Origin of the sequence: Neobacillus mesonae, assembly GCF_023715155.1 — a bacterium.
In the GTDB taxonomy this organism is placed as follows: domain Bacteria; phylum Bacillota; class Bacilli; order Bacillales; family Cytobacillaceae; genus Neobacillus; species Neobacillus mesonae_A.
On sequence record NZ_JAMBNQ010000001.1, the window covers coordinates 173,015 to 230,685 of the forward strand.

A 57,671-nucleotide genomic window follows, 5' to 3' on the forward strand; every position below is an offset into this window, starting at 1 on the left:
GGCAACTTCCACTTGTTCATCATCAGGTTCTTTTGTTGTCAAAAGTTGAAGCCAAAGTCCTGGCAGTCCAAGATATTTTAGAACAGGAATATCTCTTAATTTATTGGTGAATTGCAGGACTTCAAAGGAAATTCCGAGTACTACGGGAATTAGCAAAATCCTGTCAACAATCCGAAGCCAAAGCGGTGTTGTAGGAACAAGCAAATAGACAAATAGTCCTACAATGACAGTAAATAAAATAAAACTGCTGCCGCAACGGTAATGAAGCCGTGAATGAGATTGGACATTTTCAATTGTAAGCGGTGCTCCAGACTCAAACGTATTAATGACCTTATGTTCTGCACCATGATATTGAAAGACTCGTTTAATTAATGGAGTCAGTGAAACAAAATATATATATGAAAGCAGCAATATCAGCTTGATGAAACTTTCAATCAAGACTTGAACAAAATCAGATGGAAAAATCGGCCTGGTCAATTCCGCTAATAAAGCAGGAACCAAGGTAAAGGCAAACTTTCCAAAAATAAAAGAAATGACGCCAATAACGGCAACTCCTAAATACATTGTTAACTTGGATACTTCTTTTTCTTTTATCGTTTCATCATCTTTAGGATCAACATCATATCGTTCGGAAGAAAAGTTTAAGTGTTTTGATCCATTAGCACTTGCCTCAATAATTGCAATAATCCCGCGAAGAAACGGAATTTTTTTCAGTTTGGTAAGGGCAGGGTTTGCTTTACGTGGTAAATGAAAATATTCAATCGAATGGTCTTTTCTTCTGACTGCGGTCACATAATGATATTTGCCGCCAAACATAACTCCTTCAACTACGGCCTGACCGCCGTAAACTGGTTTTTGAGAATTGGACATGTATTCTACACCAACCTATATACAAAGTTGCACATGAGCAGAGTATGAAGATTTCTGTATGTACTTAATTGTATTCTACTAGAAAAATGAAAAATCCTCTAGGAATGACATAATCTTTCCAATTAAATTCAAAAAAAGATTTTTTATGCAAATGTTTATTAGCCTGCGGGCATAATAGGACTGAAAAAGTATTGGAGGTTGTTATAATGGCTAACGAAAATGTCGCAGGAAAATACCCACAACCGATGGCATTTCCGCTGATGGTTTTCTGGACTGGTTTATTTGGCGGAATATTTTGGTCGACCGTTGGTTTTTTAACTTACTATTTAAACTTTACAGAAATCCGTCCCAATGTCATCCTTATCCCATGGGCACTTGGTGATTGGAAATTTGGATGGATTGGAACTGTAATTTCCATTATTTTACTTGGAATTATTTCAATTTGTGCTGCATTCTTGTATTCCGCCCTTTTAAAACGATTTAATGGGATATGGTTTGGCCTTGGATATGGAGCTGTTTTGTTTTTTATTGTATTTTTAATCTTAAACCCGCTATTTCCTGATATAAAACCTCTTTTTGATTTAAGCAGAGATACCATTATTACATCATTTTGTTTATATATCATATATGGACTGTTTATCGGTTATTCCATTAGTTATGAGTATCGAAATAACAGAGAACAGGAAAAAGAGGCGGCAAGTTAAGCTGATATTAGTCGTAGGGAAAGGGTTATGATAAAATAATTGTGTCCATCTGTGGAATTAAAAAGGAGAGTGGAAACATGGAAAAATTAACGAAACTTAGAAAAGAATTTGAAGCAAATGGAATAGATGGGGTTCTTATCACAAGTCCCTACAACCGCCGCTACATATCCAATTTCACAGGTACTGCCGGTGTTGTATTGATTAGTACGGATAAAGCACAATTTATTACTGATTTCCGCTATGTTGAACAAGCATCAAAGCAATGTGAAGGCTTTGAAGTAATTAAGTTTTCAGATTCCATACCAAAAGAAGTTGCTGAACAGGTAAGAAAATTAGGCATCAAAAAATTGGGCTTTGAAGAAGATTATTTAACTTACTCTTTATTTAAAGTATATGAAGAAGAAGTGAAAGCTGAACTTGTACCTATTGCAGGTGTTATTGAAAAGTTACGCTTGATTAAGACGGATGCAGAGATTAAGATAATAAAGGAAGCTGCAGATATTGCTGATGCCGCTTTTAAACATGTTTTAGATTTTATCCGTCCTGGTAAAACGGAGATGGAAGTGTCGAATGAGTTAGAGTTCTTTATGAGAAAAGCTGGAGCGACTTCTTCGTCTTTTGATACCATTGTTGCTTCAGGAGTTCGTTCAGCGCTTCCGCATGGTGTTGCAACTGACAAGGTAATCGAAAAGGGTGATATGGTTACTCTTGATTTTGGTGCATATTATAAAGGATATGTTTCAGATATCACAAGAACAGTTGCTGTCGGAGAACCTGAGGACAGGTTAAAAGAAATCTATCAAATTGTTCTCGATGCACAGCTTAGAGGTATGGATGGTCTGAAACCGGGGTTAACTGGCAAACAAGCAGATGCCTTGACTAGAGACTACATAACTGAAAAAGGTTTTGGAGATAATTTTGGCCATTCAACTGGTCATGGAATTGGGCTTGAAGTTCATGAGGGTCCAGCCCTTTCAATGAGATCGGAACTTGTTCTTGAACCAGGAATGGTGGTAACATGTGAACCAGGTATTTACGTTCCAGGACTTGGCGGAGTGCGGATTGAAGATGATACGCTTATTACAAACGATCATAATGAAGTCCTTACTCATTCAACCAAAGATTTAATTATTTTGTAATGGCTTAGGAGGAATTTTTGCATGATTTCTGTTAACGATTTTCGTACAGGACTAACAATTGAGGTAGACGGCGGTATCTGGCGCGTCTTAGATTTCCAACACGTAAAACCTGGGAAAGGTGCTGCATTTGTTCGCTCTAAACTGCGCAATCTTCGCAATGGTGCTATCCAGGAGAAAACTTTCCGTGCTGGTGAAAAGGTAGAGAAGGCACAAATTGATAACCGTAAAATGCAATATTTATACGCAAGCGGTGACCAGCATGTATTCATGGATATGGAATCCTATGAACAAGTGGAACTTCCTGCAGAAAGCATTGAATATGAATTAAAGTTTTTAAAAGAAAACATGGAAGTTCATATTATGATGTATCAAGGCGAAACTCTAGGTGTGGAACTGCCAAATACTGTTGTATTAGAAGTAACAGAAACAGAACCAGGAATTAAAGGAGATACTGCTACAGGCGGATCAAAACCTGCAACTCTTGAAACTGGACTTATTGTTCAAGTTCCATTCTTCGTAAATATTGGAGATAAATTAATTATTAACACAACTGAAGGTACTTACGTATCAAGAGCATAAGATTTTGGAAAAAGCCTTAACCCGTGATTAAAGCGGATTAAGGCTTTTTATTTGACTGATTTTATATTGTTCTGTAATGAAATTCTGCCAGTATATTTGCCTTTATTAGGATTTGACCAGGCTCGAATTGAGTGGAGCTGATTCCTTTAACAAAGGTTTCCGGCTGGTGGGAGAATGGCTGAAAAGTTGTTTCTCCTTCCACGATTAAACGAGGGGTTGGTACCAAATATACCTTTAGTGAAGCTGCCATTGTCTTTGCTTTTTCTAAGGAATCCTCAATGGCTGAAATTAAAGCTTTTCTATAATATGGGTCTTTCTGTTTAACTGAAAATTGTACATTTGACACATAATTCACGCCGCTTTGAACGGCATAGTCCACCACTTTTCCAACAATAGACAAATCCTCCAATTTTACTTGCAAAATATGGGAAACCTTATACCCCCTGAAAATTTGTTTTCCTTCAACATAGTCGTAATCCGATTCTATACGATAATCAAAGGTTTTCAATTGCTCGTGATGAACGCCTTGGGATATGAGGGAGTCTATAACATTTTTGCTATTCTGTGAATTTTGTTTTTGGACAGCTTCCAATTCCTTGCCTTCGGTAATAATGCCAAGGTTTATGGAAGCGGAGTCTGGCTTTGCTGCTATTTCTCCCTCTCCCTTCACTTTCATAACAAACCACTCTGGATTTGTCTGTCTGTATTGAGGCCGGTAATGAAACATGAGCATCCTCCCTTACTAGTATGCTTCTATAATCTACGATTGCTTGATAGAAAATGTTCCTCATGGGGATATTCTACTTTTTAATGATTCTTCTAGTAAAAATGAAAGAAAAGGTAGATTAAAACTATTTTTTTGTAAATATGAAAGTCATATTGTGTCTCTTCAGGCATACATTTTAATTAATGAGACAGGCATGACGGGGAGGAAAATGAAGTGGAAGAAACCATTTTGAACTTTTTGCCTAAAACCATTGCTGATCAAATGAATAATATCCCTCCTTCTCTTATGAAAGAACTGGAAGAAATTCGTATCCGTATTAATCGGCCAATTGAAGTAACAACGAAAGGAGAGCCGGTATTCCTGCCATACATCATACAGCCGGAAGATGCTTTTCATTTAATGAATAAAATCAGTCAATTCTCCATTTACACTCTTGAGGAAGAACTTAAACGCGGTTACATCACTGTTTCGGGCGGTCATCGAATTGGATTGGCCGGGAAGGTGATTTTGGAATATGGCAAAGTTAAGGCAATCCGGGATATCTCTTCTTTTAATATTCGAATTGCCAGAGAAAAAATAGGGATCGCTGAGCCTGTTATTCCCTACATTTTCCAGAAAAAATGGAAGAATACAATGGTAATCGGGCCACCGCAAACTGGAAAAACAACTTTATTACGCGATATTGCGAGAATTATTTCCACTGGCAGTGAAAAAATCAGAATTCAAGCCAAAAAGGTTGGGATTGTTGATGAGCGCAGTGAGATTGCCGGCAGTATAAACGGTGTGCCGCAATTGACCTTTGGTGTAAGGGTAGATGTGTTAGATGCTTGTCCAAAGGCGGAAGGCATGATGATGATGATTCGATCCATGAGTCCAGAAATACTTGTAGTTGATGAAATTGGAAATAGAGAAGATGCTGAAGCCATTCAAGAGGCCGTTCATGCGGGTATTCAATTATTTATGACAACACATGGATCCAGCTTGGAGGAAATTAGTAAACGGCCATCTTTACAAAATATTGTTCAGCAGAGAATTTTTGAACGATATATTGTTCTAAGCAGGAAGTCAGGACCTGGAACAATTGTCCATATTTTAGATGAGTGTGGAAGAGAAATAAAGGAAAAAGTGAGTGTGACATAGATGGTTAAGCTTATAGGTGCCATATTCATACTAGTTGCCACCACTGTCATTGGATTTGAAGCCTCAAGGCGCTTTAGCGATCGGCCGCAGCAGCTTCGTTATTTAAGATCTGCTTTACAATCACTGGAAGCAGAAATAATGTATGGTCATACCCCATTGCATGAAGCCGCAAGAAGACTTTCTGCACAGCTTTCAAAGCCGCTCTCAGGATTTTTTGACAGTTTTGCACGAAAGCTGACCAATACGGAAACAACCGTAAAAGAAGCTTGGGAAACAAGTTTACGAGAGGTTTGGAAGTCGACTGCTTTAAAAAAGGGTGAGTTCGAAATAATGAAGCAGTTTGGTGAAACTCTAGGCCGGCATGACCGCTTTTCCCAGCAGAAACAAATTATGCTGACCCTTTCCCATCTTGAAAGAGAAGAAGCAAATGCCGTTCAGGCACAAATGAAATACGAAAAAATGGTGAAGAGCCTAGGGTTTTTAACAGGCTTATTACTGATCATTTTATTATTTTAGGGGGAAAAGCAATGGGTTTAGAAGTGGATATTATTTTTAAAATTGCAGGAGTAGGTATTGTGGTGGCATTTTTACACACAGTTCTTGATCAAGTTGGAAAGAAAGAATATGCCCAATGGGTCACCTTATTTGGGTTTATTTATATCTTGTTCCAAGTAGCTTCCATAGTGGACGACCTCTTCCAAAAAATAAAATCGGTATTCTTATTCCAATAGAAGGGGGGGCTTTGCGATTGAAATTATAAAAATAGTCGGAGTTGCCCTTATTGCTACCTTTCTAGCCTTAATTATAAAAGAGCAAAAACCAAATTTTGCATTTCTTCTAACTGTGTTCGTCGGCTGTGTTATTTTTCTTTTTTTAGTGGACAAGATCTTTGAGATCATTCACATGCTTGAAAGGCTGGCAGTGAATGCCAAGGTGAATCTTGTGTATGTGGAAACTATCCTTAAAATTATTGGGATTGCTTATATTGCTGAGTTTGCAGTACAGATAACAAAAGATGCGGGTCAAGGAGCTATTGCATCAAAAATTGAATTGGCTGGAAAGGTTATTATTCTAGCAATGGCGATTCCAATTCTTACCGTATTAATTGAAACGATTATTAAACTTATTCCGAGCTAATACCGTCCTAAATGGGGTGTAAAAATTGAAGCACCGTTTGCAGATGATACCAATTATTGTCCTTTTCATCTTTTTCTTCTCAATTCCAAATGTAGTGGCTGCCCAAGGGTCCCAAGAAGATGCTGAAGCAACAACACCACTTTCACCTCAGGAGCTCGTTGATTCACAGCTGGAATCATTAGATTTAACAGAATTGAAACAGTTTTGGGAGGATATAACCAACAAATATGGCGGCTTTCTTCCAGAGAGTCAAAAAGGGAGTCTCTATGATTTTATTAGTGGGGACAAACACTTTTCTTTTAAAGAATGGGGAAAGGGAATCCTAAAGTTTGCCTTCCATGAATTTGTTGCAAATGGGAAATTATTGGGTTCCTTAATCATGCTGGCAATCTTTAGTATGTTTTTGCAATCAATGCAAAATGCCTTTGAAAAAAGCAATATTAGTAAAGTGGCATATGCGATTATTTATATGGTCTTGGTCATTATTGCTTTGAATAGTTTTCATGTAGCTATCAGCTATACAAATGAAGCAATTGGTACAATGATTTCGTTTGTATTAGCATTGATTCCTCTGCTTTTGGGATTAATTGCTGCATCCGGCGGAATAGTGTCGGCAGCGTTTTTTCATCCGGTTATATTGTTTCTCATGAATATTAGCGGCATGTTTATGCAGTATGTTATACTCCCGCTTTTATTTTTGGCTACCTTGCTGAGTATCGTCAGTACGATGTCAGATCAATATAAAGTAACCCAATTAGCAGGTTTATTAAGAAACTGGAGCATTGGATTAATGGGGCTGTTTCTTACCGTATTCCTAGGTGTTATTTCTGTCCAGGGGGCATCAGCTGCAGTGACGGACGGTGTGGCAATCAGGACAGCAAAGTTTATCACCGGAAACTTTATCCCCGTGATAGGCAGAATGTTTACAGATGCTACAGATACGGTAATAAGTGCTTCTGTTTTATTGAAAAATTCTGTAGGGATTGCAGGAGTGGCGATTTTAATGATTATCGTGGCCTTTCCAGCTATCAAAATATTATTAATTTCCTTTATTTATAAATTTGCAGCGGCAATTTTACAGCCTTTGGGGGGCGGACCCATTATCACATGCCTCGATATCATCAGCAAAAGTGTCATTTATGTATTTGCAGCACTTGGGATTGTCTCTTTTATGTTTTTCTTAAGTATTACCGTCATTGTAGCAGCTGGTAATCTGACAATGATGATGAGATAGGGGGATGAAAATGGACTTTATTACAGAGTGGGTAACCAATATTATCTTATTTATTCTATTAGCAACCGTCATAGATATGCTGCTGCCCAATTCCAGCATGCAAAAATACACAAAAATGGTAATGGGTTTGCTGTTAATTGCCATTATTCTGACCCCTATCTTTAAAATAATCTCGAAGGATTTTGAGTCAGCGATGACTTCAATCCCGCTGGATCAAGGAACTGACGAAAAAAATATGAAAAATTTAATAGATTTAAAGAAAAAAGAAATACAAGCCTCACAACATGCATATATTTTAGAAGAATTGGCTGGCAGCCTGAAAAAGGACGTTAAGGAGGAGTTGATGAAGCAATACGGATTGGAGATAGCAAAAATTGATGTAGAAATGAACGCGGATAGTGACCAAGCAACGTTGAAAAACCTCCAAAAGGTAATGGTTCTTCTGAAGCAGCCGGAAACAGGCGGGAAGACAGTCGAAGCGGTTAAACCAATCGTTATTAACACAGAAACACCTCTTCCATCTCAAAAATCAACAGAAGAAGCAGAAAAAATTGCCGCATTTCTATCGCAAAAATGGAATGTAAACGAAGAAACAGTGGAAGTTTCGATTGAAGGGGGGGTTCATAACAAAAATGGATAACAATAAAGGTCCATTTTCATGGCTGAAAAGCCGGCTCAAACAAGACGAAACAAACAATAAGAAACCAGGAAAATACCAATATATGCTGCTGGTATTATTGATTGGGGCAGCCTTCATGATTGTTGGAAATATTTTTTTAAAGACAAAGACAAGCACATCTGACGTTCCGGCTGCCGCTGTACAAAAGGAACAGAATAAAGATGTTGCGGTATTCGGCCAGAAAAAATCAACAGGAAATAAAACAATCGCCGCTTATGAAGAAAAGTATGAGAAACAGCTTAAAAATGCCCTGGAAGAAATGCTTGGGGTTGATGATGTTACTGTCGTAGTCAACATAGATTCAACAGACCGAAAAATATTAGAAAAAAATACAAATACGAAAACACAGACAACCGAAGAGGGGGATCGAGACGGCGGACAGCGAAAAGTCCAGGAGGTCTCAACTGATGAACAGCTTGTGATCATCCGCGCCGGAGAAAAAGAGGTGCCGATTGTCGTTGAAACAAAAAAGCCATCAGTCCGCGGTGTACTGGTTGTAGCGAAGGGCGCAGAAAATATTGAAGTAAAAAAATGGATAAAAGAAGCTGTGACAAGGGTTTTGGATGTTCCAAGCTATCGTGTCTCAGTTATGCCTAAAAAATAAAAAGGGGTGTTTTGAATGCTATTAAAGAAACAAACAGTTTGGTTATTAACAATGTTGAGTCTGGTGGTTGTATTGTCGGTGTACTATATTACTTCTCCTGAACAGCAGAAAAGTGATTTAGCTGCGGTAGAGCAAAAAGCAAAAGATCAGGCAGATCAAAAGCAGGCAAAATCCGAAAAGTCAGCAACAGATGATAAGACTGTCATTTCATCGGTTGCAGGCGATGCTGAATTTGAAGAATTACGGATGAAATTGGATGATATGCGAAGCGAACAGAAGGAAGAATTAACATTAGAAATGGCCTCCAATCTTCCTGCGGACGAAAAAAGTAAAATTAAGGATCAAATGGACCAATTGACAGAAACAGCTCATAAAGAACAAGTCCTTGAAACGATGATTAAAACGATGGGATATGATGATGCCCTTGTTCGTGCAGAAGGGGAGCAGGTGAAAGTAACCGTTAAATCAAAGAAAAAACCATCAGCAACAGAAGCGAATAAAATCATTCTTGAAGTGAAAAAAGAATTGAATGACGCTACCTTTGTTTCTGTAGCATACCAGCCGTCAAAATAATTAGATAGAAAAAAGGAAAGCGGATATGCTTTCCTTTTTTCTATGGATAAAAATCGGTTGTTACATTTCACATTTTTGGAAAAAAACATTAAAATAAAAATATGTAATGCAAATGATGATTTGACTAAGTGAAATTAGATTATTGAACTTTTATCAAGTATTATCGTATAGTATTATTAGCTAGTAATAAAAAAGGTAGATACAAAGGGGTGTAACCTAATGTTAAAAGTACAAGAAATTCGTGAATTGATTAAATTAGTAGATCAGTCAAGTATTGATGAATTTGTTTATGAAAATGAAGGTTCAAAAATCCAAATGAAGAAAGCGGGCAGCGTAACAGTGCCAACTGTACAGCAGGCCGTCCCAGCAGCACCAGTTGAATATCAGCCAGTTCCAGTCCAAGTTGCTGCACCTCAAGCACCTGCAGCAGAAGTGAAACAGGAGGCTCCCAAGGCTGAGCTGACAGTCGAAGCTGACACAGCAAATTTACATAAAATTACTTCACCAATGGTCGGAACCTTCTATGCATCTCCAAGCCCAGATGCAGATGTTTATGTATCCGTAGGTTCTAAAGTATCAAATGATTCAATTGTTTGTATCGTTGAAGCAATGAAATTATTTAATGAAATTGAAGCTGAGGTAAACGGAGAAATTGTAGAAGTGCTCGTTAAAAATGGACAATTAGTAGAATACGGACAGCCTTTATTTTTAGTAAAGCCTGAATAAGGAGCGGTAAACAGGATGATAAAAAAACTGTTAATTGCAAACAGGGGAGAAATTGCCGTCAGGATAATTCGTGCCTGCCGGGAAATGGGGATTGAGTCTGTTGCAGTATATTCAGAAGCGGATCGTGAAGCACTTCATGTCCAGCTGGCTGATGAAGCCTACTGTATTGGACCTACTTCTTCAAAGGATAGTTATTTAAACGTTACAAATATTATTAGTGTAGCTAAACTAACAGCTTGTGATGCCATACATCCGGGATATGGCTTCTTAGCAGAGAATGCTGATTTTGCAGAGCTTTGCCGTGAATGTAATATCACATTTGTAGGGCCAAGCCCGGAAGCCATTACCAAAATGGGAACAAAGGATATTGCAAGAGAAACAATGCGTCAAGCAGGCGTCCCTATCGTGCCTGGTTCTCAGGGTATTATAAACGATATTGATGAGGCACTTGATCTTGTGAAAAAAATTGAATATCCGGTTATCATTAAGGCAACAGCAGGTGGCGGCGGTAAAGGAATCCGCGTAGCCAAAAATGAACAAGAATTAATAAAAGGGATTAATATTACCCAGCAGGAGGCGTTAACAGCCTTTGGAAATCCTGGAGTTTATATTGAAAAATATATAGAGGATTTCCGTCATGTTGAGATTCAAGTTCTTGCAGATAATCATGGAAATGCAATCCATTTAGGTGAAAGAGATTGTTCCATCCAGCGAAGATTGCAAAAGCTGCTTGAAGAAACTCCATCTCCTGCACTTGACGGTGAAATTCGTGCTGAAATGGGTGATGCAGCTGTTAAAGCTGCCAAGGCAGTAGATTATTCAGGTGCTGGAACAGTAGAATTTATATATGACTATAGGAATCGTAAATTTTACTTCATGGAAATGAATACAAGAATTCAAGTTGAGCATCCGGTAACAGAAATGGTAACTGGAATAGATCTCATTAAAGAGCAGATTCATGTAGCGAATGGTGAAAAATTATCATTAACACAAGATGATGTTACTTTTAACGGATGGGCTATTGAATGCCGTATTAATGCGGAAAATCCCGAAAAGAATTTCATGCCGTCAGCTGGAAAAATCAAAATGTATTTACCGCCAGGAGGTCTTGGAGTCCGTGTAGATTCCGCTGCGTACCCAGGGTATACCATTCCTCCATATTACGATTCCATGATTGCTAAAGTGATTGCTTATGGCAGCACCAGAGACGAGGCAATTTCCAGAATGAAACGGGCACTTAGTGAGTTTGTTGTTGAAGGAATTCATACGACGATACCCTTTCACTTAAGATTGCTTGACAACAAGGATTTTGTGGAAGGTAATTTCAATACTAAGTTTCTAGAATTACACGATATAATGAAGTCAGTTTAAAAAAACTGGAGGTGTTCAGATGAGTGAATTTAACATTTTAGAAATGGAACAGGAAAATAACAGTCATGGGAAAATTGAAATTGCCCCTGAGGTGATTGAAGTGATTGCTGGAATTGCAGCATCAGAAGTAGATGGTGTATCTGGCATGCGCGGCAATTTTGCAACAGGTGTAGTGGAACGATTAGGGAAGAAAAACCATGGTAAAGGTGTTAAAGTGGAGCTGACAGAAACCGGCATTATCATTGATGTGTATTGTTTAATGAAATTTGGGGTATCAATTCCAAATATTGCTGGTAAGATTCAGGAAAACATTCGTCAAGCCCTGCTAAACATGACAGCTTTAGATCCGGAAGAGGTTAACATTCATATTGTTGGAGTTCAATTCGAAACTCAAAAACAAGAAGAACCGGTTGTTGAAGAAGAAGTGTAAATGTAAAAGCCAAAGGATTGGTCCTTTGGCTTTTACATTTTTGAATTACTGATAAAGGGTGCAACTGAAAAATAGTTATGCTATTATCATTTTGTTAAATACTATATTATAATAAAAAATTGACAATAATGTGTGTAACTATTTTAAAAGGAGAAAAAATATATGAAGAGAAGAACAGCGAGAGAGAAAGCTTTACAGGCTCTTTTTCAAATTGATGTAAGTAACACTGATCCAACTTCGGCATTAGATCATGTTTTGGATGGAGAAGCAGGAGATGATTACTTATCGAAACTTGTATTGGGAGTCGTTGAACATAAAGCTGAAATTGACCACTTAATTATCGGAAATCTGGAGAAATGGTCCATTGATAGATTAGCCACTGTGGACCGAAACCTGTTAAGATTAGCTGTCTACGAATTACAGTATTTACAGGATGAGGTTCCAAAAAACGTTATTCTGGATGAAGCAATTGAAATTGCTAAAATATTTGGGGATGACCAATCTAGCAAATTTATTAATGCTGTTCTTTCGAAAGTGAAACAAAAACTTTAAAATATTTAGAATTTGTTAAGATAATTATTTTTTTACGGTGATTAATTGGAGCAGAAGGCATGAACCTTGTAAAGCTAATGCCTTTCCTTCGTAGGTAAGCAGATTCAGTTTCTAGAAAGTTTTTCAGTTTTCATCTGGAGACAGGAAAGGGGATACCCTGAAAGCGCCTGGGAGGCCCCTGAACGCACGTGAGCGGCTTATGTCTTCTTCAAAAGCGAGTGCTTTAGTGGTGCGGTGCCTATGCTCCGTTGACTTCTTGTAGTGGGGCGAAAAGCAGCAGCCAAGGTAAAAACGTTAATATAAAATATAAGGGAGAGATCTTTCTATGACCGCTGAAATAATTAATGGTAAGGAAATTGCTGCAAAGAAAAGACAAGAAATTGGTAAAGAAGTAGAAAAACTCAAGGAAAAAGGTGTTGTTCCAGGATTAGCTGTTATTCTTGTAGGGAACAATGACGCATCGCGTACATATGTAAGAAATAAACAAAAGGCATGTCAAGAGCTTGGAATGCATTCTGTTCTTATTGAAATGCCTGAGGAAGTTTCTGAAGAAGAACTTTTGGCAAAAATTGATGAATTGAATCATGCTTCTGAAATTCATGGCATTTTAGTACAGCTTCCAATTCCAAAACATATTGATGAGAAAAAAGTAATCGAATCTATTTCTCCATCAAAGGATGTAGATGGCTTTCATCCAGTAAACATCGGCAGAATGATGACTGGACAAAATGCATTTCTTCCATGTACACCATATGGAATTATGGTGCTTCTTGAGGAAACTGGTATTTCACCTGCGGGAAAACATGTCGTTGTAGTCGGCAGAAGTAATATAGTCGGTAAGCCTGTCGGTCAATTAATGCTGAATCATAATGCAACTGTAACCTATTGCCACTCTAAGACTAAGGATTTAAAGCAATACACGAAACAAGCGGATATTGTTGTTTCAGCTGTAGGAATTGCTAATTTTATTAAAGCAGATCATATTAAAGAGGGTGCAGTTGTCATTGATGTTGGAATGAACCGCAACGAGGCTGGTAAACTTTGTGGAGATGTTGATTTTGAAGAAGTTAAAGAGAAGGCTGGATACATCACCCCAGTTCCAAAAGGTGTAGGCCCAATGACGATTACAATGCTGATGTACAATACTGTCAAATCAGCAGCTGAAAGTATAAATCGCTAAAATTAATATGCTCTTGCCACTTATCCAGAATGAACTGACAGAAAAGACCCCCACTTCAAGGCTTAGTGAAAGCAGGAAGTAAGTGGGGTTTTTCTGCACGTAAAAACCCTGATTGGTGAGATAAAGCAAAACCTATCTTCATTATTTTTTAGTAGAAATCGGTTTTGTACTTGTCTAAATTTGGGACAGTAGAACAGGACCATTAGTGCGGGATGGGGCGGGAACCCCTCCGCTGATGAAAGTTTTACTTTACTTTATTATGAAGCCTCCATTATTACTATTATGGCGGACAAAATGGGAGGCTGAATATATAATAGTAAGGACTGAGTCACTTATCATTATCTTGCAAAGGCGTTTACGCTTTTATTGAAGGAGAAGTTATGCAGGAACAACGTTATTTATCTGTAAATGCGTTAACCAAATACATAAGACGAAAATTTGATGCAGACCCACATCTTCGTAATATTCCTGTCAGAGGAGAAATCTCAAATTTTAAACAACATTCAAGCGGCCATATGTATCTGACTTTAAAGGATGAGAAGGCCCGCATCCAAGCTGTTATGTTTGCAAGCAGTTCGCGAACGATGAAATTTAAGCCGGAAAACGGCATGAAAGTAATTGTTAAAGGTGATATAACAGTCTTCGAACCGAATGGACAATATCAAATTTATATTAAAGAAATGCAGCCTGATGGTATTGGGGAATTATTCTTAGCATATGAACAATTAAAACAAAGGCTTGGGGAAGAAGGGTTATTTTCTCCTGAGAAGAAAAAGCCGCTGCCGCTTTTCCCAAAAACAGTCGGTGTGATTACATCTCCTACCGGAGCGGCAATTAGAGATGTCATTACAACGATTAAACGCCGATATCCGATTGTCAATATTCTTGTTTTTCCTGTTCTTGTTCAAGGAGATCAAGCGGCACCTTCGATTGCAAAGGCAATTAAAAAAGCTAATAAAAGAAAAGATATTGATGTTTTAATTGTTGGAAGGGGAGGCGGATCTATTGAGGAATTATGGGCGTTTAACGAAGAGCTCGTTGCACGGGCAATCCATGATTCAACCATCCCAATCATATCAGCTGTCGGCCATGAAACTGATTTTACGATCGCTGACTTTGTCGCTGATTTACGTGCGCCTACCCCGACTGGTGCAGCGGAACTGGCTGTTCCGCACATAGATGAATTGATGGAACGGATACTTCAGCGGCAAACACGGCTGATCCGGGTAATGCAGGAAAAATTCCGTTTTGAAAAGGAACGCTTATATAGAGCCCAAAAATCGTATGCATTCCGTTATCCGCAAAGGCTTTATGAACAAAAATTAGAGCAGGTTGATAAATTAACTGAATTGTTAGTTCGCGGGTCCTCACGGCTTACTTTGTTAAAAAAAGATCAGTATGAAACACTTTATAAACGTCTGCAGCAGAAAAACCCAAAGGCAGTTTTACATGAAGCCAGTGTACGGACTGAGCGGGTACAAAAAGAGTTGAAACGTTCCATGGAACAAATCTTAACCAAAAAGGAAACAGATTTTAAACGGGTTATATCTACCTTACAAGCTTTAAGTCCCTTAAAAATTATGGAACGTGGATATAGTCTTGCTTACAATGCGGAAAACAGGCTTGTGAAAAGTATTGACCAGGTAAAGGTAGATGACCAGGTCCAAATCCAGCTGACTGACGGGAGTTTAATTTGTAAGGTGGATAGGATAAAGGAGAGCGAAAAACGTGACAACTGAAAATTTAACTTTTGAAGAAGCAATGACAAAACTTGAAAAAATCGTCGAAAAACTAGAAGAAGGAGATGTACCATTAGAAGAGGCGATTATCTTCTATAAAGATGGAATGGAATTATCCAAACTTTGCCATGATAAATTGAAAAGTGTTGAAGAACAGCTTACGCAAATTATTACAGAGGATGGACGTACGGAGAGTTTTTCCGTTAACGAGGAGGAATAGAGTTGGAATCTCAAGGTTTAAAGGCATTTTCCAGAGAGTACAAACAACTGCTAGAAAAGGAGCTTCGCCATTTAGTTGAGGAACTGGATGCTCCTCTTATCTTAAAAGAATCAATGGTTTATTCTCTTGAGGCAGGAGGAAAGAGAATCCGTCCATTATTATTACTTGCAACCCTTGAAGCATTTGGGATTGACCCTAAAAATGGACTTCCGGCAGCTGCAGCAATTGAGATGATTCATACATATTCCCTCATTCATGATGATTTGCCCAGCATGGATAATGATGATCTGCGAAGAGGCAAGCCAACCAACCATAAAGTTTTTGGAGATGCCGTTGCAACCTTGGCTGGTGACGCTTTATTAACCTACAGTTTTGAAGTAATTAATAACATTTCCAATGATTTTGCTTCAGCAGAAACAAAATTAAATGTCATAACGGAAATGGCCAAAGCTGCGGGTGCAGAGGGAATGGTTGGAGGACAAGTGGCCGATATGGAAGGTGAGGAGAAAACATTAACCCTTGAGGAGCTTGAATATATCCATATACATAAAACAGGAAAGCTATTAAGGTTTAGTGTTTTAGCTGGTGCTTTGTTAGCTGGAGCAAATAAAACTCAAATAGAGAGCTTATCTCAATTTGCCCACCACCTTGGACTTGCCTTTCAGATTCAGGATGACATTCTAGATGTAACAGGTAATCAGCAATTGATTGGAAAACCAATTGGCAGTGATACAGCTAATCATAAAAGTACGTACCCGCAATTGTTATCCTTGGAAGGAGCAAAAGATGCTCTCGGGTCACAAATTACCCTTGCAAAAGAAAATTTGAAAAAGACCGGATTAAATACAAACCTCCTTCTTGAAATTACGGACTTAGTAGCAACTAGAAATCATTAATCAGCGGGAATTTGTGACAATGAAATAACTGTGTTATAATGGTTTTCATTGCAGAATACGTTGTAAAGGCCGCCCGCACACTTGTGTCAGCGGCTATTTTTAAGATATTAAAGTTATGAAAGTGAGTGGTCCATCATGGATCTATTATCAATAAAAGACCCGTCCTTTTTAAAAAGAATGTCTACAAAAGAACTTCAAGCTTTAAGTCAGGAAATCCGCCAATTCTTGATTGAAAAGCTGTCGGTGACAGGCGGCCATATTGGACCAAATTTAGGTGTGGTGGAATTAACGATTGCATTGCATAAATGTTTTAACAGTCCAACAGATAAAATTATTTGGGATGTTGGTCATCAATCTTATGTACATAAGATTTTAACAGGCAGAGCATCTGAATTTGACAGCTTAAGACAATATAAAGGACTATGCGGATTTCCAAAGAGAATGGAGAGCGAGCATGATGTGTGGGAGACGGGTCATAGCTCAACATCCCTTTCTGCAGCTATGGGAATGGCGATTGCACGGGATTTAAAAGGAGAAAAGAACTATGTCATTCCGGTAATAGGTGATGGTGCATTAACAGGGGGCATGGCATTAGAAGCTTTAAACCATATCGGCCACGAAAAGAAAGATATGATTGTGATTTTAAATGATAATGAAATGTCGATTGCACCGAATGTTGGGGCATTGCACAACATCCTCATGCAGCTCAGGACAGCAGGAAAATATCAGTGGGTCAAAGATGAGCTGGAAGTTTTATTGAAAAAGGTGCCTGCTGTAGGCGGGAAACTTGCTGCAACAGCAGAGAGAATAAAGGACAGCCTAAAATATTTGTTTGTTTCAGGCATGTTTTTTGAAGAGCTTGGATTTACGTATCTCGGTCCAATTGACGGCCATGATTTTGATTCGTTATTTGAAAACTTGAACTATGCGAAAAAAACCGAGGGACCGACAATCCTTCATGTTATGACTAAAAAAGGAAAAGGATTCTCTCCAGCAGAGTCCGATAAAAAAGGGACATGGCATGGGACAGGACCATATAAAATGGACACTGGCGATTTTGTGAAGCCTGCTAAAAAGCAGCCTCCTGCTTGGAGCAGCCTAGTAAGTGAAACGGTTCGAAGACTTGCACGTACAGATAACAGGATTGTTGCGATTACCCCTGCAATGCCTGTTGGATCAAAGCTTGAAGGCTTTGCTAGTGAATTTCCAGATCGAATGTATGATGTCGGAATTGCCGAACAGCATGCAGCCACAGTTGCAGCTGGTTTAGCTGCGGTAAACATGAAACCATTCCTAGCCATATACTCTACTTTCTTACAAAGAGCATATGATCAGGTTGTTCATGATATTTGCCGGCAAAACCTAAATGTTTTTATTGGCATTGATCGTGCAGGACTCGTCGGCGCCGATGGTGAAACCCACCAAGGTGTCTTTGATATTGCTTTCCTTAGACATGTTCCCAACATCGTTTTGATGATGCCAAAAGATGAAAATGAAGGTCAGCATATGGTTTATACAGCTTTAAATTATAATGAAGGACCTATTGCAATGAGGTTTCCTCGTGGTAACGGCCTTGGGGTGCCGCTTGATAAAGACCTTAAATCCATTCCAATTGGTACTTGGGAAGTTCTTAAAGAGGGCTATGATGCTGCAATCCTGACATTTGGAACAACCATCCCTATGGCTCTTGATGCGGCAATGAAACTTGAAAAACAGGGTATTTCAGTCAGAGTCATTAATGCAAGATTTATTAAACCATTGGATGGTAAAATGCTTTCTTCTTTATTGAACGAAAATATCCCAATTCTTACAATTGAGGAAGCAGTTCTGCAAGGTGGATTCGGCAGTTCTGTATTGGAATATGCCCAGTCCGAAGGGTATTACCATCCCTATATTGACAGGATGGGGATTCCTGACCGATTTATTGAACATGGGGATGTTTCCTGCCTCTTAAAGGAAATTGGTTTGACTTCAGAAGAAGTAGTCAAAAGAATTTCGATTATGGCTAGAAAAAAACAACAAAGGGCATGAATCATGAAAAATAAAGAACGGTTAGATGTATTACTTGTTGAAAGAGGGCATTTTGAGACACGTGAAAAAGCTAAGCGGGCTATCATGGCAGGGCTTGTGTATACTAATGAGGGACGTTTAGAAAAACCAGGAGAAAAAGTCAAAATTGATATACCTCTTACTGTAAAAGGGCATGCGATTCCATATGTCAGCCGCGGCGGTCTAAAGCTGGAAAAAGCTCTTAAAGTATTTGAGGTAGATGTTGCGGATAAAATTCTTTTGGATATTGGAGCATCAACAGGAGGTTTTACCGACTGTGCCTTGCAAAATGGCGCAAAGATGTCTTATGCACTAGATGTTGGATATAATCAGCTTGCATGGAAACTAAGGCAGGATGAACGGGTAATTGTGATGGAGCGGACCAACTTTCGTTATGTGACCCCCTCTGATTTACATGAGGAAATGCCAAACTTTGCAACCATTGATGTTTCATTTATTTCGTTAACTTTAATTTTGCCGGTATTGAAAACGTTGCTTGTTACTGGCAGCGATATCGTGGCTTTAGTGAAACCACAATTTGAAGCAGGACGTGAGCAGGTAGGAAAAAAAGGAATTGTCCGTGATCCAAAGGTCCACCTGCAGGTAATTGAAAAAATTATTGATTTTTCTTTAAGCCAAGGATATATAGTCAGGAATTTATCATATTCACCTATCACTGGCGGGGATGGGAATATTGAATTTCTGCTTCATCTTAATTGGGACGGAGAAAAGGGTTCCGGTGTGAATCAACTGCAAATAACACCCCAAGAAGTTGTCAGCAAAGCACATGAAGAATTTCATACCAAACAGGAAGAAGGATAGGCATCTGCTTATCCTTTTATGTATATGTATGTATTTTTATGTACAATTTTGTTTAAATGGGCTAACATAATGGTAAGTGACACTTTACTACAATATTCTCATATGTTAATCATTGGGGTGAAATAATGAACAAAGGTCAACGTCATATCAAAATTAGAGAAATCATTGCAGGAAATGATATTGAAACACAGGATGAATTGGTTGATGCATTAAAAGAAGCTGGCTATAATATCACCCAGGCTACAATCTCACGTGATATCAAAGAATTACATCTTGTGAAAGTACCTTTAAGTGATGGACGTTACAAATACAGTCTGCCTGCGGATCAAAGGTTTAATCCCTTGCAAAAATTAAAAAGGGCGTTGGTTGATGCATTCGTCCGGATTGATTCAGCCGGGCATTTATTAGTTATGAAATGTCTGCCGGGAAATGCAATGGCGATTGGTGCGCTGATTGACCACTTGGAATGGGATGAAATTTTAGGAACGATTTGTGGCGATGATACGATTCTTATCATTTGCAGAACACCTGAAGATATTGAAGTTATTACAAACCGTTTCCTTGATATGCTTTAAATAGGGGGAATAGTTCTTGCTTGCAGAACTTTCAATTAAAAATTTTGCTATTATTGAAAACCTGTCAATTTCTTTTGAAAAGGGCCTTTCTGTTTTAACAGGGGAAACTGGTGCTGGAAAGTCAATTATTATTGATGCAATCCATTTGTTAACTGGAGGCAGAGGTTCAGCAGAATTTGTCCGCCATGGAGAGGAAAAAGCAGAAATTGAGGGATTATTTCAGCTTGATCCTGATCATCATCCTGTCTACCAAAAGGCGTTAGAATTTGGAATTGAAATTGAAGACGGAATGATTGTTTTACGGCGGGACATTTCCCATACTGGAAAAAGTGTCTGCCGTGTAAATGGGAAATTAGTCACAATTTCAACACTGCGGGAAATTGGGGCATCCCTTGTTGATATACACGGCCAGCATGAACATCAAGAATTAATGGATGAAACTAGACATTTACCATTACTTGACCAATATGGCGGAAAGGAAATAGCCGCTTCCTTAAATGAATATCAGCAAATCTTTCATCGCTTCGAGCAAACTCAAAGCCGTTTAAAGGCATTAAGTGAAAATGACCAGCAAATGGCCCATAGACTTGACTTGATTTTATTTCAGTATGATGAAATTCAAAAAGCAAATTTAAAGCTTCATGAAGATGATGAACTATATGAAGAGAAAAAGAAACTATCGAATTTTGAAAAGATATATGAGGCGGTTCAATTAAGTTTTACTGCCCTTCAGGGAGAACAGAAAGGGCTTGATTGGGTCGGAATGGCAATGGGCTACCTGGAGGATGCGGCAGCGATTGATACTGCTTATAAAGATATTTCTGAAGCTGCAGCCAATTGTTTTTACCAGTTAGAGGATATTTCACGGACTTTAAGAAATGAACTAGATACTTTAGAATTTGATCCTCAAAGACTAAATGAAATTGAGGACCGCCTGAATGAAATAAACCAACTCAAGCGTAAATATGGTAAAACCATTCAGGAAATATTAGAATATGAGGCAAAAATAGAAGAAGAAATTGAAACCATTCAGAATAAAGAAACACATATTGATGAATTGGAAAAAGAATTAGCATCCATTAAAAAGGATTTGGCTGTTGAAGCAAAACAATTAACCGATCTTCGCCATAAATGGGCAGCTAAGCTGACAGGACTCATACATAAAGAATTAAAAGAACTATATATGGAAAAGACGGTTTTTGAAATTAAGTTTGAAACAGATGAAGATCATTTTTCAAGAGATGGCTCTGACTATGTGCAATTTTATATTTCGACAAATCCCGGCGAACCATTAAAACCATTATCAAAAGTTGCCTCCGGGGGAGAATTGTCCAGAATTATGCTTGCTTTAAAAAGCATCTTTTCTAAACACCAAGGAGTAACTTCAATTATTTTCGATGAAGTTGATACTGGTGTCAGCGGCAGGGTAGCCCAGGCAATCGCCGAAAAAATTTATAAAGTGGCACTTGATTCGCAAGTATTATGTATTTCTCATCTGCCACAAGTAGCTGCAATGGCAGACACCCATTTGTTCATTTCTAAGAAGGTAAAAGACGGCCGTACATCTACAGCTGTTGCACCGCTTAATGATGCAGAGAAAATTAAAGAAATAGGCCGTATGATTTCAGGGGTAGAAATCACCGATTTAACAAAGAAACATGCGGAAGAATTATTGCATTTGGCAGAGGACACAAAGAAAGCCGAAAAAGTTCGTTAGACATTTTTTTTTAGAATTTGAAAAGCTACCCATCTTGGGTAGCTTTTTTATATAGAACGCAGTTATAAATGACTGTTAAGGAGGCAAAATTAAAGATGTAGCCATTTTTATCTGCATTAACGTGCAGCAAGCCCCCACTCAAAGGTTTAAGCTTAAGAAAGAAGAATTAGCGGGGGAACAACTGCCGTATGCGCCCGATTGATTTTAACACAATCAGCGGGAATTGAAGTTTTACCTTAATTGCAGCAAATAGAAGCGAGGAGAGTGAAAAGTTTGAAGATAGAGACGATAAGAAAAATTATTGGTGGAATTCTCCTTGTTTCATTAATCAGTATTATTTTTTTTCAACCTTTGCGTCAATATGTAAGTATCCCAAAGTCGGTTACAATGTTTGAAGGACAGGATTACAAAATTCAAAAGGCTGCCCCGGTTACAGCCGTACTCCAATCTAATTCAAATATTTCACTTAATCAGGAAAAAAACGCGGTCTCATTAGAGGCCAGGGCCACAGGCAAAAATGAAATGCTGTTAGAATATGCTGGTATCCCCATTAAGAAGGTCGATGTAAAAGTATTAAAGGATTTTCGTGTTATTCCAGGCGGACAATCTATTGGTGTAAAATTAAATACAGTTGGCGTCCTAGTGGTTGGTCACCACTTAGTAAATACCGCAAATGGAAAAAAGTCTCCAGGTGAAACTGCAGGAGTTAAAGTTGGAGATATTATAACAGAAATCAACGGAAATAAAATTGAAAAAATGACAGATGTCGCCCCATATGTTCAAGCTGCTGGAAAAGATAAAAAAGCTTTAGATTTGGTCATCAGCCGTGAAAATGGCAAATTCAAAACAAAATTAACACCTTTAAAAGACAAGGGTGAAAATTCCTATAAGCTGGGATTATATATTCGAGATTCTGCCGCAGGAATTGGAACAATGACATTTATTCACCCAGGGTCTAAGAAATATGGTGCTTTAGGACATGTTATATCAGATATGGATACAAAACAGCCAATTGTGGTGGAAGATGGACAAATTGTACGCTCCACAGTTACTTCCATTGAAAAAGGGAGTAATGGAGACCCAGGGGAAAAATTAGCTCGTTTCTCTAATGATCATGAGATTGTAGGAAATATTAAGAAAAATAGTCCATTTGGTATATTTGGCCAATTAAATAAGGGGCTTTCAAATGGTATAATGGATAAGCCGCTTCCTATTGCATTATCTCATCAAGTGAAGGAAGGTCCGGCAAAAATATTAACGGTAGTAAACAATGATAAAGTTGAAGAATTTGACGTAGAAATCGTCAGTACCATACCGCAGAAATTTCCTGCCACAAAGGGCATGGTTATCAAAATAACTGATCCAAAACTTCTTGAAAAAACAGGTGGTATTGTCCAAGGAATGAGCGGCAGTCCGATTATTCAAAACGGAAAATTGATTGGCGCTGTAACCCATGTTTTCGTAAATGATCCGACTTCAGGATATGGAGTCCATATTGAATGGATGTTGAATGAAGCTGGAATTAATATATATGAAATGCCAAATGACAAAGCAAGTTAACAATGAATATTTTAAGGCAAAATAGGCTTTTTATCCTATTTTGCTTCTTTTTACATATCTCTTTATTGACAAATCTTCTATCCATATTTGGTGAATTTGCGTTTTTCGTCGAAATAAGAAGAAAAACGAAGAAAAAATAAGATTTTATCACTATTTTAAGAAATATTAAAAAAATGAGAGGAATTTTTGTTGCATTGTCGAATTTGTAATTTAGAATAGAAAATAGGCATTATACAGGATTAATTTGATAAATAGAGAATTTGTGATGACCTGAGGGAGGAACTGAAGTTGAAAAAAATTAAAGTGTGTGTCGTGGATGACAATAGAGAATTGGTTGGATTGTTAGAGGATTACATATCCTCTCAAGAAGATATGGAAGTGGCGGGAGTTGCCCATAACGGTCAAGAATGTTTAGATATGCTGAATACAGCGGAACCGGATGTATTGGTTTTGGATATCATTATGCCCCATCTTGACGGATTAGCGGTTTTAGAGCGGCTTCGTGATTTAAAGAAAGGGATTTTACCCAATGTAATAATGTTAACAGCATTTGGTCAAGAAGATGTTACAAAAAAAGCTGTTGAACTAGGTGCATCATACTTCATCCTAAAACCTTTTGACATGGAAAACTTGGGCAGCCATATTCGCCAGGTAAGCGGAGGCGGCCATTCGATGAGTGCACGTAAAAGTGCAACTCCTAATTACCGTGCACAGGCTGAATCCAAACCTAAGAATTTAGATGCCAGCATTACAAGCATCATTCATGAGATTGGAGTTCCTGCACACATTAAAGGATATTTGTATTTACGTGAAGCCATTGCCATGGTCTATAATGATATCGAGCTGTTAGGCTCCATTACAAAAGTGCTTTACCCGGATATTGCCAAAAAATATAATACAACTGCCAGCCGTGTTGAAAGGGCAATCCGCCATGCGATCGAAGTTGCATGGAGCAGGGGAAATATCGATTCCATTTCTTCGTTATTTGGTTATACAGTCAGCATGACCAAAGCAAAACCCACTAACTCTGAATTTATCGCGATGGTAGCGGACAAATTACGTCTTGAACATAAAGCTTCTTGAAAGGAATAAAAATCGAAAAACCTCAGAAATGGGGTTTTTTTTCATCCTCTTGAATGAGGATTGAAGGGGAAAAAATTATGTATCTGCATACTCTGTTCTATAGGCATTTTTAGAAGGGGTTATTTTGGGATTAAAAAGCGGTGTTGATTTTAACACTTTGCTGATTACATCTTTAAAAGCGAAGTGCCTAAAGCAGACACAGCTTTATTTTTTATGAATGGAAGTGAAAAAAATGACACAAATAATTGCCCATCGAGGATACTCCACTTCATTTGCCGAAAATACAATGAATGCCTTTATTGGAGCAGAAAATGCAGGTGCAGATGGAATTGAACTGGATGTCCAATTAACTAGTGACGGTGAAATTGTGGTAATTCATGATGAGAAGGTGGACCGGACAACGAACGGCCATGGTTTTGTAAAAGATTTTTCCTATAAGGAAATTAGAAAATTAAATGCCAACAAAAAAGGAATTAAAAAGGAGCCGATTCCATCATTGGAAGAGGTTTTTGAATGGATGAAAACGAACCAGCTAATATGTAATATTGAAATGAAAAATGGTTTATTCCCTTATGAGGGGATGGAAGAAAAGGTGATTAAACTGATTAGAAAATTTGGATTGCAAAATAGAATTATTATTTCTTCTTTTAACCATTACAGTATCGTATATTGTTATCGATTAGCTCCGGAAATTGAGACAGCTCCGCTTTTTCTAGAAGCTATCTATATGCCATGGATTTATTCACAATCCATTAGAGCGAAAGGAATTCATCCTAAACATTCAACCATTCCTGATCATATCATCACTACTACAATGGAAAATGGTATTGCTGTAAGGCCGTACACGGTAAATAGGGACTTAGATTTAAAACGGCTGTTTAAGTTAAATTGTACTGCAGTCATCACAGATAATCCTGTAAAAGCATTGAAATGTAAAAAACAAAAATAAAAGAGACCATAACCATGGCCTCTTTTATTTTTGTTTAAATCTGGCCTGGATTTTATTTCTTTTGCGGTCACGATGAAATATAAATCCACCCAAAAATCCCAAACCAGCGACAAATAATAATAACCCGACAAGGAATTGCAGCCATAAATGTGAAAAGGGCGGCTGAAGAACTCCAAAGGTCATATCACGCATTAACTTAATACCTAAAGCTGCCAAAAACCCTGGGATTAAAAGAGTAATTAGGGCAATTAAACGTATCATAAATAAATCCTTCCATTTTGAATTATCATAATTCCTATTATCTCTCTTAAGAAAAGAATAGTCTATAGATAGAATTTGTCAATCGAATATTTTCGAGTTACAATGTAATGTGAAAAATGTTGCATGAAAAAAATTTCTGGTCTTAAAAGGGGTGGACTCATGCAAAATGTCCTTATTGTTGGTGCTGGCAAAGGTGGAACTGCCATTTTAAAAATATTGAAGGAATCTGAAGTACTGCATGTTTCTGCGGTTATTGACTGTAATGAGGATGCACCAGGAATTTTACTAGCCCGGCAAGAGGGAATCAAGACAGGCATAGAATGGACTCCGTTTTTATCTGAACAGATTGATATCATCATTGAGGTGACAGGGGATGATGAGGTATTCCAACAGCTGAGAAATGAAAAAGATAAAAAAACGGTTTTGATTCCGGGCAGTGTTGCTTATCTTGTTGCAAGATTAATGGAAGAAAAAGAAGAGTTAATTAAGAAACATCAATACGAATCCTATCTTCAGGAGCTAATCTTCAATGCTTCAAATGATGGTATGGTTGTGATTGATAAAAAAGGAAAAGTCATTTTATACAACGACAGAGCGGAAGAAATGATGGGGGTTAAAAGAGAACAGGCCATTGGCAGATATGTAGTCGAAGTAATTCCAAAGAGCCGCCTGCCAATCATTCTTAATACACGCAGAACTGAAATAAATCAAGAGATGATCTTAAGCAATGGACGCAAGATTATCACAAACAGAATCCCCATTATTGAAGAAAATGGAGCATTAATAGGAGCCCTTGCTGTATTTAAAGATATTACCGAAGCAGTTAAATTGGCGGAAGAAATTACGGATTTAAAGGAAATTCAAACCATGCTTCAAGCCATTATCCATTCCAGTGATGATGCTATTTCGGTAGTGGATGAAAATGGGAAGGGGATTCTAATTAATCCTGCTTACACCAGAATTACTGGTCTTACCGAGGAACAGGTGATAGGAAAGCCTGCAACAGCTGACATTTCCGAAGGGGAAAGTATGCATATGAAGGTGTTGAAAACGAGACGGGCTGTACGCGGAACATCAATGAGGGTAGGGCCAAATAAAAGAGAAGTTATCGTTAATGTTGCCCCCATCATCGTAAATGGAAAATTAAAAGGCAGCGTTGGTGTTATTCACGATACATCGGAGTTGAAATCGCTAAGCAGGGAATTGAACCGGGCGAGACAAATAATCCGAAATCTCGAAGCAAAATATACCTTTGAAGATATTATTGGAAAGTCCGATGAAATGATGCTGGCAATTGAACAGGCCAAGCTGGGTGCAAAAACTCCGGCAACCATCCTTTTACGCGGCGAATCAGGGACAGGTAAAGAACTATTTGCCCACGCAATACATAATGCAAGTGATCGTAAATATAACAAATTTATCCGCGTAAACTGTGCCGCGATTTCTGAAACACTTTTGGAAAGTGAATTATTCGGTTATGAAGAAGGAGCATTTTCAGGCGCTTTAAGAGGCGGGAAAAGAGGTTTATTCGAAGAGGCGAATAATGGAAGTATTTTTCTCGATGAGATTGGTGAATTATCTGCAAATACTCAGGCCAAACTGCTTAGAGTCTTGCAGGAAGGGGAAATTATACGAGTAGGTGGAACGAAGCCGATTACGATTAATGTGAGAATTATTGCTGCAACAAACGTCAACTTGGAAAAGGGTATTGCGAAAGGGACGTTTAGGGAAGACTTGTATTATCGGCTAAATCGTATGCCAATCCACATACCGCCGCTAAAGAATCGTAAATCTGAAATACCCATTCTGTGCGACCGCTTAATTCAAAAAATAAACCGGGACTATGGAAGGAATGTCACTGGAATTACTGACGAGGCACTTTCCTATTTGATGAGATATGACTGGCCGGGAAATGTAAGAGAACTTGAAAATATTCTTGGCAGAGCGATTATTTTTATGAAATATTTTGAAACAAATATAGATGTTCAACATTTACCTGATTTAAATCATAACAAAGTGCAAAATGAGCATGTAGAAAAAATAGATATCGAATACGCTGCAGGGGCGCGGCCTCTATCTGAAATGGTAGAAGAATATGAGGCGCGAATCATCCAACAAACACTTTCCGGTTTAAAAGGAAATAAAACCTTAACAGCCAAAACACTTGGATTATCTGTAAGAAATTTATATTACAAACTGGAAAAATATAAACTTGAAAATAATGGCATGCAATAATTTTCACACTATGAAAAATTTTTCTTGTATCAGGGATAGGTGAATAAAACGTTTTCATAATTTGGTTTTGGCATAATACTTGCATCTTGGTTAAATGGAGTTACTGTAAAGGATGTTTGGGAAGATGTCTGCTTGTTGCACGATTTCAAAAATGACCGGGACCATTGCTCCTGAAACAAACATAGATGTTTTGACAAAATGAAGGAGGAAGCAGCATGGAGATTTTCAAGTATTTAGAGAAATATGATTATGAACAACTAGTCTTTTGCCAGGATAAACAATCTGGATTAAAGGCGATTATCGCTATTCATGATACAACGCTTGGGCCGGCACTAGGCGGTACAAGAATGTGGACATATCCATCAGAAGAGGCCGCGATTGAGGATGCCCTGCGTCTGGCTAGAGGGATGACATATAAAAATGCTGCTGCCGGATTAAACTTAGGCGGTGGAAAAACAGTTATTATCGGAAATCCTAGAAAGGATAAAAATGAAGCAATGTTCCGGGCATTTGGCCGCTATATCCAAGGACTAAATGGCCGTTATATCACTGCCGAAGATGTTGGAACAGCTGTCAGTGATATGGATCTAATTCATGAGGAAACGGATTATGTGACAGGAATTTCACCTGCCTTCGGTTCATCTGGAAACCCCTCGCCTGTAACAGCCTATGGTGTGTACCGAGGAATGAAAGCTGCAGCAAAAGAGGCTTTCGGTTCTGATACTTTAGAGGGGAAAAAGATAGCCGTCCAAGGCATCGGCAATGTCGCTTACACACTTTGTCAATACTTGCATAAAGAAGGAGCACATTTAATTGTTACAGATATAAATAAAGAAGCTGTTAATCGTGCGGTTGAAGAGTTTGGTGCAAAGGCGGTTAATCCCGATGAAATTTATGGAGTTGAATGTGATATTTATGCACCGTGTGCTCTTGGGGCTGTCATTAATGATGGAACCATACCACAATTAAAGGCAAAAGTAATCGCAGGTTCGGCAAATAATCAATTAAAGGACACAAAGCATGGGGATATCATTCATGAGATGGGGATTGTATATGCCCCGGATTATGTTATCAATGCCGGAGGGGTCATTAATGTTGCAGATGAGTTATATGGTTATAACCGTGAACGTGCAATGAAAAAAGTTGAAACAATTTACAACAGTATTGAAAAAATTATTGAAATCTCCAAACGTGATAGAATTCCAACCTATGTTGCAGCAGACCGCATGGCTGAAGAAAGAATAGAAAAAGTTCGTAATTCCAGAAGTCAATTTTTACAAAACGGACACCACATCCTAAGCCGCAGAAGTACAAGGTAGGATATGCAAATAGAGGAAAGCGCTGAAGATCATTCAGCGTCTTTGCCTTTATGAAAATTTATTTGGAGGTAACGTTTTTGCTGGAGAATGTGTATCGAATTCTAACTATTAATCCAAGTACCACATCTACAAAGATAGGGATTTTCGATAATGAGGTATCCGTTTATGAAAAAATCATTGATCATGATACCGAAACTCTTCAATCTTTTCCTAGTATTATGGATCAATATGAATTTAGAAAAAGGATGATTTTAGAAACATTAGATCATGAGGGCATCAATATTTCAAAATTAAGTGCAGTTTCAGGACGCGGGGGTTTGCTTCGGCCAATTGAAGGGGGAACCTACTCTGTAAATGAACAAATGCTGACAGATTTGCGAGATGGATATTCAGGAGAGCACATCTCAAATCTGGGTGGAATTCTTTCGTATGAAATTGCTTCAGGTTTAAATATTCCAGCTTTTATTGTTGATCCTGTTGTCGTTGATGAACTTGATCCAATTGCAAGGATTTCTGGTTTTGCCCTGATAGAAAGGAGAAGCATCTTCCATGCCTTGAATCAAAAAGCAGCAGCCAAAAGGTTTGCTAAGGAATTTGGAAAAAGCTATGAGGAGTTAAACCTAATTGTGGCCCATATGGGTGGGGGAATCACAATTGGTGTTCATAAAAAGGGGAGAGTAGTGGAAGTAAATAATGGACTTAACGGTGAGGGCCCTTTTAGTCCGGAACGAGCAGGTACTGTGCCGGCTGGTGATTTAGCAGCTCTTTGTTTTTCAGGAGAATATGACAAAGAAGCCGTGATGAAAATGTTGATTGGTCAAGGCGGACTGGTAGGTTATCTAGGGACTCATGATACAGTAAAGATTGAAGAAAGAATAGCGGCCGGGGATGGCGAAGCAGCATTTATTTACGGAGTGATGGCCTATCAGACTGCAAAAGAAGTAGGAGCTGCAGCCGCTGTTTTATCCGGTAAGGTAGATGCAATTATCTTAACGGGCGTGTTAGCACATGGGAAACATCTTGTTAAATTAATAACTGACCGAATCAATTGGATCGCTGATGTGTTTGTTCATCCAGGTGAAGATGTGCTTCAGGCTTTAGCAGAGGGAGCGCTTCGTGTTTTAAGAGAGGAAGAGAAGGTAAAGGTCTACCCTGGAAACCTTAGAAAAGTGAAAATATAAAATTCGGAGGAAAACAAAGTGGCACAAGAGTATGATTTAGTAATAATAGGCGGTGGAACGGGCGGCTATGTAGCTGCTATTCGTGCTTCACAACTTGGCTTAAAAACAGCAATCGTTGAAAAAGGTAAACTTGGCGGGACATGTTTACATAAAGGCTGCATACCCACTAAAGCGATGTTAAGAAGTGCGGAAGTATATGCTGTAACAAAGCGTGCACAAGATTTTGGAGTAGAGGCAGCTAATGTTTCTCTAAACTTTGGAAAAGTTCAGGACCGAAAACAAAACATTATTAACCAGCTTCATAAAGGTGTACAGCATTTAATGAAGAAAGGCCAAATTGATGTATATGAAGGAATTGGCCGGATACTGGGACCCTCTATTTTTTCCCCAATTCCTGGCACTATTTCAGTCGAAATGAACAACGGAAGCGAAAATGAAATGCTTATCCCTAAAAATATTATAATCGCGACAGGATCGCGGCCCAGAACTCTCCCAGGACTAAGTATTGATGGAGAATATGTTATGACTTCAGATGAGGCCTTAGAAATGGAATCCCTCCCCGATTCTATGATCATTGTCGGAGGAGGTGTAATTGGCATTGAATGGGCATCGATGCTTTCTGATTTCGGTGTTAAGGTTACGGTCATTGAATATGCTGAAAGGATTATCCCTACAGAGGATCATGAAATATCAAAAGAAATGCAGCGATTGTTGAAGAAAAAGGGAATTACCATTTTAACAAGTGCGAAAGTCCTTCCAGAATCGCTTGTAAAGGATCATGGAGTTACGATTGCGGCGGAGATAAATGGGGATGTAAGGGAATTTAAGGCAGAAAAAATCCTTGTTTCCGTTGGGCGTCAGGCAAATACGGAGGGAATTGGCCTTGAAAATACTGAAATTCAAATTGAAAAAGGTTTTATTGCCGTTAATCCATATTTTCAAACGAAGGAATCCCATATTTATGCCATTGGAGATTGTATAGGAGGTTTGCAATTAGCACACGTTGCCTCCCATGAAGGAATCATAGCAGTAGAACATATTGCCGGGAAAAAGCCGGATCCATTAGAATATCATCTTGTTTCAAGATGTATTTATAGTAATCCAGAGGTTTCAAGTGTAGGGATCACAGAGGAACAGGCAATTGAAAATGGGCATAAAGTGAAAACAGGCAAATTTTCTTTCAAGGCAATTGGCAAAGCACTTGTTTTCGGCGAGGCTGATGGATTTGTAAAAATTATTGCTGATGATGTGACAGATGATTTATTAGGTGTTCATATGATTGGACCGCATGTAACAGACATGATATCAGAGGCAGGGCTTGCACTTGTTTTGGATGCAGTGCCATGGGAAATTGCTCAAACTATCCACCCACATCCCACTTTGTCAGAGGCAATTGGGGAAGCGGCGCTGGCCGTCGATGGTAAGGCAATTCACGGATAAGTTTAAAGAAAACCTTTTTTGACTAAAAAGTAGATGAATAAAAGAATTTGAGCTGTAAGCTGATTCTTGATAAAAGAGCTTTTACCCTTACAAGTATAGTTATATGCTTGTGTGATATATATAACCGGGAGGATGAACTTAATGGCAGAAAATCGTCATAAAGCGTTAGGTCTAAGCGACGAAAAGGTATTGGAAATGTATGAAACCATGCTTTTAGCGCGTCGTATTGATGAACGGATGTGGCTGTTAAACCGTGCAGGAAAAATTCCATTTGTTATTTCATGTCAAGGTCAGGAAGCAGCCCAGGTGGGTGCTGCCTTTGCATTAGATCGGGAAAAAGACTATGTACTGCCATATTATCGCGATTTAGGAGTAGTATTGACATTTGGAATGACACCAAGGGAGCTTATGCTTTCAGGGTTTGCTAAGGCTGAAGATCCAAATTCCGGAGGACGGCAAATGCCTGGCCATTTTGGACAAAAGAAAAACCGGATTGTGACAGGTTCGTCGCCAGTGACAACTCAGGTGCCGCATGCTGTAGGAGTTGCACTTGGAGGAAAGTTGGAGAAAAAGGATTTTGTCTCTTTTGTGACATTTGGTGAAGGATCTTCCAACCAAGGGGATTTTCATGAGGGGGCAAACTTTGCAGGTGTTCATAAACTCCCAGTGATATTTATGTGTGAGAATAATAAATATGCTATTTCTGTACCTGTCGAAAAACAATTGGGCTGTGAAAAAGTATCGGATCGTGCGATTGGCTATGGTATGCCAGGATTCACAGTCGACGGTAACGACCCATTGGAAGTGTATAAAGTTGTAAAGGATGCAGCGGATAGAGGACGCCGCGGGGAAGGACCTACCTTGATTGAAACGGTTTCTTATCGTTTAACACCGCATTCATCAGACGATGATGACCGTTCATATCGTGCTCCATCTGAAGTGGCGGATGCTAAAACGCATGATCCTATCATCACTTTCGGAGCCTATTTAAAGGAAATTGGTGTTATGACAGAGGAACTGGAAAAAGAAATTAATAATCGTGTGATGAAAATGGTAAATGAAGCCACTGACTATGCTGAAAATGCACCGTATGCAGCGCCTGAGGATGCGTTGAAATACGTTTATGGGAATTGATAGGGGGGAGAAACATGGCAGTCATTTCATATATTGATGCTGTAACAATGGCCATTCGCGAAGAAATGGAAAGGGACTCAAAGGTATTTATACTTGGTGAAGATGTAGGAAAAAAGGGCGGTGTTTTTAAGGCAACTCAAGGATTATATGAACAATTTGGTGAAGAGAGAGTAATAGATACCCCTCTTGCAGAATCTGCTATTGCTGGAGTTGGAATTGGTGCAGCAATGTACGGGATGCGGCCGATTGCGGAAATGCAATTTGCTGATTTCATCATGCCCGCAGTTAATCAAATTATTTCGGAGGCTGCGAAAGTCCGCTATCGCTCCAATAATGACTGGAACTGTCCGATTGTCATTCGAGCTCCATATGGCGGCGGTGTGCATGGTGCTCTTTACCATTCCCAATCTGTTGAAGCGGTTTTTGCCAGCCATCCGGGACTGAAAATTGTTATGCCCTCTACACCCTATGATGTTAAGGGATTATTAAAAGCCGCAATTCGGGACGATGATCCGGTTTTATTCTTCGAACATAAACGCGCTTATCGATTAATAAAAGGGGAAGTCCCGTTAGAGGACTACACACTGCCAATTGGAAAAGCGGATGTGAAGCGAGAAGGAGAAGATATAACGGTCATTACTTACGGCCTATGTGTTCATTTTGCACTGCAAGCTGCCGAGAAATTAGCTGAAGACGGAATTTCAGCGCATATTCTTGATTTACGAACGGTATATCCGCTGGATAAAGAAGCAATTATTGAAGCTGCTTCAAAAACAGGCAAGGTTTTGCTTGTGACAGAGGATAACAAAGAAGGAAGTATTATGGGCGAAGTAGCGGCTATTATTGCCGAACATTGTTTATTTGAATTGGATGCCCCCATTAAACGTTTGGCAGGTCCAGATGTTCCGGCAATGCCTTATGCACCGTCCATGGAGAAATTTTTTATGGTCAATCCTGACAAAGTAGAAAAAGCAATGCGTGAATTAGCAGAGTTCTAGTATGGATCGAAACTAGAAGCAAGAAGGAGGGTTACCCATTGGCAGTAGAACAAATAAAAATGCCGCAATTAGGCGAAAGTGTTACAGAAGGTACCATTAGTAAATGGCTGGTAAAGTCAGGGGAAAGAGTAAATAAATATGATCCTCTAGCAGAGGTAATGACCGATAAAGTAAATGCGGAAGTACCCTCATCCTTTTCAGGAGTCATTAAGGATTTAGTTGCAGCTGAAGGAGATACAATTGCTGTTGGCGAAATAATCTGCACGATTGAAGTGGAGGGGCAAGAGGATTCTGAAATAAAAACTAAAGAAACTGCCAGCAAACCGGAACGATTATCCGTTTCACCAGAGGGCACCGCTAAGGGCAAAGAAAATAAAGCCCGCTATTCACCAGCCGTTCTTAAACTTTCACAAGAACATGGAATTGATTTGAAACAGGTAGAAGGTACAGGCGCAGGAGGCCGGATTACCAGAAAGGATTTATTAAAATTAATTGAGTCCGGAAATATTCCAGCTGCTGGGCAAAAAGAAGCTCTCCCTATAGTAGAACCTGTTAATGAAATGTCCCAGCCTGCAGCAGTAAAGCCGGCTCCACAACCTGTCCCAGCTGCGGCCAATATCTCAGCCTCCGCCGGCGATATTGAAATCCCGGTGACAGGTGTACGCAAAGCGATTGCGGCAAATATGCTTCGCAGCAAGCATGAAATTCCACATGCATGGACAATGGTGGAAGTAGATGCAACGAATCTTGTGGAATACCGTAATTCGCTTAAAGAAGAATTTAAGAAAAAAGAAGGTTTTAACCTTACTTATTTTGCGTTCTTTGTAAAAGCTTGTGCACAGGCTTTGAAAGAATATCCGCAAATAAACTCAATTTGGGCAGGGGATAAAATCATTCAGAAAAAAGATGTGAATATTTCAATTGCTGTAGCAACTGAAGACGCCCTATTTGTTCCGGTTATTAAAAATGCCGACGAAAAGACAATTAAGGGAATTGCCCGTGAAATTTCTGAATTAGCTTTAAAAGTAAGAAATGGAAAACTGAAGCCCGAGGATATGCAGGGAGGGACTTTTACAGTAAACAATACAGGCTCGTTCGGATCTGTTCAATCTATGGGGATTATTAATTACCCGCAAGCAGCGATTTTACAAGTTGAATCCATAGTGAAACGCCCTGTAGTCATGAATGGTATGATTGCAGTTCGTGATATGGTCAACCTTTGCTTATCACTTGACCACCGAGTACTGGATGGTTTAGTGTGCGGCCGCTTCCTTGCCAGAGTGAAAGAAATTCTCGAAAACATGTCCCAATCCACCACTTCCATTTATTAAATCCGCTTATCCGCCAATTAACCTAATTGGCGGATGTTTTTCCTGAGATTAGATGGGAAGGGGTTACACATTTTTTAAAATCCGGGAAACTCCCCAAATGACAGCTCCACTTATCAAAGAGGTGTACCATGCAAAATCCATTGAAGGTCCAATGCCCGGCAGGAAATACCCAGCAGCTATAACGATTCCCATTGAAACGGCGCCATAAAGACCAGCCTTTACTGAATCACTTAAACTGCTGTTCTTTTCTTTAAAAAGGGAATGATTAATGATTTTAAAAATATACCGTACACCGAAAAGGCTGAATCCAACAATTAAAAAGACAATAATTGACGTTTTAACTGGATAAACTGTAATATTTACATCCTTGAAAAAAGAGGCTCCAAAAATAATAACACCACGAATTAATAAAAAGTAACCTAACAGATTCAGAGCAATTTCTGAAAAAAATTTAGCTAAGTTTTTCCTATTCTCCCTTGGCAGCTGTTCAATTAATTCATCAGCAAATCTCTTCGGATTATTCCCAAAAATTTCCGCTGCAGTCTTTCCTTCTTTTTGCCCTTCAATTAAATGGTCCAATATCTCCATTAAAATTTCTTCAGATTGCTGCTCTGAAAGAAATAAATGCAGTCTAATATATAGTAGAAAATCAGTATAATATTTTTCGTTTTCTGGAGTTAGTTCAGTCCTTCGATGATTATTCATTTCAATTAACTGCTTAGCTTCAATCATTTGAATTCCCCCTTTTTAATAATGAGTTTGCAGGAATTACAATTTGTTCCCACTCTTTTGCGATCTCATTCAAAACTTTCATTCCAGCTTCGGTTAAAAAATAATATTTTCGATTAGGGCCTGACGCCGAAGGCTGCATTTCCCCGCGAATATAGCCATTCTTTTGCAGCCTTAATAAAACTGGATAAATGGTGCCTTCACTAACATCTTTAAGTCCTGCTTGTTGCAGTTTTTTTGAAAGTTCATAACCATATGCAGGTTCTTTTTCAATGACCGAAAGTACACACCCATCCAATATTCCTTTTAATAACTGGCTTCGTAATGACATAATAGGCTTCCTTTCAGATAGTATATGGTAAAACAAGGTAGTGGTTTGTAAAATAACTACTTTGCATTACAAAGTAGTTGATTATAGAATAAAATGGAAAAGTATTTCTGTCAAGCAGTAATTGCGAGTTAAAGGAAGCAAACTTTCAGGAACAGCTTGGCTTGTTATGAAGGTGCTTATGTTTTCTTATTGCCTGATTACAAATTGTGTCCTAAAATAGTATATACATGGAAGGGGGATAAGGTTTTGGATGAAATGAGAAATCAGAATTTTCCAATAGGGTCATTGGACGATTGGTATGAAAAGGCTGTTCAGTCACTAAAAGGAAAAAGGGCAGAATCATTGCAAACCAATACATATGAATCGATTATTTTGAAACCGCTTTATACCAAAAAAGATGAACAATCCGTATCGAACTACCCTGGAGGGTCAGATTTTAGAAGAGGGACTGACCTGTTAGGCTACGTTAAGAATGAATGGAAAGTCGCACAGAAGATTCAATACGAAACCTTTGAAGAGCTAAAACAAAAGCTTGAAGATGCCTTAAATAAGGGACAAACTGCTAATGCCTTTGAGATTTCTAAGACAATAGCTGCTAGTTTTTCAGAATTAATAGGGGATAAAGCGGGAAAATATCCGTTTGCAATTAATTCAAAACAGTACCAGGCGGAGATTTTAAATAATCTATCCAAAACGGGAGCACAGTTATCTGGATATATTGCTAATGATCAAATAGCATTATTTGCCGAAGAGGGAGTTCTTCAGGAAGAAGCACTACAAAAGTGGGCAAATGAAATAAAGCAATTAAACAATCAATATCCCAATTTACGTACAATTCTTATTGATACAACAGTTTATCATAATGGAGGGGCTAATGCTGTTCAAGAATTAGCTATCGCAGCAGCCACCGGTGTATTTTATCTTGATAAACTGTTAGAGGCAGAAGTTAATCTCGAAAAAGCTCTTTCCAAAATGATTTTTCAGTTCTCCATAGGAAGTAATTTCTTTATGGAATTGGCAAAGATTCGAGCAGCTAGACTGCTATGGAATCGAATTACAGAACTATATGGAGCCGAAGAGAAAGCACGAGGAATGCAAATTTCAGCAGAAACCTCCCGATTTACAAAAACAATTCATGATCCAGAGGTTAATCTGCTTCGGTCCGGAAATGAGGCTTTTGCAGCCGTTTTAGGGGGAGTCCAATACTTGCATGTGGAGCCATTTGATGGAATCACTGGCTCAAGCCCTTTCTCAGAAAGAATTGCCCGTAATATGCAGCTGATTTTAAAAGAAGAGGCTCATTTGCAAAAAGTAGCTGACCCGGCCGGTGGATCTTGGTATATAGAAACGTTGACAGATGAATTGGCAGAAAAGGCATGGGCATTTTTTCAAGCAATTGATGCGAGAGGCGGAATTCTTGAAGGGTTAAAAACAAATTGGCTCCAGAAGGAAATTGCCGAAGCTTTTGCGAAAAAAAGCTATGATGTCATGACGAGAAAACAAAGCATCGTTGGGACAAATGTTTATGCAAAACTGGATGAAACGGTTACGTATAAAAAAGAAAATAAAGTTATAAAAAATAATAATATAGAATCCATACCTCAAAGAAGATTAGCAGAGTCATATGAACAATTGCGAAGAAAGGCCCAAAATTTGGCTGACCAAAAAGGGACTGTACCGGCTGTTGGAATGCTCTGCCTTGGGGAATTGAAACAATACAAGGCAAGGCTTGATTTCATGAAAGGCTTCTTATCTGCAGGCGGGATCAATACAATTGAAAGCCATGCAATACATTCCATTGAAGATGCGAAACAATTCCTTACTTCATTATCTGCTCATTTCATTTGTATTTGCGGAACGAATGAACAATATGAAGCACTTGGACATGAAATGCTGAATTCTTTGAAACAATCGTTTCCAACGAGGGAATTTTTCTTGGCAGGGCTTCCTGAAAAGGAAAGCCAAAATCAGTGGGCGGCTGAAGGAATTAAACAATTTATTCATGTTAAAAGCAATTGCTATGAAATACTTTCTGCCATTTTAAATGAATTGGAGGTGACAATGGATGAAAAACAAAAAGCCTGATTTTCAAAACACTCCATTGTTTGATAAAACACCGCAAATGACAAAAGAAGAATGGAAGAAAAAAGTAGAGCAGGAAATAAATGATTCTATCGAAAATCTGCTCTTTGAAACCAATGAGCAGATCAAATTAAAACCTCTCTATACGAAAGAAGATCGGAAAGGAATTGAACATCTGGATCATCTTCCAGGACTGCCGCCATTTACAAGGGGACCATATCCAACTATGTACGTGAATCGTCCTTGGACAGTTAGACAATATGCCGGATTTTCAACAGCCGAGGAAAGTAATGCCTTTTATCGCCGAAACTTGGCGATGGGACAAAAAGGTTTATCAGTGGCTTTTGACCTTGCGACCCATCGAGGGTACGATTCTGATCATTCACGTGTTGTAGGGGATGTTGGAAAAGCGGGTGTGGCCATTGATTCCGTACTTGATATGAAAACTTTGTTTGCTGGAATTCCACTGGATCAAATGTCTGTTTCAATGACGATGAATGGTGCGGTGCTTCCGGTGCTTGCCTTTTTTATCGTAACAGCCGAGGAGCAGGGGGTTACCCAGGAAAAATTATCGGGCACAATTCAAAATGATATTTTAAAAGAATATATGGTTCGAAATACATATATTTATCCGCCGGAAATGTCAATGAAAATTATTGCTGACATTTTTGAATATACATCCAAATATATGCCAAAGTTTAATAGCATCAGTATTTCCGGATACCATATGCAGGAGGCTGGAGCACCCGCAGATATAGAGCTTGCATATACCCTGGCTGACGGCTTGGAATATGTAAGAACGGGTCTTAAAGCAGGAATTGATATTGACTCATTTGCCCCAAGGCTGTCATTTTTCTGGGGTATTGGCATGAATTATTTTATGGAGGTTGCTAAATTACGGGCTGCAAGGCTGATTTGGGCAAAAATGATGAAATCCTTTCATCCGAAAAATGAAAAATCTATGGCACTTCGCACTCATTCACAAACATCCGGCTGGAGTTTGACAGAGCAAGATCCATTTAATAATGTAGCCAGAACGTTAATTGAAGCCCATGCTGCAGCAATGGGACATACTCAATCCCTGCATACGAATGCACTAGACGAAGCGATTGCCCTGCCGACTGATTTCTCTGCACGGATTGCCCGCAACACACAGCTTTTCCTCCAAGAAGAAGCTGGAATTACCAAGGTAATTGATCCTTGGGCTGGTTCCTATTATGTTGAAAAGCTGACCGATGAACTAGTGAAAAGGGCCTGGAGCCATATAGAGGAAATCGAAAATCTTGGCGGTATGGCAAAAGCAATTGAAACCGGCCTTCCAAAAATGAGGATTGAGGAGGCGGCCGCCAGAAGACAAGCACAAATTGATTCCGGCAAGGAAACGATTATAGGTGTTAACCGCTTCCGCCTTGAAAAAGAAGAGCCGCTTGATATTTTAGATATTGATAATACAGCCGTCCGGCTAAAGCAGATTGAAAAATTAAATTCCCTTAAAGCTGGACGGGATGATCAGAATGTGGAGGAGGCTTTGACCGCTCTTGCACAGGCTGCAAAAACGGGTGAAAGAAATTTATTAGAGCTTGCTGTTCAGGCAGCACGAGTTAGAGCATCATTAGGAGAAATTTCTGATGCTATTGAAAAAGCCGCAGGACGTCATAAAGCGGTAATCCAATCCATCAGTGGTGTATACAGCTCAAGCTACAGTAATGAAGAAGAAATTGCCGCAGTAAAACAAATGTCTGACGAATTCCTTGAAAACGAAGGAAGAAGACCGAGGATTTTAATTGCAAAGATGGGGCAGGATGGACATGACCGAGGTGCCAAAGTGATTGCCACCGCCTTTGCGGATCTTGGTTTTGACGTTGATATTGGTCCATTATTCCAGACTCCGGAGGAAACAGCGCTGCAAGCTGTTGAAAATGATGTACATGTTATTGGTATGAGTTCGCTTGCTGCCGGACATAAAACACTTTTGCCAGAGCTTGCTGCTGAACTGAAAAAATTAGGCCGTGAAGATATTCTAATTGTAATCGGAGGTGTCATACCAGCTCAGGATTATCAATTTTTATATGACCATGGTGCATCCGCCATATTTGGACCTGGGACGGTCATTCCGGTTTCTGCACAAAAAGTCATTAAAGCTATTTATCAACAGCTTGGTTATGAGGAAGTAGAAACTAATGGCCGCTGATGATTATAAGCCTGAATGGAGTGACCCGGATAATCCTGACCTTTGTTCAAGTGTGGTAAGAAAAGGAGAACCGATAGAAGGGCAGGAGAGTTCTCTTCAAAAAAACAGCCGTTTTACCAAACGAAACGTGCAGGAGCCTGCTATAGAAGAGTTGTTCAATGGTGTCCGAAACGGAAACAGAGGTCTGCTCGCAAGGGCGATTACGCTTATAGAAAGTAATGCACAACACCATTTCCAAAAGGCACAGGACCTTTTGCAAAAACTTCTGCCATACAGCGGCAATTCAATTCGGATTGGGATAACAGGGGTGCCTGGAGCTGGAAAAAGTACATTTATTGAAGCTTATGGAAATTATCTTTGCAGCAAGGGATTAAAGGTAGCGGTCCTTGCCATTGATCCAAGTTCAAGCATCAGCGGGGGCAGTATTCTTGGTGATAAAACCCGGATGGAGAGGCTTGCAAGGAATCCGCGGGCATTTATCCGCCCTTCACCATCTGCCGGAAAACTTGGCGGTGTCCACCGAAAAACCCGGGAAACGATGCTTGTATGTGAAGCAGCTGGTTTTGATGTAATTTTAATTGAAACCGTTGGTGTCGGGCAAAGTGAAGTTATTATCAGAGATATGGTTGATTTCTTTATGCTGCTGGTATTAACGGGTGCAGGCGATGAATTGCAGGGAATGAAAAAAGGAATTATGGAACTTGCCGATGCCGTTATTGTTCATAAAGCGGACGGTGATAATAAGCCGAGGGCAGAAAAAACAAGGCATGAGTATAAACGAATTCTTCATTTTCTTCAGCCTGCAACAAAAGGCTGGGAAACGAAAGCATATACCTGTTCTTCCTTTACTGGGGAAGGCATCAGTGAAATTTGGGAAATGATTAAAAACTTCGAAGAGACAGGAAAAGATTCGGGAGTTTTTGGAGAGAGACGAAAAGCACAGGCGCGTGAATGGCTTTATGCATTAATTACAGACCAGCTGCACTATCATTTTTATCATCATCCGGAAATTAAGAATCTGCTGCCGAAATTAGAGAATGAAGTCATTGCCGGAGATCAAACTGTTGCTTCGGCAGTGGACATTCTTTTTAAACAATTTCATTTCTAAGTAATACTATTTGGAAAAAATGCATTTCACCTGTTAATATGGTAGCATAGGCTAAATTAAAGGAGTGAAAGAAATAGATGAGTATGGATTTTAATATTTTTATGAATGATGTTGTCCGCCAGGCGCGTCAGGAGATTACTTCTGTTGGTTACGAAGAGCTTACAACACCTGAAGAAGTAGAAGAAGCATTAGAGCGTAAAGGAACAACCTTGGTAATGATTAATTCGGTTTGCGGCTGTGCCGGGGGCATTGCCCGTCCTGCAGCTGCTCACGCGATTCATTATGATAAACGTCCTAACCATCTTGTAACAGTATTTGCCGGACAGGATAAAGAAGCAACGGAAAAGGCGAGAAGCTACTTTACTGGTTTTCCGCCATCCTCACCATCCTTTGCATTGTTAAAGGACGGAAAAATTTGTTCTATGCTGGAAAGACATCAAATCGAAGGGTATGACCCTGCAACAGTAGTATCAAAATTACAGCAGGAATTTGAAAAATACTGTGAAGAAGTATAATTTAGAGAAAAAGTCAATCTCACATGAGGTTGACTTTTTTTAGTCTGGGAAAAATTACTTTTTAAAAAAAGGCTGGTTATTTAGAAAAATATATTTGCATAATAATAATTCTGTGTTAAAATTCATTACATTGAATAATTATTAATTCAGTCGCCTATTAATCAAATTATATGAAATACATCAAAGGGGGAATACCAAATGAAAAAGGTACTTATACTATTGTTAACAATGGTAATGGCAGTAGGTCTTGCTGCTTGCGGAACTAGTGATAAAGAGAACAAAGCGGGCAGCAGCGATAAAAAAGTATTGGTGATGGGCACATCTGCTGACTATGCACCATTTGAATATGTTGAAACAGAGAAAAGTGATGAGATTATTGGGTTCGATGTTGATTTAGGAAAAGCTATTGCTAGTAAACTAGGTTATAAAGTAGAAGTAAAGGATATGGATTTTAATGGATTAGTACAAGCCCTTAAATCAGGTCAGGCAGACTTTGTAATGGCAGGTATGACTCCAACACCAAAAAGAAAGAAAAACGTTGATTTCAGTGATATTTATTACACAGCTAAACACATGATTGTTTCCAAAAAAGAGAGCAACATTAAATCTTTAGAAGACTTAAAAGGAAAAACAGTTGGAGTGCAGCTTGGTTCTATTCAAGAAGAAAAAGCGAAAGAGATTGCTAAGCAGGTCGATATTAAAATAGAAGACCGTAACCGTATTCCAGATCTAATTCAAGAAATGAAATCCGGCAGATTTGATGCAGCAATTATTGAAGATACAGTTGCTAAAGGATATATCAATAAAGAAAAAGATCTTACAGATTTTACGATTAGTGACAAACCTGAAGATGCAGGATCCGCAATTGCTTTTCCAAAAAACAGTGAATTAACAAAGAAATTTAATGAAGAGTTAAAGAAAATGAAGGAAAATGGCGAACTTGATAAATTAGTTGTAAAATGGTTCGGCGGAGAACAGTAATTTTCTTGACTAGAGACGTTTGGGAGAGGTATTTTTCTTCCGGACGTCTCTACTATTTTATTGAAAGGAAGGTATATGATGGACTTAGATTTTATGCAATTTATCCCATCTTTGCCCTATATTTTAAAAGGAATTCTTGTCACTTTAAAAATTGTCGTTATTGCGGCAGTTTTAGGGTTTGTCTTTGGAATCATCCTATCGTTATTTAAAATAAGCAAAGTCAAAATTCTTGGATGGTTTGCCGATTTTTATACATCTATATTTCGCGGTACACCTTTAGTCCTGCAATTAATGATCATTTATTTTGGTTCACCGCAGATTTTTGGTTTCCAAGTTGAGCCATATACTGCTGCCATTTTGTCTTTTTCCCTTAATTCGGGTGCTTATATTTCAGAAATTATTCGTGCCGGTATTATGGCCATTGATAAAGGCCAGCAGGAAGCTGCGATGGCATTGGGCGTACCTTATGGAAAAATGATGTGGGATCTTATCCTCCCTCAGGCGCTTAAAAACATTCTTCCTGCATTAATGAATGAATTTATTTCGCTTACAAAAGAGTCAGCGATTGTCACAACAATTGGTGTTATGGATATTATGCGTCGTGCTTACCAAGTGGGGGCACAATACTATTCTTATTTTGAACCATTAATTCTCGCTGGTATTATTTATTATTTAATGGTTATTACCTTGACTCTATTAGGGAAAGCAGTGGAAAGGAGAATGAGACGCAGTGATTAAGGTAGAAAATTTGTATAAAAATTTTGGGAATCTTGAAGTTTTAAAGGGAATTTCAACAACCATTAATACTGGTGAAGTTGTCGCAATCATCGGCCCATCTGGTTCGGGTAAATCTACCTTTTTACGCTGTATGAACCTCCTAGAAACGCCAACCAAGGGGAAAATTTGGATTGGGGATCAAGAAGCAACAGATAAAAAAACAAATATCATGAAGATTCGGCAAAATGTAGGGATGGTATTTCAGCACTTTCATCTTTTTCCTCATAAAACAGTCCTGCAAAACCTTACCTACGCACCAATGAAGGTAAAAGGGCTGTCAAAGGGACAAGCTGAAAAAACTGCTTTTGACCTATTAAAAAGGGTAGGCTTATCGGAAAAAGTAAACGAGTATCCTAAGCGATTATCCGGGGGTCAAAAACAGCGGGTTGCTATTGCAAGGGCCTTAGCGATGGAACCTGAAGTCATGCTTTTTGATGAACCGACGTCTGCCCTTGACCCGGAAATGGTAAAAGAAGTATTAGAGGTTATGAAGACACTGGCTCATACCGGGATGACGATGGCCATTGTAACGCACGAAATGGGCTTTGCCCGTGAAGTAGCTGACCGGGTGCTATTCCTTGATGGCGGGATTCTTCTTGAAGATGCACCACCTAAGGAGTTTTTCTCTAATCCAAAAAGTGAGCGGGCACATGAATTTTTAGAAAAAATGCTATAACAAAAAAGATGGTCATTTGTGATTAAGTAGTTCCGTTTCGGTGGAGAAACATACCAAACAGCATGTTAAATAGGAGACAAAATCGCATACGATTTTGTCTCCTATTTTCCTCTTTATATCAACGACCAAGAGCTATAACCACTTTAATTAGCCAGCAAAATCGCAGCCTAAAAAACATATTGACAATAGTTGTTGTCAATGTGCTGTGCTAATTACTTGTTAATTCCTAGGCAATTTACTAGGTTGTTTTTTACTGAGGTTCACTTGGTTTTTTTGAAACACAAGTAGTCTAATCCATAATTGGGTAACCGGCGAAGGTAAAATAAGCGGAGATTTTTCCGCTATATGCAGAATGGAGCTCGTTTCGAGGAATATAAGGGGAGGTTTTCCGTTTATCCAAAGCAAAATTACCTAATTTCATATTTGTCGAGTCAATTGGTAAAAAATACGAAACTGTCTCTCATCGGTGTTATGAAGGACAAAATTACTGTAAAAAGGACGAAACTGTCTTTCATCGGCGTTATGAAGGACAAAATTACTGTAAAAAGTACAAAACTGTCTCTCATCGGTGTTATGAAGGACAAAATTACTGTAAAAAGGACGAAACTGTCTTTCATCGGCGTTATGAAGGACAAAATTACTGTAAAAAGTACAAAACTGTCTTTCATCGGCGTTATGAAGGACAAAATTACTGTAAAAAGGACGAAACTGTCTTTCATCGGCGTTATGAAGGACAAAATTACTGTAAAAAGGACGAAACTGTCTTTCATCGGCGTTATGAAGGACAAAATTACTGTAAAAAGGACGAAACTGTCTCTCATCGGCGTTATGAAGGACAAAATTACTGTAAAAAGGACGAAACTGTCTTTCATCGGCGTTATGAAGGACAAAATCAGGCGGAAACCCTCCGTCTATTTTAGCTATTTTCAGTGTTTTTTGTTACTTAAAGGAAATTTCTCCGCCTATTTATCAAATTTGCCTCAGCGTTTAACGACTTGTACAACCTCTCCATATTAAAGAGCTTTTTTGTGTGCTAGTTATATTTTTAATTACTTGTTATTCATGCAACGCATTCTTATGTTATTTGTGTTGTGGTTTTAGATATTCTCCACATTATCGGAACTACTTAATTTGTGATGATCATCTTTTTTTGTTAGGAATAAAGTGAATGACTATATGAAGAATGATGCAAACTAGGAGGAAAAAGGAAGGTGGATGATTTGCCTAACCTCTTATCGTCATTTCTTCTTGTTTTTTTTCTCTCGCCACTATGGCCCTTAGGACCAAATCCTTTACCTGGCAATCCATTTGTGATTATAAATAAAAGTCAAAATGAACTTGCCTTTATAAACGACAACAGGGTGCAGACAATTGTCAGTGTTGGCACCGGCAAAACAGAAGAATTGACTCCTGAAGGTCTGTTTACCATAACTGTAAAAGCGGAAAATCCCTACTATCGTCGTAAAAATATTCCCGGCGGTGACCCCAACAATCCTCTCGGTGCAAGGTGGATTGGCTTTGATGCCAGGGGAACGGACGGCAGAATATACGGCATCCATGGGACGAATCAGCCAGCATCGATTGGTAAATATGTTTCCCAAGGCTGCGTTCGAGCACAAAATGAAGTAATCAGCTCTTTATATCCGCAAATACCTCTTGGAACCAAAATATTAGTGATATCCTCCCAAAAGTCATTTGAACAACTGGCAAGAAAATATCAGGCCATTAAATAATAAAAACGGGATTGTTCATACGAACAGTCCCGTTTTATATATTTAAGATAAAAATTGGCCGATTCCAATAAGGAGGGTTGAGGCAAGCATTGCGAATAACATTAGATAAACAATAATTTTTCTCGTATTTTTCTTTTTCAATATGGATTCCTCCCTGGGACTTTACTATTAATATATATTGTACAAGGAAAAATCAAAATGGACAACGGAAACAACTATGCAATTCAGGAAGGATTTATAAAATTTATCACGAATAAAGTAATTGTCGAAACTATGTTAAAACTGAAACAGAGGGATTAAAAATGATAAAAAAAGTAGACCATATTGGCATTGCAGTGAAATCGCTTGAAGCTGTACTTCCTTTTTACACAGAGGTATTAGGTCTCCCTTTACTAAAAATTGAAGAGGTTGACAGCCAAAAGGTAAAAGTTGCTTTTTTAAAAGCTGGAGAAATCAAATTAGAACTTCTTGAGCCGACGTCAAATGAAAGCGCTGTTGGCAAATTTATCGAAAAGCGCGGAGAAGGTATCCACCATGTCGCTCTCGGAGTAGATTCCATTGAAGAAAGAATAAAAGAATTAAAGGAAAATGGAATTCGTATGATTGATGAGAAACCTAGATCTGGTGCAGGTGGAGCTGATATTGCATTTATGCATCCAAAATCTGCATCAGGTGTGTTATTTGAGCTTTGTGAAAAGAGAGAGAAGAAGGAGTAATGAATATGGACATCTATGAAAAAATTAATGAATTGTATGATAAGCGCAGAGAAGTGGAACTTGGCGGCGGAGATGAACGGATTGATAAACAACATGAAAAAGGGAAATTAACAGCCCGCGAGCGAATTGAACTATTGGTCGATAAAGGCAGTTTTGTGGAACTTAATACATTTATTGAGCACAGGACAACAGATTTTGGAATGGATGAGCAAAAAGGTCCCGGTGACGGAGTTGTAACCGGTTATGGAAAAGTTAACGGACGGCCGATTTATCTGTTTTCTCAGGACTTTACGGTATTTGGCGGGGCCCTTGGGGAAATGCATGCCAAGAAAATTGCCACTGTCATGGACTTAGCTGCAAAAAATGGCACACCTTTTGTCGGCTTGAATGACTCAGGAGGTGCACGGATTCAGGAAGGAGTCGTATCCTTGGATGGCTACGGTCATATTTTCTACCGTAACTCCATTTATTCGGGGGTTATTCCGCAAATCTCTGTCATTATGGGACCATGTGCAGGAGGAGCTGTTTATTCACCAGCCATTACTGACTTTGTTATTATGGTTGAGAAAACGAGTCAAATGTTTATTACGGGTCCAAAGGTAATTGAAACAGTTACAGGAGAGAAAATTTCCTCGGAAGACCTTGGCGGGGCAAATGTACATAACACCATCAGCGGAAATGCCCATTTTCGTGCGGCAACAGAAGAAGAGGCACTATTACAGGTCCGAAATCTATTAGGTTATTTGCCGCAAAATAATCAAGAAACAACACCGCATGCGGCTATAGAGGAATCAGATGATTACCGTCCAGATCTTACCGATGCGATTCCATTCGATGCAGTCCGGCCATATGATGTCCGAAAAGTCATCGATCAGGTTGTTGATCATAATTCCTTTATGGAAATTCAGAAAGACTTTGCAAAAAATATTGTTGTAGGTTTTGCTAGAATAAAAGGGGAAACAGTTGGATTAGTCTGCAATCAGCCAAAAGTGATGGCGGGAGGTTTGGATATCGACTCCTCAGATAAAGCTGCAAGATTTATTCGTACTTGCGACTCCTTTAACATTCCGATTATTACATTCGAAGATGTGACCGGCTTCTTCCCTGGAATTAAGCAGGAACACGGCGGTATCATTCGCCACGGGGCTAAAATTTTATTTGCCTATTCTGAGGCGACTGTGCCAAAGCTTACGGTAATTTTACGAAAAGCATATGGCGGTGCATATGTGGCACTGAACAGTAAGTCAATCGGGGCAGATCTTGTCTTTGCCTGGCCAAATGCAGAAATTGCTGTTATGGGCCCTCAAGGTGCCGCTAATATCATTTTTGCCAAGGAGATTCAGAACAGTGATAACCCAGAACAAATCAGACAGGAAAAAATTGCAGAATATCGCGATAAATTTGCCAATCCCTATGTGGCCGCATCAAGAGGAATGGTTGATGATGTGATAGACCCGCGGGAAACAAGAATTAAAATCATTCAAGCATTAGAAATGCTCCGTAATAAAAAAGAATCACGGCCATATAAAAAACATGGGAATATTCCGCTTTAATCTTATGAAGCCCCGTTATTTGATGCTAAGATATGGAAAAGGTATACTAATATAGTGAATACATATTACGGAGGGTTCAAAAATGATCAATCAAGAACGCCTGTTAAATGAATTTTTAGAGCTGGTGCAAATTGATTCAGAAACAAGAAATGAAGCTGAAATTGCCAAAGTTCTAAAGCAAAAGTTTACAGATTTAGGCCTAGAAGTCTTTGAAGATGATACAATGGCAGTAACAGGACATGGTGCAGGAAACTTAATTTGTACACTGCCTGCGACGAATGAAGGAGTCGATCCGATTTATTTTTCCTGCCATATGGATACTGTGACACCTGCAAAAGGCGTGAAGCCTTCCATTAAAGATGGCTATGTTGTCACAGATGGAACAACGATTTTAGGTGCGGATGATAAGACAGGCATTTCCGTTATGCTTGAAACCATCCGCTTATTAAAAGAACAAAGTCTTCCTCATGGGTTGATTCAATTTGTTATCTCTGTCGGCGAGGAATCAGGACTTCAAGGGGCTAAGGCAATCAATCCATCACTTTTGAAAGCAAAATACGGCTATGCTCTTGATAGTGATGGTTTAGTTGGGAATGTGGTTGTGGCAGCACCAACGCAGGCAAAAGTAAAGGCAGTAATCTATGGTAAAACAGCTCATGCAGGTGTTGCACCAGAAAAAGGAGTTTCTGCTATTACAATTGCCGCTAAATCAATTGCAAAAATGCCGCTTGGACGGATTGACAATGAAACGACAGCAAACATCGGCCGGTTTGAAGGCGGACAAGCAACGAATATTGTTTGCGATCGTGTTGATATCTTAGCTGAGGCCCGTTCGCTGATTAATGAAAAAATGGAAGCACAGGTTAATAAAATGAAAACGGCATTTGAAACCACTGCTGCAGCAATGGGAGGAAGAGCAGAGGTCGACGTGGAAGTGATGTACCCAGGATTTAAGTTTGGCGGTGGCGACGAGGTTGTTGAAATAGCCCGGAAAGCAGCTTCTAAGATAGGACGCAGCTGTGAACTCTTGCATAGCGGAGGAGGCAGTGATGCCAATGTATTTAATGGCTTTAATATTCCAACGGTCAACCTTGCAGTAGGTTATGAAGAGATTCATACAACAAATGAGCGGATGCCGGTTGCAGAACTATACAAGCTTGCAGAAATGACTTTAGCGATTATCGATGTTGTGACAAACCAATAATTTCTTAACAGGAGAGCCTAAAGTTTGGGCTCTCTTTTTGATATAATAGAGGGAGAACATTGTAAGGATGTGTCAGCATGAAAGAAATGTATCCCAAAAACGGCAGAGTCATTTTGCATGTGGATATGAATAGCTTTTATGCCTCAGTGGAAATGGCCTATGACCCGTCACTTAAAGGAAGGCCTCTGGCGATTGCCGGTAATGTTGAAGAAAGACGGGGGATTATCGTTACTTGCAGCTATGAAGCTAGAAAATACGGGGTTAAAACCACTATGCCATTGTGGGAAGCGAAAAAGCTTTGCCCTCATTTAATTGTGAAAAAACCTAATTTTGACCGTTACCGTGCCGCATCCATGGGCATGTTTGGAATTTTAAGGCAGTACACTCCGCTGGTTGAGCCTGTCTCTATTGATGAGGGATATATGGATATTACAGACAGCTTTGAGCTTGGTTCTCCTATTGAAATTGCTGAAAGCATTCAAAAGCAAATTCTTAAACAGCTGGATCTTCCATGCAGTATTGGAATTGCGCCAAATAAATTTTTAGCGAAAACCGCTTCAGATATGAAAAAGCCAATGGGGATCACTATTTTGCGAAAACGGGATATTCCTGCTGTCCTTTGGCCGTTAGAGACAAATGAAATGCACGGGGTCGGCAAAAAAACAGCAGAGAAACTTAAAACAATTGGAATTCATACCATTGGCCAGTTGGCGAAAGCAAATGAGATTCAATTAAAAAAACTTTTAGGGATTAATGGAATCCGTTTAAAAGAACGAGCAAATGGAGTGGATAAACGCCATGTAGATCCGGAATCAGTAGAAGAATTTAAAAGCATCGGGAATTCTACAACACTTCCGAGGGATATGACCAACCAGCAAGACCTTTTTCACATACTGGAATCCTTGGCGGAAACTGTCTCTATCAGGCTGAAGCGAAAAAATGTCTTAGCTGTCACCTTAGGAATTACTATTCGTTATAAGGATCGAAAAACCATTACAAGAAGCAAAAAGCTGGGAAATCCGATACAGCAAAAAGAAGATATCGCCTTAGCTGCCAAGCAGCTTTTTCTAAAACATTGGAATGGCGACCCTGTCCGATTATTAGGAATCACCGGATATGACTTAGTGGAGCCTGATTTTGCTTATAAACAATTGGACTTATTTTCTTATGAGAAAGATGCTCAAAAGGAACCCTTGATTCAAACGCTGTCCAGTTTAAGGGAAAAATACGGGAAAAATATTATTGAAAGAGCTGGTTCGCATCAATTGGACCCAAATAATCAAGTAGGTACTTCCACTAGTTTTAATAAGGATTTTCTTCGTTCTTTTTCACAACAAGATCGAGAAAAAGAGTAAAAGCTCCACTGCCGATAGTCAGCATGTGGAGCTTTTGTTTTTATTTACAGTTATCTACATCTAGATTTGTGATTGGCCACCAGAAGAATCCATCTTTTTCTAAAAGTTTGTTTGCTGCTTCTGGTCCCATTGAACCAGCCTGGTAATTTGGAAAATCAGCTTTTTCATTTTCCCATGCCTTTGAAATCTTATCAACAAAAGCCCAGGAATAGGCGACTTCATCCCAGTGGGTGAAATTTGTAGCATCGCCGCGCATGCAGTCGTAAAGCAGTTTTTCATATCCTTCTGGAGTATTCATGGCATTTGTGCCTGAATTTGAAAAACTTAATTTCACTGTTTGTGCATCAAGCTGACTGCCAGAGCCCGTTTGTTTAGCATTCAGGTGTAACGTAATGCCCTCCTCAGGCTGAATATGAATTACCAGCAGGTTTGGATTAAGCATTTTTTTCGGCTGGTAGTATAAGTTCATAGGGATATCTTTAAATTGAACAACGATCTTTGTTGATTTTGTTTCCATTCTTTTTCCTGTACGAATATAGAACGGAACACCTGCCCAGCGAAAATTATCAATCATAATTTTTCCGGCAACAAAGGTTTCAGTGTTGGATTCTTTGTCTACCATTGGTTCATCACGATATTCTGGAACCTGTTTGCCCTCAATTGTTCCCTCACCATACTGACCGCGAACAAAATAATCTTTTACTTTTTTCTGTTCAATCGTACGAAGCGAACGAAATACTCTTACTTTTTCTGAACGGATTTCATCGGTTGTAAGGGAGATAGGGGGTTCCATTGCAAGCAGAGCCACCATTTGCAGCATGTGATTTTGCAGCATATCACGCAATGCGCCGCTTGATTCATAATAACGGCCGCGTTCTTCCACTCCGAGAACCTCACTGGATGTCACTTGAATATTGGAAATATAACGGTTATTCCAAAGTGGCTCAAATATGGCGTTGGCAAACCGGATGACCTCAATATTTCGGACCATTTCTTTTCCTAAATAGTGATCAATCCGATAAATCTCTTCTTCGGAAAAAGCGGTTCTAATTTGTTGATTTAATTCCATAGCCGATTCCAGGTTATGCCCGAATGGTTTTTCAATCACCAAGCGTTTATAACCTTTTACATCGGTTAAACCGTCTGATTTTAAATGCAAAGCAATTGGTCCAAAAAATTCTGGTGCCATTGCTAAATAGAAAATCCGATTTCCTTGAAGCTGATAATGTTCATCAATTTCATCGGCAAACTTTTTTAGTGCAGCATATGAACTTGAATCTGATACATCGTGTGATTGATAATAAAAATGGGAAATAAACTTGTCAAGGTCACTCTTTTCCCCCATTGCAGATGTCACAGACTCTTGTACAGATTGTTGAAATTCCTCATTGGAAAGAGTTCTTCTTCCAACACCAATCACAGCAAATTGTTCAGATAATCTTTGACGTTCAAATAATCTGTAAAGGGATGGGAATAGCTTTCGTTTTGCTAAATCTCCTGTAGCCCCGAATATCATAATTAATGAAGCCATGTTTTGTTCCATGTTTTGTAACCTCTTTTCTTGCAGCATGCTGGCTTATGTATTTTATGAACAAAGACAATACTATCTGTTTCTTTTAGATTTCTCAAATATAATGATTTGCATGTATCCAAATTCATTATTAGTACTGGAATTTAGGAAATTATCCTTCTTTTATGCTATATTATCCATATGGCTTATGGAACGGAGGCTTTTATTATGGATTTGTTTTTCTTGGGAACAGGCGCAGGCATGCCTGCTAAACAGCGTAATGTCACATCAATTGCTCTCAAGCTGCTTGAAGAGCGTGGTGCCATTTGGCTGTTTGATGCAGGTGAGGCTACCCAGCACCAAATATTACATACATCTATTAAACCGAGAAGAATAGAAAAAATTTTCATCACCCATCTTCATGGCGACCATATATACGGTCTTCCCGGCCTGTTATCAAGCCGTTCCTTCCAAGGGGGAGAATCGGAGGTTACGTTATATGGGCCAAAAGGAATTAAGGAATTTTTAAATGTCAGTTTGTCGGTCAGCCAAACGTATTTGAAATATCCCTTAACAATTGTTGAGATTGAAGAGGGTATTGTGTTTGAGGATGAGCAATTTTTGGTAGAGGCGAAAATTTTAGAGCATGGGATTACATCTTATGGATATCGAATGGTTGAAAAAGACAGACCCGGAACATTGCTGGCGGATAAACTGAAGGAGGCTGGGGTACAGCCTGGACCGATTTTTAGAAAAATTAAGAACGGGGAGGCTGTAACGTTAGAGGATGGGAGGATAATTGAACCATGTGAATTTGTTGGTCCTGCTCAAAAAGGAAGAGTTGTAACAATCCTTGGAGATACCAGGTATTGTGAAAACGCCGTTTTACTGGCGAAGGATGCGGACTTGTTAATTCATGAAGCCACTTTTTCAAAAGAAGAGGAAAAGCTCGCTTTTGATTACTTCCATTCAACAACCCATCAGGCCGCTAAAATTGCCAGACAGGCTGAATGTAAGCAATTATGTTTGACCCATATTAGTTCAAGATATAACCGCAATGATTGGAAAGAGTTAGTTAATGAGGCAAAGGAAATCTTTGAGAATACAGATATAGCTGAGGATTTTAAGGAGATTACAATACCATATAAATAAAAATAGGATCTAAAAGACCAAATCTAGCGGCAAAAATAAAAAATGGCCTCAGATTTTCTGAGAGCCATTTTCTTCGTTTATCTCCAACCGCGTTGATATTGGACAGGAGCTTCTATTTCAACCCCGAGCGTTTTGGCTGCTGTTCTTGGCCAGTATGGGTCACGCAGTAACTCCCGTGCTAAAAAGACTAAATCTGCCCGATTGTTTTGTAATATTTCCTCCGCTTGAATAGGTGAGGTGATTAAACCGACTGCTCCGGTATCTATTTCGGCTCCATTTTTTATGGTTTCTGAAAATGGAACCTGATAGCCGGGATACACGTTAATCCGGGCTTGTACTACTGCACCGGAACTAACATCGACTAAATCAACACCTTGTTCCTTCATCCAATTGGCAAAAATTATATAATCTTCCGGTGTTAACCCTTCCTCATGATAATCATTTGCCGAAACACGAACAAACAATGGTCCTTCCCAAACGGTTTTAACTGCATCAATCACTTCACGAAGGATGCGGTAACGATTTTCAGCAGAGCCGCCATATTCATCCGTTCTTTTATTGGAGAGCGGAGAAAGGAATTCATGAATTAAATATCCGTGTGCACCATGAATTTCAATTACATCAAAGCCAGCTTTCTTTGCGCGCTCAGCCCCTTTTTTAAATGCTTCAACAGTTTCTTCAATATCTGCTTTCGTCATTTCCTTCGGTGTTTTTGATTTTTCATTAAAAGGAATCGCTGATGGGGCTATAATTTCGCCTTCTAATTCTGCCTTTCTGCCGGCATGAGCCAGCTGGATGCCTATTTTTGTATCATGCTCTTTTACAAGTCCGACAAGTTCTTGCAGCCCTTCAACATGTTCATCGCCCCAGATTCCTAAATCCTGCGGCGAAATCCGCCCTTGAGCGGTGACGGCTGTTGCTTCAACAATGATTAATCCTACTTGTCCGACTGCTCTAGTTGTATAATGTGTTCGGTGCCAGTTCTGGACATGTCCGTCCTTATTGTGGCTGGAATACATACACATTGGTGACATAACAATTCGATTTTTTAAAGTAACGTCCTTAATTGTATAAGGAGAAAATAATTTTACAGTCAACTTATAAACCTCCTTCAATAAATAACCACTTTTAGTATAGCAAATGTACCCAAAATAATGTGCTATCTAACCTTTATCTTTCTCTTTTAACTCACTTAGGCGGTACGTTGTTCCCCGCCAAACAATTCCACCGCGTTGAAATGTCAGCAGGCTTGCCCTGATTATTGAATAAATAAATAATAGGGCGGTAATCGGCAGAACTAGAAACATAAAAGGGGAGAAAACAGTCATTCTTTTGATGATGTACACATAATGAATTCCGCTGATCATGATATTTCCTAAGCTTAAAAGAGCAACTATCTTGTGGTCCGAAAAGACGGTAATAAACGGAAGGACATTTGTAACAAATACTCCAAATATAGCGAAGAATACCATGCTGATGCGGTAATTTAATCCGGCAAACGTATTTTTCTCCAAACCGATAAATGCTTCCTTTAAAGTTCCATACCACTCGACTTCAATCAATTGCAATGCTGTGACAATTCGCTGCCGGAATCCTGCTTTTTTCATTTTCATGCCCAGCTGCAGGTCATCATCGGGGCGCATTTTAATGATTTCATGAGTGCCAAATGCCTCATAGGCTGATTTCCGTACAAGATTAAAAGCTCCGATTCCTGTGCCTATTTTGGATTTTGGATGATTTGCCATCCATGGCCGTTTATAAAAAGAAAAGCCAAATAGGAAAAAGGCAACGAATGTTTTCAGCCAAAATTTTCCAGCGGACAAATTGGGTGCTGCCGTTAAATGATCCAGCTGATATCTTTCAAAGTAATGCATTGCTTTGGAAAATGCCTCCGGGCGGTAATGGACATCTGCATCGGTAAATAACAGCCGTCCGCCGGAGGCTGTTAAAGCTCCCGTATACAAAGCATGGTTTTTCCCCAGCCAGCTTTCTGGCAGATTCTCTATATGGATGACGGAAATACGCTCATCTTTTTCCGCCAATTCATCCATCAATTCTCCTGTCCGATCACTTGATCGATCATTTACCAGAATCCATTCCACATTACTGTAAGTTTGCCTCAGCTGACTTAGAATGCTTGATTTAATATGTTTTTCTTCGTTTCTTGCCGCGACAATGACGGATAAGAGCGGTCCAGTTTTTAAGCCTTCTTCATTTTCTAATACCTCCAGATTACGCATGCCTAGAAGGGCATCTGCCAAAAAAATCAGCCAGACAATGATGCCGATAGAAAATAAAATGGTAAGTATAATTTCCATCATCCAAATCCTTTACCCAAGTTTTTTCTTTCAGTATATGAAAGATGGAGTGAAAGTACCCGTCGAAAGGCGCTTAATGAACCTTAAGCTGAGAGCATAAAGCATCTCCCATTTTCTTAGACTGGGCAGAAGCTGTCTTAATACAGGAAATAAAGGCTTGCTTGACGCCGCTTTCTTCCAGAATTCGCATCCCTGCTTCTGTTGTTCCTCCAGGGCTTGTAACTTCCCGCCTTAATTGCTCCGGCGGCTTTGAAGAATTTTTGACCATTTCTGCTGCTCCTATTAATGTTTGCACGATGAGTTCTTGCGCAATTTGTTTTTCCAGTCCGATTTCGACTGCACTATTTTCCATTGCCTCAATTAGGTAATAAATATAGGCAGGGCCGCTGCCAGAAAGTCCTGTCACTGCATCCAGCTGTCCTTCTTCTACAAAAGTTGCCAAACCAACTGTTTCGAAAAGCTTCCGTACCATTTCCAGCTGATTTTCAGTAACACGGTCATTTACAGCAATGGCAGTAGCGGACTTTCCTACCGCTGCGGATGTATTAGGCATCGCCCTTGCAATTGCCAGCTGTTTGCCTGAAAGCATTTCGATTGTATTTATTGAAACCCCGGCGAGAACAGATACAACTAACATTTCTTCCGTTAAATAGGCACGAATTTTATCAATTGCGGCAGAAGCATCCTTTGGTTTCATTGCAAGTATGACAATGTCAGTCCCTTCAAAAAGTTCATTTAAATTGTAGGATCCATTGATGCTGTATCGATCTTTTAAAGATTCTAACCTTTCTTGATTGGAATGATTGGTTACCCAAACATTTTTCCTACTCACAAATTCATTTTCTAGAATTCCCGAAATTAAAGCCTCTGCCATTGAGCCGCCGCCGACAAATGTTATTTTTTTCATAAACCTTTCCTCCCATTAGTTTTTAAACAATAAAAAGACCCTTCATCCGTAAGGACGAAAGGTCTTAGCTTCCGCGGTACCACCTTCATTTACTCCGATGAAAACTAATTTCTAAGGAGTTCACTCAACACCGTTAACGCCGGAATACGTTAGGTTTTGCCTAAATGCTCCTAAGGTAGGTTCAATGATTAAGAGGGCGGTGAAGCCTTTCAGCCTGGTTGAGCCTCACTCTCTTTCGCCATTTCTCATTTACTTGGCCTTACTCATTGCATAAATAAAAATGAATTAAAGTTTAATAGTGATTATGCAAGATATAAAGGTAATTTGTCAAGCGGAAGTTTCCGGAATTTTTCGTTATTAATAAACAGCTATGTGAAAATAATGACAAATATTGAAAAAACCGCTAAACTTTAAATATATATACCGGCACACTACTATATAACAATAAGATTAGGGAGTTTTTAAATTGACAGAATGGATTGATGGAATTGCTAAAATATCTCTGCCGACTCCGTTTCCAGTTGGGGATGTAAATGTTTATTTGATTAAAGGGGAAAGGCTGACACTAGTAGATGCAGGTCCAAAAACGGAAGAGGCCTGGGCTGTGCTGAATGATAAATTAGCTGAACTTAAGCTTTCATCAAAGGACATTGATCAAGTTATCCTTACTCATGATCAC

Annotated in this window: 58 protein-coding genes (2 of these 58 running past the window's edge); 48 read left to right on the plus strand and 10 right to left on the minus strand. The window is 39.1% G+C overall.

Translation table 11 applies throughout. The features are described from left to right. A protein-coding gene (locus M3183_RS00935; protein ID WP_251465494.1) for a DUF1385 domain-containing protein crosses the window boundary here: on the minus strand, nucleotides 1–870 show its 5' portion. The gene continues 75 nt to the left of window position 1, outside the view; the window shows 870 of its 945 coding nt (coding positions 1–870); the start codon lies at nucleotides 868–870; the stop codon falls past the left edge of the window. A 206-nt stretch (nucleotides 871–1,076) separates the two neighbouring features. Here M3183_RS00935 and M3183_RS00940 point away from each other — a divergent pair, with 206 nt between their 5' ends. The 3 genes from M3183_RS00940 (at nucleotide 1,077) to efp (ending at nucleotide 3,292) form a co-directional block, all read left to right on the plus strand. Next, nucleotides 1,077–1,574 carry a YqhR family membrane protein gene (locus tag M3183_RS00940; RefSeq protein WP_251465496.1) on the plus strand — a complete coding sequence of 166 codons (498 nt, stop codon included), beginning with the start codon at nucleotides 1,077–1,079 and terminating at the stop codon, nucleotides 1,572–1,574. Between the two features lie 77 nt (nucleotides 1,575–1,651). Beyond that, a complete protein-coding gene (locus M3183_RS00945) occupies nucleotides 1,652–2,713 on the plus strand; it encodes a M24 family metallopeptidase (protein ID WP_251465498.1) in 1,062 nt (353 codons plus the stop codon). Between the two features lie 21 nt (nucleotides 2,714–2,734). Then, entirely contained in the window at nucleotides 2,735–3,292 is a 558-nt protein-coding gene (gene efp, locus M3183_RS00950; protein WP_251465500.1) for an elongation factor P, read from the plus strand. Nucleotides 3,293–3,353: 61 nt separating this feature from the next. Here efp and M3183_RS00955 read toward each other — a convergent pair whose 3' ends face one another. Then, nucleotides 3,354–4,019 (minus strand): SIMPL domain-containing protein, encoded by a 666-nt coding sequence (locus M3183_RS00955; protein ID WP_251465502.1) that lies wholly within the window; start codon nucleotides 4,017–4,019, stop codon nucleotides 3,354–3,356. A gap of 213 nt (nucleotides 4,020–4,232) precedes the next feature. On the opposite strand from M3183_RS00955, the gene spoIIIAA reads away from it, so the two are divergent. From spoIIIAA to M3183_RS01070, 23 genes are all read left to right on the plus strand, one after another. Next, nucleotides 4,233–5,159 (plus strand): stage III sporulation protein AA, encoded by a 927-nt coding sequence (gene spoIIIAA / locus M3183_RS00960; protein ID WP_311315336.1) that lies wholly within the window; start codon nucleotides 4,233–4,235, stop codon nucleotides 5,157–5,159. After that, the gene (gene spoIIIAB, locus M3183_RS00965; protein WP_251465503.1) at nucleotides 5,160–5,675 is read left to right on the plus strand and encodes a stage III sporulation protein SpoIIIAB; all 516 of its coding nucleotides are present in this window, start codon (nucleotides 5,160–5,162) and stop codon (nucleotides 5,673–5,675) included. An 11-nt stretch (nucleotides 5,676–5,686) separates the two neighbouring features. Further along, nucleotides 5,687–5,890, plus strand: a complete 204-nt coding sequence (gene spoIIIAC / locus M3183_RS00970) for a stage III sporulation protein AC (protein WP_007084610.1) — start codon at nucleotides 5,687–5,689, stop codon at nucleotides 5,888–5,890. Nucleotides 5,891–5,915: 25 nt separating this feature from the next. Then, nucleotides 5,916–6,296 (plus strand): stage III sporulation protein AD, encoded by a 381-nt coding sequence (gene spoIIIAD, locus M3183_RS00975; RefSeq protein ID WP_251466238.1) that lies wholly within the window; start codon nucleotides 5,916–5,918, stop codon nucleotides 6,294–6,296. Between the two features lie 43 nt (nucleotides 6,297–6,339). Next, nucleotides 6,340–7,530: a stage III sporulation protein AE gene (gene spoIIIAE, locus M3183_RS00980; RefSeq protein WP_396953691.1), complete on the plus strand. Its 1,191-nt coding sequence runs from the start codon at nucleotides 6,340–6,342 to the stop codon at nucleotides 7,528–7,530. A gap of 10 nt (nucleotides 7,531–7,540) precedes the next feature. Beyond that, nucleotides 7,541–8,170: a stage III sporulation protein AF gene (spoIIIAF, locus tag M3183_RS00985; RefSeq protein WP_251465506.1), complete on the plus strand. Its 630-nt coding sequence runs from the start codon at nucleotides 7,541–7,543 to the stop codon at nucleotides 8,168–8,170. Further along, nucleotides 8,163–8,813, plus strand: coding sequence for a stage III sporulation protein AG (gene spoIIIAG, locus M3183_RS00990; RefSeq protein ID WP_251465508.1), 651 nt, complete (start codon nucleotides 8,163–8,165; stop codon nucleotides 8,811–8,813). Before spoIIIAF ends, spoIIIAG begins: the two co-directional genes overlap by 8 nt. 15 nt (nucleotides 8,814–8,828) lie before the next feature. Then, on the plus strand, nucleotides 8,829–9,386 hold the full coding sequence (locus tag M3183_RS00995) for a SpoIIIAH-like family protein (protein ID WP_251465512.1): 558 nt from the start codon (nucleotides 8,829–8,831) through the stop codon (nucleotides 9,384–9,386). A gap of 219 nt (nucleotides 9,387–9,605) precedes the next feature. Beyond that, on the plus strand, nucleotides 9,606–10,112 hold the full coding sequence (accB, locus tag M3183_RS01000) for an acetyl-CoA carboxylase biotin carboxyl carrier protein (RefSeq protein WP_251465513.1): 507 nt from the start codon (nucleotides 9,606–9,608) through the stop codon (nucleotides 10,110–10,112). A gap of 15 nt (nucleotides 10,113–10,127) precedes the next feature. Further along, nucleotides 10,128–11,483, plus strand: a complete 1,356-nt coding sequence (gene accC, locus M3183_RS01005) for an acetyl-CoA carboxylase biotin carboxylase subunit (protein ID WP_251465514.1) — start codon at nucleotides 10,128–10,130, stop codon at nucleotides 11,481–11,483. Between the two features lie 19 nt (nucleotides 11,484–11,502). Then, nucleotides 11,503–11,913, plus strand: a complete 411-nt coding sequence (locus M3183_RS01010) for an Asp23/Gls24 family envelope stress response protein (RefSeq protein WP_251465515.1) — start codon at nucleotides 11,503–11,505, stop codon at nucleotides 11,911–11,913. A gap of 162 nt (nucleotides 11,914–12,075) precedes the next feature. Beyond that, complete coding sequence (nusB, locus tag M3183_RS01015) at nucleotides 12,076–12,465, plus strand: transcription antitermination factor NusB (RefSeq protein ID WP_251465516.1); 390 nt, start codon at nucleotides 12,076–12,078, stop codon at nucleotides 12,463–12,465. A gap of 325 nt (nucleotides 12,466–12,790) precedes the next feature. Then, complete coding sequence (gene folD / locus M3183_RS01020) at nucleotides 12,791–13,645, plus strand: bifunctional methylenetetrahydrofolate dehydrogenase/methenyltetrahydrofolate cyclohydrolase FolD (protein WP_251465517.1); 855 nt, start codon at nucleotides 12,791–12,793, stop codon at nucleotides 13,643–13,645. 380 nt (nucleotides 13,646–14,025) lie between these two features. Beyond that, entirely contained in the window at nucleotides 14,026–15,384 is a 1,359-nt protein-coding gene (gene xseA, locus M3183_RS01025) for an exodeoxyribonuclease VII large subunit (RefSeq protein ID WP_251465521.1), read from the plus strand. Further along, the gene (locus M3183_RS01030) at nucleotides 15,374–15,604 is read left to right on the plus strand and encodes an exodeoxyribonuclease VII small subunit (RefSeq protein WP_311315337.1); all 231 of its coding nucleotides are present in this window, start codon (nucleotides 15,374–15,376) and stop codon (nucleotides 15,602–15,604) included. Before xseA ends, M3183_RS01030 begins: the two co-directional genes overlap by 11 nt. Nucleotides 15,605–15,606: 2 nt before the next feature. Next, nucleotides 15,607–16,500 (plus strand): polyprenyl synthetase family protein, encoded by an 894-nt coding sequence (locus M3183_RS01035; protein WP_251465522.1) that lies wholly within the window; start codon nucleotides 15,607–15,609, stop codon nucleotides 16,498–16,500. Nucleotides 16,501–16,635: 135 nt separating this feature from the next. Then, nucleotides 16,636–18,531, plus strand: coding sequence for a 1-deoxy-D-xylulose-5-phosphate synthase (dxs, locus tag M3183_RS01040; protein WP_251465523.1), 1,896 nt, complete (start codon nucleotides 16,636–16,638; stop codon nucleotides 18,529–18,531). Nucleotides 18,532–18,534: 3 nt separating this feature from the next. Beyond that, nucleotides 18,535–19,371 (plus strand): TlyA family RNA methyltransferase, encoded by an 837-nt coding sequence (locus M3183_RS01045; RefSeq protein WP_251465524.1) that lies wholly within the window; start codon nucleotides 18,535–18,537, stop codon nucleotides 19,369–19,371. Nucleotides 19,372–19,496: 125 nt separating this feature from the next. Next, complete coding sequence (ahrC, locus tag M3183_RS01050; RefSeq protein ID WP_251465525.1) at nucleotides 19,497–19,946, plus strand: transcriptional regulator AhrC/ArgR; 450 nt, start codon at nucleotides 19,497–19,499, stop codon at nucleotides 19,944–19,946. A 16-nt stretch (nucleotides 19,947–19,962) separates the two neighbouring features. Next, a complete protein-coding gene (gene recN, locus M3183_RS01055; RefSeq protein ID WP_251465526.1) occupies nucleotides 19,963–21,663 on the plus strand; it encodes a DNA repair protein RecN in 1,701 nt (566 codons plus the stop codon). A 273-nt stretch (nucleotides 21,664–21,936) separates the two neighbouring features. Further along, nucleotides 21,937–23,223: a SpoIVB peptidase gene (spoIVB, locus tag M3183_RS01060; RefSeq protein WP_251465527.1), complete on the plus strand. Its 1,287-nt coding sequence runs from the start codon at nucleotides 21,937–21,939 to the stop codon at nucleotides 23,221–23,223. A gap of 288 nt (nucleotides 23,224–23,511) precedes the next feature. Next, nucleotides 23,512–24,306, plus strand: a complete 795-nt coding sequence (gene spo0A / locus M3183_RS01065; protein ID WP_251465529.1) for a sporulation transcription factor Spo0A — start codon at nucleotides 23,512–23,514, stop codon at nucleotides 24,304–24,306. 232 nt (nucleotides 24,307–24,538) lie between these two features. Then, complete coding sequence (locus M3183_RS01070; protein WP_251465531.1) at nucleotides 24,539–25,255, plus strand: glycerophosphodiester phosphodiesterase; 717 nt, start codon at nucleotides 24,539–24,541, stop codon at nucleotides 25,253–25,255. A gap of 24 nt (nucleotides 25,256–25,279) precedes the next feature. On the opposite strand, the gene M3183_RS01075 is transcribed toward M3183_RS01070, so the two are convergent. Continuing rightward, nucleotides 25,280–25,516: a DUF2627 domain-containing protein gene (locus tag M3183_RS01075; RefSeq protein WP_251465532.1), complete on the minus strand. Its 237-nt coding sequence runs from the start codon at nucleotides 25,514–25,516 to the stop codon at nucleotides 25,280–25,282. A 159-nt stretch (nucleotides 25,517–25,675) separates the two neighbouring features. On the opposite strand from M3183_RS01075, the gene M3183_RS01080 reads away from it, so the two are divergent. The 7 genes from M3183_RS01080 (at nucleotide 25,676) to M3183_RS01110 (ending at nucleotide 35,154) form a co-directional block, all read left to right on the plus strand. After that, complete coding sequence (locus M3183_RS01080; protein WP_251465534.1) at nucleotides 25,676–27,751, plus strand: sigma-54 interaction domain-containing protein; 2,076 nt, start codon at nucleotides 25,676–25,678, stop codon at nucleotides 27,749–27,751. Nucleotides 27,752–27,966: 215 nt separating this feature from the next. Further along, nucleotides 27,967–29,070 carry a branched-chain amino acid dehydrogenase gene (gene bcd / locus M3183_RS01085; protein ID WP_251465537.1) on the plus strand — a complete coding sequence of 368 codons (1,104 nt, stop codon included), beginning with the start codon at nucleotides 27,967–27,969 and terminating at the stop codon, nucleotides 29,068–29,070. 77 nt (nucleotides 29,071–29,147) lie between these two features. Further along, entirely contained in the window at nucleotides 29,148–30,251 is a 1,104-nt protein-coding gene (gene buk / locus M3183_RS01090) for a butyrate kinase (RefSeq protein WP_251465538.1), read from the plus strand. Between the two features lie 18 nt (nucleotides 30,252–30,269). Next, nucleotides 30,270–31,691, plus strand: coding sequence for a dihydrolipoyl dehydrogenase (gene lpdA, locus M3183_RS01095; RefSeq protein WP_251465539.1), 1,422 nt, complete (start codon nucleotides 30,270–30,272; stop codon nucleotides 31,689–31,691). 141 nt (nucleotides 31,692–31,832) lie between these two features. After that, the gene (locus tag M3183_RS01100) at nucleotides 31,833–32,825 is read left to right on the plus strand and encodes a thiamine pyrophosphate-dependent dehydrogenase E1 component subunit alpha (protein WP_251465540.1); all 993 of its coding nucleotides are present in this window, start codon (nucleotides 31,833–31,835) and stop codon (nucleotides 32,823–32,825) included. 14 nt (nucleotides 32,826–32,839) lie between these two features. After that, entirely contained in the window at nucleotides 32,840–33,823 is a 984-nt protein-coding gene (locus M3183_RS01105) for an alpha-ketoacid dehydrogenase subunit beta (RefSeq protein ID WP_251465541.1), read from the plus strand. A gap of 38 nt (nucleotides 33,824–33,861) precedes the next feature. Beyond that, nucleotides 33,862–35,154, plus strand: coding sequence for a dihydrolipoamide acetyltransferase family protein (locus M3183_RS01110; RefSeq protein WP_251465542.1), 1,293 nt, complete (start codon nucleotides 33,862–33,864; stop codon nucleotides 35,152–35,154). 63 nt (nucleotides 35,155–35,217) lie between these two features. Here M3183_RS01110 and M3183_RS01115 read toward each other — a convergent pair whose 3' ends face one another. Beyond that, nucleotides 35,218–35,886, minus strand: a complete 669-nt coding sequence (locus M3183_RS01115) for a DUF1129 family protein (protein ID WP_251465544.1) — start codon at nucleotides 35,884–35,886, stop codon at nucleotides 35,218–35,220. After that, the gene (locus tag M3183_RS01120; protein WP_251465545.1) at nucleotides 35,879–36,214 is read right to left on the minus strand and encodes a PadR family transcriptional regulator; all 336 of its coding nucleotides are present in this window, start codon (nucleotides 36,212–36,214) and stop codon (nucleotides 35,879–35,881) included. The genes M3183_RS01115 and M3183_RS01120 overlap by 8 nt, the downstream gene beginning before the upstream one ends. Nucleotides 36,215–36,469: 255 nt before the next feature. Between M3183_RS01120 and M3183_RS01125 the strand changes: the two genes are divergently transcribed. The 9 genes from M3183_RS01125 to M3183_RS01165 all read left to right on the plus strand — a co-directional run bounded on the left by M3183_RS01125 (nucleotide 36,470) and on the right by M3183_RS01165 (nucleotide 46,277). Then, nucleotides 36,470–38,299 carry a methylmalonyl-CoA mutase subunit beta gene (locus tag M3183_RS01125; protein WP_251466242.1) on the plus strand — a complete coding sequence of 610 codons (1,830 nt, stop codon included), beginning with the start codon at nucleotides 36,470–36,472 and terminating at the stop codon, nucleotides 38,297–38,299. After that, nucleotides 38,280–40,487 carry a methylmalonyl-CoA mutase gene (gene scpA / locus M3183_RS01130; RefSeq protein WP_251465546.1) on the plus strand — a complete coding sequence of 736 codons (2,208 nt, stop codon included), beginning with the start codon at nucleotides 38,280–38,282 and terminating at the stop codon, nucleotides 40,485–40,487. Before M3183_RS01125 ends, scpA begins: the two co-directional genes overlap by 20 nt. Beyond that, nucleotides 40,477–41,595: a methylmalonyl Co-A mutase-associated GTPase MeaB gene (gene meaB, locus M3183_RS01135; protein ID WP_251465548.1), complete on the plus strand. Its 1,119-nt coding sequence runs from the start codon at nucleotides 40,477–40,479 to the stop codon at nucleotides 41,593–41,595. The genes scpA and meaB overlap by 11 nt, the downstream gene beginning before the upstream one ends. 77 nt (nucleotides 41,596–41,672) lie before the next feature. Next, nucleotides 41,673–42,110, plus strand: a complete 438-nt coding sequence (locus tag M3183_RS01140) for a BrxA/BrxB family bacilliredoxin (protein ID WP_251465550.1) — start codon at nucleotides 41,673–41,675, stop codon at nucleotides 42,108–42,110. A gap of 198 nt (nucleotides 42,111–42,308) precedes the next feature. Further along, entirely contained in the window at nucleotides 42,309–43,091 is a 783-nt protein-coding gene (locus tag M3183_RS01145) for a transporter substrate-binding domain-containing protein (RefSeq protein WP_251465551.1), read from the plus strand. A gap of 78 nt (nucleotides 43,092–43,169) precedes the next feature. Then, complete coding sequence (locus M3183_RS01150) at nucleotides 43,170–43,829, plus strand: amino acid ABC transporter permease (RefSeq protein ID WP_251466244.1); 660 nt, start codon at nucleotides 43,170–43,172, stop codon at nucleotides 43,827–43,829. Then, on the plus strand, nucleotides 43,822–44,544 hold the full coding sequence (locus M3183_RS01155) for an amino acid ABC transporter ATP-binding protein (protein WP_251465552.1): 723 nt from the start codon (nucleotides 43,822–43,824) through the stop codon (nucleotides 44,542–44,544). The genes M3183_RS01150 and M3183_RS01155 overlap by 8 nt, the downstream gene beginning before the upstream one ends. 345 nt (nucleotides 44,545–44,889) lie before the next feature. Next, complete coding sequence (locus M3183_RS01160) at nucleotides 44,890–45,561, plus strand: hypothetical protein (RefSeq protein ID WP_251465554.1); 672 nt, start codon at nucleotides 44,890–44,892, stop codon at nucleotides 45,559–45,561. A 203-nt stretch (nucleotides 45,562–45,764) separates the two neighbouring features. Continuing rightward, the gene (locus M3183_RS01165) at nucleotides 45,765–46,277 is read left to right on the plus strand and encodes a L,D-transpeptidase (RefSeq protein ID WP_251466246.1); all 513 of its coding nucleotides are present in this window, start codon (nucleotides 45,765–45,767) and stop codon (nucleotides 46,275–46,277) included. Nucleotides 46,278–46,319: 42 nt separating this feature from the next. Here the strand turns inward: M3183_RS01165 and prli42 are convergent, their stop codons facing one another. Beyond that, on the minus strand, nucleotides 46,320–46,418 hold the full coding sequence (gene prli42, locus M3183_RS01170) for a stressosome-associated protein Prli42 (protein WP_251465571.1): 99 nt from the start codon (nucleotides 46,416–46,418) through the stop codon (nucleotides 46,320–46,322). A 161-nt stretch (nucleotides 46,419–46,579) separates the two neighbouring features. On the opposite strand from prli42, the gene mce reads away from it, so the two are divergent. From mce to M3183_RS01190, 4 genes are all read left to right on the plus strand, one after another. Beyond that, on the plus strand, nucleotides 46,580–46,993 hold the full coding sequence (mce, locus tag M3183_RS01175) for a methylmalonyl-CoA epimerase (protein WP_251465574.1): 414 nt from the start codon (nucleotides 46,580–46,582) through the stop codon (nucleotides 46,991–46,993). Between the two features lie 5 nt (nucleotides 46,994–46,998). Continuing rightward, entirely contained in the window at nucleotides 46,999–48,546 is a 1,548-nt protein-coding gene (locus M3183_RS01180; RefSeq protein ID WP_251465577.1) for an acyl-CoA carboxylase subunit beta, read from the plus strand. 82 nt (nucleotides 48,547–48,628) lie between these two features. Then, nucleotides 48,629–49,750, plus strand: coding sequence for a tripeptidase T (locus tag M3183_RS01185; protein WP_251465580.1), 1,122 nt, complete (start codon nucleotides 48,629–48,631; stop codon nucleotides 49,748–49,750). Nucleotides 49,751–49,827: 77 nt separating this feature from the next. Next, nucleotides 49,828–51,105: a DNA polymerase IV gene (locus M3183_RS01190; protein ID WP_251465583.1), complete on the plus strand. Its 1,278-nt coding sequence runs from the start codon at nucleotides 49,828–49,830 to the stop codon at nucleotides 51,103–51,105. Nucleotides 51,106–51,145: 40 nt separating this feature from the next. Here the strand turns inward: M3183_RS01190 and zwf are convergent, their stop codons facing one another. Next, entirely contained in the window at nucleotides 51,146–52,648 is a 1,503-nt protein-coding gene (gene zwf / locus M3183_RS01195; RefSeq protein ID WP_251465586.1) for a glucose-6-phosphate dehydrogenase, read from the minus strand. A gap of 195 nt (nucleotides 52,649–52,843) precedes the next feature. On the opposite strand from zwf, the gene rnz reads away from it, so the two are divergent. Continuing rightward, nucleotides 52,844–53,767 carry a ribonuclease Z gene (gene rnz, locus M3183_RS01200; RefSeq protein ID WP_251465589.1) on the plus strand — a complete coding sequence of 308 codons (924 nt, stop codon included), beginning with the start codon at nucleotides 52,844–52,846 and terminating at the stop codon, nucleotides 53,765–53,767. Between the two features lie 77 nt (nucleotides 53,768–53,844). Here the strand turns inward: rnz and namA are convergent, their stop codons facing one another. The 3 genes from namA to proC all read right to left on the minus strand — a co-directional run bounded on the left by namA (nucleotide 53,845) and on the right by proC (nucleotide 56,992). Then, the gene (namA, locus tag M3183_RS01205; RefSeq protein WP_251465591.1) at nucleotides 53,845–54,864 is read right to left on the minus strand and encodes an NADPH dehydrogenase NamA; all 1,020 of its coding nucleotides are present in this window, start codon (nucleotides 54,862–54,864) and stop codon (nucleotides 53,845–53,847) included. Nucleotides 54,865–54,930: 66 nt separating this feature from the next. Next, nucleotides 54,931–56,088 carry a glycosyltransferase family 2 protein gene (locus tag M3183_RS01210; protein ID WP_251465601.1) on the minus strand — a complete coding sequence of 386 codons (1,158 nt, stop codon included), beginning with the start codon at nucleotides 56,086–56,088 and terminating at the stop codon, nucleotides 54,931–54,933. 70 nt (nucleotides 56,089–56,158) lie between these two features. After that, on the minus strand, nucleotides 56,159–56,992 hold the full coding sequence (proC, locus tag M3183_RS01215) for a pyrroline-5-carboxylate reductase (RefSeq protein ID WP_251465603.1): 834 nt from the start codon (nucleotides 56,990–56,992) through the stop codon (nucleotides 56,159–56,161). A 466-nt stretch (nucleotides 56,993–57,458) separates the two neighbouring features. Between proC and M3183_RS01220 the strand changes: the two genes are divergently transcribed. After that, nucleotides 57,459–57,671, plus strand: the 5' portion of a protein-coding gene (locus M3183_RS01220) for an MBL fold metallo-hydrolase (protein ID WP_251465606.1). 747 nt of this gene lie beyond the right edge of the window; only the first 213 of its 960 coding nucleotides appear in the window; its start codon is at nucleotides 57,459–57,461; its stop codon lies beyond the right edge, outside the window.

Coding starts and splice junctions, on each gene's coding strand:
- M3183_RS01185 (WP_251465580.1), top strand. CDS start 48,629: ATGATCAATCAAGAACGCCTGTTAAATGAATTTTTAGAGCTGGTGCAA.
- M3183_RS01075 (WP_251465532.1), bottom strand. CDS start 25,516: ATGATACGTTTAATTGCCCTAATTACTCTTTTAATCCCAGGGTTTTTG.
- M3183_RS01145 (WP_251465551.1), top strand. CDS start 42,309: ATGAAAAAGGTACTTATACTATTGTTAACAATGGTAATGGCAGTAGGT.
- M3183_RS01045 (WP_251465524.1), top strand. CDS start 18,535: ATGAAAAATAAAGAACGGTTAGATGTATTACTTGTTGAAAGAGGGCAT.
- nusB (WP_251465516.1), top strand. CDS start 12,076: ATGAAGAGAAGAACAGCGAGAGAGAAAGCTTTACAGGCTCTTTTTCAA.
- scpA (WP_251465546.1), top strand. CDS start 38,280: ATGAAAAACAAAAAGCCTGATTTTCAAAACACTCCATTGTTTGATAAA.
- zwf (WP_251465586.1), bottom strand. CDS start 52,648: ATGGAACAAAACATGGCTTCATTAATTATGATATTCGGGGCTACAGGA.
- meaB (WP_251465548.1), top strand. CDS start 40,477: ATGGCCGCTGATGATTATAAGCCTGAATGGAGTGACCCGGATAATCCT.
- accB (WP_251465513.1), top strand. CDS start 9,606: ATGTTAAAAGTACAAGAAATTCGTGAATTGATTAAATTAGTAGATCAG.
- M3183_RS01105 (WP_251465541.1), top strand. CDS start 32,840: ATGGCAGTCATTTCATATATTGATGCTGTAACAATGGCCATTCGCGAA.
- ahrC (WP_251465525.1), top strand. CDS start 19,497: ATGAACAAAGGTCAACGTCATATCAAAATTAGAGAAATCATTGCAGGA.
- proC (WP_251465603.1), bottom strand. CDS start 56,992: ATGAAAAAAATAACATTTGTCGGCGGCGGCTCAATGGCAGAGGCTTTA.
- bcd (WP_251465537.1), top strand. CDS start 27,967: ATGGAGATTTTCAAGTATTTAGAGAAATATGATTATGAACAACTAGTC.
- M3183_RS01190 (WP_251465583.1), top strand. CDS start 49,828: ATGAAAGAAATGTATCCCAAAAACGGCAGAGTCATTTTGCATGTGGAT.
- M3183_RS01150 (WP_251466244.1), top strand. CDS start 43,170: ATGGACTTAGATTTTATGCAATTTATCCCATCTTTGCCCTATATTTTA.
- M3183_RS01070 (WP_251465531.1), top strand. CDS start 24,539: ATGACACAAATAATTGCCCATCGAGGATACTCCACTTCATTTGCCGAA.
- M3183_RS01100 (WP_251465540.1), top strand. CDS start 31,833: ATGGCAGAAAATCGTCATAAAGCGTTAGGTCTAAGCGACGAAAAGGTA.
- M3183_RS01120 (WP_251465545.1), bottom strand. CDS start 36,214: ATGTCATTACGAAGCCAGTTATTAAAAGGAATATTGGATGGGTGTGTA.
- M3183_RS01010 (WP_251465515.1), top strand. CDS start 11,503: ATGAGTGAATTTAACATTTTAGAAATGGAACAGGAAAATAACAGTCAT.
- M3183_RS01115 (WP_251465544.1), bottom strand. CDS start 35,886: ATGATTGAAGCTAAGCAGTTAATTGAAATGAATAATCATCGAAGGACT.
- mce (WP_251465574.1), top strand. CDS start 46,580: ATGATAAAAAAAGTAGACCATATTGGCATTGCAGTGAAATCGCTTGAA.
- spoIIIAB (WP_251465503.1), top strand. CDS start 5,160: ATGGTTAAGCTTATAGGTGCCATATTCATACTAGTTGCCACCACTGTC.
- spoIIIAE (WP_396953691.1), top strand. CDS start 6,340: ATGATACCAATTATTGTCCTTTTCATCTTTTTCTTCTCAATTCCAAAT.
- M3183_RS01080 (WP_251465534.1), top strand. CDS start 25,676: ATGCAAAATGTCCTTATTGTTGGTGCTGGCAAAGGTGGAACTGCCATT.
- spoIIIAG (WP_251465508.1), top strand. CDS start 8,163: ATGGATAACAATAAAGGTCCATTTTCATGGCTGAAAAGCCGGCTCAAA.
- spoIIIAC (WP_007084610.1), top strand. CDS start 5,687: ATGGGTTTAGAAGTGGATATTATTTTTAAAATTGCAGGAGTAGGTATT.
- M3183_RS01140 (WP_251465550.1), top strand. CDS start 41,673: ATGAGTATGGATTTTAATATTTTTATGAATGATGTTGTCCGCCAGGCG.
- rnz (WP_251465589.1), top strand. CDS start 52,844: ATGGATTTGTTTTTCTTGGGAACAGGCGCAGGCATGCCTGCTAAACAG.
- M3183_RS01210 (WP_251465601.1), bottom strand. CDS start 56,088: ATGATGGAAATTATACTTACCATTTTATTTTCTATCGGCATCATTGTC.
- M3183_RS00955 (WP_251465502.1), bottom strand. CDS start 4,019: ATGTTTCATTACCGGCCTCAATACAGACAGACAAATCCAGAGTGGTTT.
- M3183_RS01160 (WP_251465554.1), top strand. CDS start 44,890: ATGCAGAATGGAGCTCGTTTCGAGGAATATAAGGGGAGGTTTTCCGTT.
- efp (WP_251465500.1), top strand. CDS start 2,735: ATGATTTCTGTTAACGATTTTCGTACAGGACTAACAATTGAGGTAGAC.
- accC (WP_251465514.1), top strand. CDS start 10,128: ATGATAAAAAAACTGTTAATTGCAAACAGGGGAGAAATTGCCGTCAGG.
- spoIIIAF (WP_251465506.1), top strand. CDS start 7,541: ATGGACTTTATTACAGAGTGGGTAACCAATATTATCTTATTTATTCTA.
- M3183_RS01180 (WP_251465577.1), top strand. CDS start 46,999: ATGGACATCTATGAAAAAATTAATGAATTGTATGATAAGCGCAGAGAA.
- M3183_RS00995 (WP_251465512.1), top strand. CDS start 8,829: ATGCTATTAAAGAAACAAACAGTTTGGTTATTAACAATGTTGAGTCTG.
- M3183_RS01125 (WP_251466242.1), top strand. CDS start 36,470: ATGAGAAATCAGAATTTTCCAATAGGGTCATTGGACGATTGGTATGAA.
- dxs (WP_251465523.1), top strand. CDS start 16,636: ATGGATCTATTATCAATAAAAGACCCGTCCTTTTTAAAAAGAATGTCT.
- M3183_RS00940 (WP_251465496.1), top strand. CDS start 1,077: ATGGCTAACGAAAATGTCGCAGGAAAATACCCACAACCGATGGCATTT.
- folD (WP_251465517.1), top strand. CDS start 12,791: ATGACCGCTGAAATAATTAATGGTAAGGAAATTGCTGCAAAGAAAAGA.
- xseA (WP_251465521.1), top strand. CDS start 14,026: ATGCAGGAACAACGTTATTTATCTGTAAATGCGTTAACCAAATACATA.
- M3183_RS00945 (WP_251465498.1), top strand. CDS start 1,652: ATGGAAAAATTAACGAAACTTAGAAAAGAATTTGAAGCAAATGGAATA.